Origin of the sequence: Streptomyces sp. MP131-18 (genome assembly GCF_001984575.1) — a bacterium.
Lineage (GTDB): Bacteria > Actinomycetota > Actinomycetes > Streptomycetales > Streptomycetaceae > Streptomyces > Streptomyces johnsoniae.
Map to the genome: position 1 here is coordinate 6,487,304 of NZ_LZNS01000001.1, position 44,071 is coordinate 6,531,374.

At 73.0% G+C, this 44,071-nt stretch carries 44 protein-coding genes; 25 read left to right on the top strand and 19 right to left on the bottom strand.

What is annotated here, in order from left to right; translation table 11 throughout:
* On the top strand, window positions 1-1,048 hold a 1,048-nt coding region (locus STBA_RS28925), incomplete at its 5' end, for a hypothetical protein (protein WP_216355985.1).
* Window positions 1,049-1,155: 107 nt separating this feature from the next.
* On the opposite strand, the gene STBA_RS28930 is transcribed toward STBA_RS28925, so the two are convergent.
* Genes STBA_RS28930 through STBA_RS28940 form a run of 3 tightly spaced genes read right to left on the bottom strand, consistent with a single transcriptional unit; the run spans window position 1,156 to window position 4,594 of the window.
* Complete coding sequence (locus STBA_RS28930; RefSeq protein ID WP_077062008.1) at window positions 1,156-1,899, bottom strand: succinate dehydrogenase/fumarate reductase iron-sulfur subunit; 744 nt, start codon at window positions 1,897-1,899, stop codon at window positions 1,156-1,158.
* A complete protein-coding gene (locus STBA_RS28935; protein ID WP_077062009.1) occupies window positions 1,896-3,854 on the bottom strand; it encodes a fumarate reductase/succinate dehydrogenase flavoprotein subunit in 1,959 nt (652 codons plus the stop codon). Before STBA_RS28935 ends, STBA_RS28930 begins: the two co-directional genes overlap by 4 nt.
* The gene (locus tag STBA_RS28940) at window positions 3,851-4,594 is read right to left on the bottom strand and encodes a succinate dehydrogenase cytochrome b subunit (RefSeq protein ID WP_077062010.1); all 744 of its coding nucleotides are present in this window, start codon (window positions 4,592-4,594) and stop codon (window positions 3,851-3,853) included. The genes STBA_RS28935 and STBA_RS28940 overlap by 4 nt, the downstream gene beginning before the upstream one ends.
* A 77-nt stretch (window positions 4,595-4,671) precedes the next feature.
* Here STBA_RS28940 and STBA_RS28945 point away from each other — a divergent pair, with 77 nt between their 5' ends.
* Window positions 4,672-5,547 carry a LysR substrate-binding domain-containing protein gene (locus STBA_RS28945; protein WP_077062011.1) on the top strand — a complete coding sequence of 292 codons (876 nt, stop codon included), beginning with the start codon at window positions 4,672-4,674 and terminating at the stop codon, window positions 5,545-5,547.
* A gap of 50 nt (window positions 5,548-5,597) precedes the next feature.
* Here the strand turns inward: STBA_RS28945 and STBA_RS28950 are convergent, their stop codons facing one another.
* Window positions 5,598-5,969 (bottom strand): DoxX family protein, encoded by a 372-nt coding sequence (locus STBA_RS28950; RefSeq protein WP_077062012.1) that lies wholly within the window; start codon window positions 5,967-5,969, stop codon window positions 5,598-5,600.
* Window positions 5,970-5,976: 7 nt separating this feature from the next.
* Window positions 5,977-6,438 (bottom strand): ester cyclase, encoded by a 462-nt coding sequence (locus STBA_RS28955; RefSeq protein WP_077062013.1) that lies wholly within the window; start codon window positions 6,436-6,438, stop codon window positions 5,977-5,979.
* A gap of 142 nt (window positions 6,439-6,580) precedes the next feature.
* On the opposite strand from STBA_RS28955, the gene sigJ reads away from it, so the two are divergent.
* Window positions 6,581-7,486, top strand: a complete 906-nt coding sequence (gene sigJ / locus STBA_RS28960) for an RNA polymerase sigma factor SigJ (protein WP_077062014.1) — start codon at window positions 6,581-6,583, stop codon at window positions 7,484-7,486.
* A gap of 114 nt (window positions 7,487-7,600) precedes the next feature.
* On the opposite strand, the gene STBA_RS28965 is transcribed toward sigJ, so the two are convergent.
* The 5 genes from STBA_RS28965 to STBA_RS28985 all read right to left on the bottom strand — a co-directional run bounded on the left by STBA_RS28965 (window position 7,601) and on the right by STBA_RS28985 (window position 13,283).
* Entirely contained in the window at window positions 7,601-8,215 is a 615-nt protein-coding gene (locus STBA_RS28965) for a hypothetical protein (RefSeq protein WP_077062015.1), read from the bottom strand.
* A gap of 4 nt (window positions 8,216-8,219) precedes the next feature.
* Entirely contained in the window at window positions 8,220-9,134 is a 915-nt protein-coding gene (locus STBA_RS28970) for a carbohydrate ABC transporter permease (RefSeq protein WP_077062016.1), read from the bottom strand.
* Entirely contained in the window at window positions 9,131-10,096 is a 966-nt protein-coding gene (locus tag STBA_RS28975; RefSeq protein ID WP_077062017.1) for a sugar ABC transporter permease, read from the bottom strand. Before STBA_RS28975 ends, STBA_RS28970 begins: the two co-directional genes overlap by 4 nt.
* A gap of 46 nt (window positions 10,097-10,142) precedes the next feature.
* Complete coding sequence (locus STBA_RS28980) at window positions 10,143-11,453, bottom strand: ABC transporter substrate-binding protein (RefSeq protein WP_077062018.1); 1,311 nt, start codon at window positions 11,451-11,453, stop codon at window positions 10,143-10,145.
* A 927-nt stretch (window positions 11,454-12,380) separates the two neighbouring features.
* On the bottom strand, window positions 12,381-13,283 hold the full coding sequence (locus STBA_RS28985) for a DUF3626 domain-containing protein (protein ID WP_077062019.1): 903 nt from the start codon (window positions 13,281-13,283) through the stop codon (window positions 12,381-12,383).
* A gap of 141 nt (window positions 13,284-13,424) precedes the next feature.
* Between STBA_RS28985 and STBA_RS28990 the strand changes: the two genes are divergently transcribed.
* Window positions 13,425-14,429, top strand: a complete 1,005-nt coding sequence (locus STBA_RS28990; RefSeq protein ID WP_077062020.1) for an NAD(P)/FAD-dependent oxidoreductase — start codon at window positions 13,425-13,427, stop codon at window positions 14,427-14,429.
* A gap of 5 nt (window positions 14,430-14,434) precedes the next feature.
* On the opposite strand, the gene STBA_RS28995 is transcribed toward STBA_RS28990, so the two are convergent.
* Window positions 14,435-15,007: a hypothetical protein gene (locus STBA_RS28995; RefSeq protein WP_077062021.1), complete on the bottom strand. Its 573-nt coding sequence runs from the start codon at window positions 15,005-15,007 to the stop codon at window positions 14,435-14,437.
* Window positions 15,008-15,202: 195 nt separating this feature from the next.
* Here STBA_RS28995 and STBA_RS29000 point away from each other — a divergent pair, with 195 nt between their 5' ends.
* Window positions 15,203-15,724, top strand: a complete 522-nt coding sequence (locus STBA_RS29000; protein WP_077062022.1) for a DUF4142 domain-containing protein — start codon at window positions 15,203-15,205, stop codon at window positions 15,722-15,724.
* Window positions 15,725-15,816: 92 nt separating this feature from the next.
* Window positions 15,817-16,377 (top strand): hemerythrin domain-containing protein, encoded by a 561-nt coding sequence (locus STBA_RS29005; RefSeq protein ID WP_077062023.1) that lies wholly within the window; start codon window positions 15,817-15,819, stop codon window positions 16,375-16,377.
* A gap of 83 nt (window positions 16,378-16,460) precedes the next feature.
* Here STBA_RS29005 and STBA_RS29010 read toward each other — a convergent pair whose 3' ends face one another.
* Together STBA_RS29010 and STBA_RS29015 are read right to left on the bottom strand one after the other, a co-directional pair.
* Window positions 16,461-16,961, bottom strand: coding sequence for an NUDIX domain-containing protein (locus STBA_RS29010; protein ID WP_077062024.1), 501 nt, complete (start codon window positions 16,959-16,961; stop codon window positions 16,461-16,463).
* 100 nt (window positions 16,962-17,061) lie between these two features.
* Entirely contained in the window at window positions 17,062-17,697 is a 636-nt protein-coding gene (locus STBA_RS29015) for a TIGR03085 family metal-binding protein (RefSeq protein WP_077062025.1), read from the bottom strand.
* Between the two features lie 70 nt (window positions 17,698-17,767).
* Here STBA_RS29015 and hisI point away from each other — a divergent pair, with 70 nt between their 5' ends.
* The 11 genes from hisI to STBA_RS29070 all read left to right on the top strand — a co-directional run bounded on the left by hisI (window position 17,768) and on the right by STBA_RS29070 (window position 26,866).
* A complete protein-coding gene (gene hisI / locus STBA_RS29020; protein WP_077062026.1) occupies window positions 17,768-18,130 on the top strand; it encodes a phosphoribosyl-AMP cyclohydrolase in 363 nt (120 codons plus the stop codon).
* 11 nt (window positions 18,131-18,141) lie between these two features.
* On the top strand, window positions 18,142-19,653 hold the full coding sequence (locus tag STBA_RS29025; protein WP_077062027.1) for an anthranilate synthase component I: 1,512 nt from the start codon (window positions 18,142-18,144) through the stop codon (window positions 19,651-19,653).
* Window positions 19,650-20,258, top strand: coding sequence for a TIGR02234 family membrane protein (locus STBA_RS29030; protein ID WP_077062028.1), 609 nt, complete (start codon window positions 19,650-19,652; stop codon window positions 20,256-20,258). The genes STBA_RS29025 and STBA_RS29030 overlap by 4 nt, the downstream gene beginning before the upstream one ends.
* A 108-nt stretch (window positions 20,259-20,366) precedes the next feature.
* Window positions 20,367-20,669, top strand: a complete 303-nt coding sequence (locus STBA_RS38445) for an HGxxPAAW family protein (protein WP_077062029.1) — start codon at window positions 20,367-20,369, stop codon at window positions 20,667-20,669.
* Window positions 20,670-20,757: 88 nt separating this feature from the next.
* Entirely contained in the window at window positions 20,758-21,171 is a 414-nt protein-coding gene (locus STBA_RS29040; protein ID WP_077062030.1) for a DUF2752 domain-containing protein, read from the top strand.
* Between the two features lie 94 nt (window positions 21,172-21,265).
* The gene (gene trpC, locus STBA_RS29045) at window positions 21,266-22,072 is read left to right on the top strand and encodes an indole-3-glycerol phosphate synthase TrpC (protein ID WP_077062031.1); all 807 of its coding nucleotides are present in this window, start codon (window positions 21,266-21,268) and stop codon (window positions 22,070-22,072) included.
* The gene (locus tag STBA_RS29050; RefSeq protein WP_077063680.1) at window positions 22,069-22,290 is read left to right on the top strand and encodes a hypothetical protein; all 222 of its coding nucleotides are present in this window, start codon (window positions 22,069-22,071) and stop codon (window positions 22,288-22,290) included. Before trpC ends, STBA_RS29050 begins: the two co-directional genes overlap by 4 nt.
* 138 nt (window positions 22,291-22,428) lie before the next feature.
* Window positions 22,429-23,670, top strand: a complete 1,242-nt coding sequence (trpB, locus tag STBA_RS29055; protein ID WP_077062032.1) for a tryptophan synthase subunit beta — start codon at window positions 22,429-22,431, stop codon at window positions 23,668-23,670.
* Complete coding sequence (gene trpA, locus STBA_RS29060; protein WP_077062033.1) at window positions 23,667-24,485, top strand: tryptophan synthase subunit alpha; 819 nt, start codon at window positions 23,667-23,669, stop codon at window positions 24,483-24,485. The genes trpB and trpA overlap by 4 nt, the downstream gene beginning before the upstream one ends.
* 76 nt (window positions 24,486-24,561) lie before the next feature.
* On the top strand, window positions 24,562-25,779 hold the full coding sequence (locus tag STBA_RS29065) for a DUF1266 domain-containing protein (protein ID WP_077062034.1): 1,218 nt from the start codon (window positions 24,562-24,564) through the stop codon (window positions 25,777-25,779).
* A 52-nt stretch (window positions 25,780-25,831) separates the two neighbouring features.
* On the top strand, window positions 25,832-26,866 hold the full coding sequence (locus tag STBA_RS29070) for an NAD-dependent epimerase/dehydratase family protein (protein WP_077062035.1): 1,035 nt from the start codon (window positions 25,832-25,834) through the stop codon (window positions 26,864-26,866).
* A 61-nt stretch (window positions 26,867-26,927) separates the two neighbouring features.
* Here the strand turns inward: STBA_RS29070 and STBA_RS29075 are convergent, their stop codons facing one another.
* Genes STBA_RS29075 through STBA_RS29085 form a run of 3 tightly spaced genes read right to left on the bottom strand, consistent with a single transcriptional unit; the run spans window position 26,928 to window position 29,738 of the window.
* Window positions 26,928-27,869, bottom strand: a complete 942-nt coding sequence (locus STBA_RS29075; RefSeq protein WP_079252222.1) for a PLP-dependent lyase/thiolase — start codon at window positions 27,867-27,869, stop codon at window positions 26,928-26,930.
* Between the two features lie 16 nt (window positions 27,870-27,885).
* A complete protein-coding gene (locus tag STBA_RS29080) occupies window positions 27,886-29,007 on the bottom strand; it encodes a HAMP domain-containing sensor histidine kinase (RefSeq protein WP_077063682.1) in 1,122 nt (373 codons plus the stop codon).
* 29 nt (window positions 29,008-29,036) lie between these two features.
* The gene (locus tag STBA_RS29085) at window positions 29,037-29,738 is read right to left on the bottom strand and encodes a response regulator transcription factor (protein WP_077062036.1); all 702 of its coding nucleotides are present in this window, start codon (window positions 29,736-29,738) and stop codon (window positions 29,037-29,039) included.
* Between the two features lie 125 nt (window positions 29,739-29,863).
* On the opposite strand from STBA_RS29085, the gene STBA_RS29090 reads away from it, so the two are divergent.
* Genes STBA_RS29090 through STBA_RS36845 form a run of 3 tightly spaced genes read left to right on the top strand, consistent with a single transcriptional unit; the run spans window position 29,864 to window position 31,811 of the window.
* Entirely contained in the window at window positions 29,864-30,529 is a 666-nt protein-coding gene (locus STBA_RS29090; protein WP_077062037.1) for a glycosyltransferase family 2 protein, read from the top strand.
* Window positions 30,526-31,185 carry a DUF2064 domain-containing protein gene (locus STBA_RS36840; protein ID WP_107485132.1) on the top strand — a complete coding sequence of 220 codons (660 nt, stop codon included), beginning with the start codon at window positions 30,526-30,528 and terminating at the stop codon, window positions 31,183-31,185. Before STBA_RS29090 ends, STBA_RS36840 begins: the two co-directional genes overlap by 4 nt.
* Window positions 31,182-31,811 carry a methyltransferase domain-containing protein gene (locus STBA_RS36845; RefSeq protein ID WP_253195078.1) on the top strand — a complete coding sequence of 210 codons (630 nt, stop codon included), beginning with the start codon at window positions 31,182-31,184 and terminating at the stop codon, window positions 31,809-31,811. The genes STBA_RS36840 and STBA_RS36845 overlap by 4 nt, the downstream gene beginning before the upstream one ends.
* Window positions 31,812-32,067: 256 nt before the next feature.
* Here STBA_RS36845 and STBA_RS29100 read toward each other — a convergent pair whose 3' ends face one another.
* Genes STBA_RS29100 through STBA_RS29110 form a run of 3 tightly spaced genes read right to left on the bottom strand, consistent with a single transcriptional unit; the run spans window position 32,068 to window position 34,930 of the window.
* Entirely contained in the window at window positions 32,068-32,484 is a 417-nt protein-coding gene (locus STBA_RS29100) for a hypothetical protein (protein WP_077062039.1), read from the bottom strand.
* Window positions 32,481-33,596 carry a molybdopterin-dependent oxidoreductase gene (locus STBA_RS29105; protein ID WP_077062040.1) on the bottom strand — a complete coding sequence of 372 codons (1,116 nt, stop codon included), beginning with the start codon at window positions 33,594-33,596 and terminating at the stop codon, window positions 32,481-32,483. Before STBA_RS29105 ends, STBA_RS29100 begins: the two co-directional genes overlap by 4 nt.
* A gap of 11 nt (window positions 33,597-33,607) precedes the next feature.
* On the bottom strand, window positions 33,608-34,930 hold the full coding sequence (locus tag STBA_RS29110; protein ID WP_366510907.1) for a hypothetical protein: 1,323 nt from the start codon (window positions 34,928-34,930) through the stop codon (window positions 33,608-33,610).
* Between the two features lie 118 nt (window positions 34,931-35,048).
* Between STBA_RS29110 and STBA_RS29115 the strand changes: the two genes are divergently transcribed.
* The 5 genes from STBA_RS29115 to STBA_RS29135 all read left to right on the top strand — a co-directional run bounded on the left by STBA_RS29115 (window position 35,049) and on the right by STBA_RS29135 (window position 44,042).
* Window positions 35,049-35,798: a thioredoxin domain-containing protein gene (locus STBA_RS29115; protein WP_077062042.1), complete on the top strand. Its 750-nt coding sequence runs from the start codon at window positions 35,049-35,051 to the stop codon at window positions 35,796-35,798.
* Window positions 35,799-35,870: 72 nt separating this feature from the next.
* Window positions 35,871-36,884, top strand: a complete 1,014-nt coding sequence (gene lgt, locus STBA_RS29120) for a prolipoprotein diacylglyceryl transferase (RefSeq protein WP_077062043.1) — start codon at window positions 35,871-35,873, stop codon at window positions 36,882-36,884.
* A 124-nt stretch (window positions 36,885-37,008) separates the two neighbouring features.
* Complete coding sequence (locus tag STBA_RS29125; protein ID WP_077062044.1) at window positions 37,009-37,710, top strand: VIT1/CCC1 transporter family protein; 702 nt, start codon at window positions 37,009-37,011, stop codon at window positions 37,708-37,710.
* A gap of 322 nt (window positions 37,711-38,032) precedes the next feature.
* Complete coding sequence (gene gltB, locus STBA_RS29130; RefSeq protein WP_077062045.1) at window positions 38,033-42,589, top strand: glutamate synthase large subunit; 4,557 nt, start codon at window positions 38,033-38,035, stop codon at window positions 42,587-42,589.
* Window positions 42,582-44,042, top strand: coding sequence for a glutamate synthase subunit beta (locus STBA_RS29135; RefSeq protein ID WP_077062046.1), 1,461 nt, complete (start codon window positions 42,582-42,584; stop codon window positions 44,040-44,042). Before gltB ends, STBA_RS29135 begins: the two co-directional genes overlap by 8 nt.
* Window positions 44,043-44,071: the final 29 nt, after the last annotated feature.

Here is a 44,071-nt window from a genome sequence, read left to right on the forward strand (position 1 = left end):
AGGAGCCATGAAGCTCCGCACCAAGGCGGCCGCCGTCTCGGCCGCCGCCGTCACCGTGCTCGGCACCGGTCTTGCCGTGACCCAGTCGGCGCCGGCCGCCGCCCACACCGTGCCGCCGTCCGTGCTCGCCGAGACGCCGACCGGGTTCGCGAGCATGTCCGCGCTCGGGCAGGACGGCACCACGGGCGGCGCCGGCGGGCCGCAGATCCCGGTCTCGGACGCGGCCTCGTTCATCGAGGCGATCGCGGCCGACGGGCCGCGGACCGTCGTCGTGGAGGGCATGATCACGCTGCCCGCCGGCATGTACGACGTCAGCTCCGACACCACGATCGTCGGCGTCGGCGCCGACTCCGGCATCAGCGGCGGCGGGCTGAACGTCGGCCTGCCGGTCGACGAGTCCGTGACCTCGCCGCCGCCGGACGCCGTGCACAACGTGATCATCCGCAACCTGAACTTCCGGGACGCGAGCGACGACTCGATCAACGTCCAGATGTTCTCGCACCACGTGTGGATCGACCACAACGATCTGGCCGAGGGCTATGACGGCCTCATCGACATCAAGCGCGGCTCCAGCTACATCACCGTCTCGTGGAACCACACGCACGACCACGCCAAGAACATGCTGCTCGGGCACGACGACGACAACGCGGCCCAGGACGTGGGCCACCTGAACGTCACGTACCACCACAACTGGTACGACCAGACCCCGCAGCGCAATCCCCGGGTGCGGTTCGGCAACCCGGTGCACGTCTTCAACAACTACTTCTTCGACAACAGCGACACCGGCCCGGCCTGCCAGGCCGACTCCGGCTGCTGGATCGAGAGCAACTTCTTCGAGGACGTCGAGGAGCCCATGACGACCGACTACTCGGGCCCCAGCGGCAACATCGTGGAGCGCAACAACCACTTCGAGGGGGAGACGGGCGAGCCCGTCGTCGGCGGCGAGGTCCGCGACCCCGGCGCGTTCTACTCCTACACGCCCGACCCGGCCGCGGACGTCAAGGCGCTGGTGACGGCGGGAGCGGGCACCGGCACCATCGGCCTGTGAGCCGTATGCCCGGCTGATCCGGGCAAGGAAAGGGGGCGGCCCTCCGGCGGGAGGGCCGCTCTCCCTTCCCGCCGCCGTATAAGAGGACCGCCCCCGGGCCGCCCGAGTCAGACGCCCTTGCGGAGGGCGCGCAGATACTCGCGGTTCATGGTGGTGATGGACGACATCGGGATGCCCTTGGGGCACACCGTGGTGCACATGCCGGTGTTGGTGCAGCCGCCGAAGCCCTCGTCGTCCATGGTGTCGACCATGTCGAGCACGCGGCTCTCGCGCTCGGGACCGCCCTGCGGGAGCGTGTTGAGGTGCACGACCTTGGCCGAGGTGAACAGCATGGCCGACCCGTTGGGGCAGGCGGCCACGCAGGCGCCGCAGCCGATGCACTCGGCGTGCTCGAACGCGGTGTCCGCCGCCGCTTTGGGCACCGGGGTGGCGTGCGCCTCGGGGGCGCTGCCGGTCGGGGCGGTGACGTAGCCGCCGGAGCCGATGATGCGGTCGAACGCCGAGCGGTCCACGACGAGGTCCTTGACCACGGGGAACGCGGCGGCCCGCCAGGGCTCGATGTCGATGACGTCGCCGTCCTCGAACTGCCGCATGTGCAGCTGGCAGGTCGTGGTGCGCTCGGGCCCGTGGGCGTTGCCGTTGATGACCATGCCGCAGGCGCCGCAGATGCCCTCGCGGCAGTCGTGGTCGAACGCGACGGGCTCCTCGCCGCGCAGGATCAGGTCCTCGTTCAGGGTGTCGAGCATTTCGAGGAACGACATGTCGGGGGAGACGTCGGTGACCTCGTAGGTGGTCATGGCGCCCTCGGTGTCGGGGCCCGTCTGCCGCCAGATGCGCAGGGTGAGGTTCACGCGTAGCTCCGCTGGGTGGGGTGGACGTCGTGGAAGACGAGGTGCTCCTTGTGCAGCACGGGCGCCGCGCCGCTGCCGGTGAACTCCCAGGCCGCGGCGTAGGTGTACTCCTCGTCGTGCCGCTCGGCCTCGCCGTCCGGGGTCTGGCTCTCCTCGCGGAAGTGGCCGCCGCAGGACTCGGCGCGGTGCAGCGCGTCCAGGCACATCAGCTCGGCCAGCTCCAGGTAGTCGGCGACGCGGTTGGCCTTCTCCAGCGACTGGTTCAGCTCGGTGCCGCTGCCGGGGACCTTGATCCGCCGCCAGAACTCCTCGCGCAGGGCGGGGAGGCGGTCCAGCGCCTTGCGCAGCCCGGAGTCGCTGCGGGACATGCCGCACTCGTCCCACAGCAGCTCGCCCAGCTCGCGGTGGAACGAGTCGGGCGTGCGGTCGCCGTTGTTGGACAGCAGCTGGTAGAGGCGGTCGGTCACGCCGAACACGGCCTCGGTGACCGCCGGGTGGTCGGCCGGCACCTCGTCGTGGGGGTGGCGGGCGAGGAAGTCGGCGAGGGTGGACGGGAGGATGAAGTACCCGTCGGCCAGGCCCTGCATCAGGGCGGAGGCGCCCAGCCGGTTCGCGCCGTGGTCGGAGAAGTTGGCCTCGCCGATCGCGAACAGGCCGGGAATCGTCGTCTGGAGGTCGTAGTCCACCCACAGGCCGCCCATCGTGTAGTGGATGGCCGGGTAGATGCGCATCGGCACCTGGTACGGGTCCTCGGCGGTGATGCGTTCGTACATCTCGAAGAGGTTGCCGTACTTGGCCTCCACCGCCGGGCGGCCCATGCGGGCGATCGCGTCGGCGAAGTCCAGGTAGACGCCCTGGCCGCCGGGGCCGACGCCGCGGCCCTCGTCGCAGACGGTCTTGGCGGCCCGGGAGGCGATGTCGCGCGGCACCAGATTGCCGAACGATGGGTAGGCCCGCTCCAGGTAGTAGTCCCGCTCGTCCTCGGGGATGTCGCCGGGCGCCCGGGTGTCGCCGCGCTCCTTGGGCACCCAGATGCGGCCGTCGTTGCGCAGCGATTCGCTCATCAGCGTCAGCTTGGACTGGTGGTCGCCCGAGCGCGGGATGCAGGTGGGGTGGATCTGGGTGAAGCACGGGTTGGCGAAGTACGCGCCGCGCCGGTGGGCGCGCCAGATGGCGGTGGCGTTGGAGTTCTTCGCGTTGGTGGAGAGGAAGAAGACGTTGCCGTAGCCGCCGGTGGCCAGCACGACCGCGTCGGCGAGGTGGGTGTCGACGCGGCCGGTGATCAGGTCTCGGGCGACGATGCCGCGGGCCCGGCCGTCGACGACGATCAGGTCCAGCATTTCGGTGCGTGGGTGCATCTCGACGTTGCCCGCGGCGATCTGCCGGGACAGCGCCTGGTAGGCGCCGAGCAGCAGCTGCTGCCCGGTCTGGCCGCGGGCGTAGAAGGTGCGGGAGACCTGGACGCCGCCGAACGAGCGGGTGTCGAGCAGGCCGCCGTACTCGCGGGCGAACGGAACGCCCTGGGCGACGCACTGGTCGATGATCTCCACGGACACCTCGGCGAGGCGGTGGACGTTGGACTCCCTGGCGCGGAAGTCGCCGCCCTTGACGGTGTCGTAGAAGAGGCGGCGCACCGAGTCGCCGTCGTTGCGGTAGTTCTTCGCGGCGTTGATGCCGCCCTGGGCGGCGATGGAGTGGGCGCGCCGCGGGGAGTCCTGGTAGCAGAACTGGACGACGCGGTAGCCCTGCTCCGCGAGCGTCGCGCCGGCCGCGCCGCCCGCGAGCCCGGTGCCGACGACGATGACGGTCTGCTTGCGGCGGTTCGCCGGGTTGACGAGCTTGGCCTCGAAGCGGCGCCGGTTCCAGCGCTCGGCGACGGGGCCGTCGGGGGCCTTGGTGTCGACGACGGGCTCGCCGGTGCGGTAGTCGAGGTAGCTGCCGTGGGGCGTGGTCATTCCACTACTCCCGTCATCACGCCGATGGGTACGGAGAGGAAGCCGATGGTCAGGATCAGGGCGAGGCCGTTGGCGGTGACCTTCAGCGCGCGGTCGCGGGTCGGGCTGCCGACGCCCAGGGTCTGCGCGGCGCCGTAGAAGCCGTGCCGGATGTGCAGGCCGACGGCGATCATCGCCACGAAGTAGATGACGTTGCCGTACCAGGTGTCGAACGTCGCCACGATGTTCTCGTACGGGCGGCCGTGCTCGCCGTTCGGGTTCACCGTGCCGGTGGTGAGGTCCAGGATGTGCCAGACGATGAACAGCGCGAGGATGATCCCGCCCCAGCGCATGGTGCGGGTGGCGTAGCTCGTGCGGCGGCGCTGGTGCACGTACTTCACGGGGCGCGCGGCGATGTCGAGGCGGCTCAGCTGGTAGGCGGCGACGCCGTGCGCGATCACGGCGGCGAGCAGCGCGACGCGCATGATCCACAGGAACCACTCGTGGTGCAGCACCGGCTCGCCGATGGTCCGCAGCCAGTGCGCGTAGCTGTTCATGTCGTCGGGGCCGAAGAAGACCTTCAGGTTCCCGACCATGTGCGCGATCAGGTAGAGCAGCATGACGGCACCGCTGACGGCCATGACCGTCTTCTTGCCGATCGTGGATCGCCAGAGCCGCCCGGCCGTGGACACGGGCCGGGTCGGGCGCTGCTTTTCGCGCTGTTGCTTGTCGCGCTGTTCCGGGCGCGTCGCCAGAGCCATGATCCGACCGTAGGTCGCGGCAGGGGAATCAGTCCAAGACATAGAACGGCTGATTCCGATAGCCGTAGGCTATCAACATGCAATTGCAGCAGCTCCGCTACTTCGCGGCCGTCGCCGAGACCCGGCATTTCACGCGCGCGGCCCGCCGCGAGCACGTCGCCCAGCCGTCGCTCTCGCAGCAGATCCGCGCCCTGGAACGGGAGCTGGGCGCCGAGCTGTTCCACCGGGCCCGCGGCCACATCTCGCTCACCGACGCCGGTGCCGCCCTGCTGCCCCTGGCCCGCCGCATCCTGGCCGACACCGACACCGCCCGCCGCGAGGTGCAGGAGGTCGCGCAGCTGCGGCGCGGCCGGGTCAGACTCGGCGCGACGCCGAGCCTGTGCGCCAGCCTGGTGCCCGGGGTGCTGCGGACGTTCCGCGACAGCTACCCGGGCGTCGAGCTGTTCGTCCACGAGGACGGCTCGCAGGACCTGGTGCGCATCCTCGCGGCCGGCGAGCTGGACCTGGCGCTGATCATCACGCCCCTGCCGGGGCAGGCCCCGGCGCTGGCCACCGAGGAGCTGCTGCGGGAGGAGCTGGTGGTGATCTCCTCGCCCATGCTGCCGCCGCCCGTGCCGGGGGACCGCATCGGCATCGAGGATCTGCGGGGCGAGCCGCTGGTGATGTTCCGGCACGGCTACGACCTGCGGGAGCTGACCCTCGCGGCCTGCCACGGCGCCGGCTTCGAGCCGACGTTCAGCGTCGAGGGCGGCGAGATGGACGCGGTGCTCGGCTTCGTCCGGGCGGGCCTCGGCCTCGCCGTCGTCCCGAGCATGGTCGCCGAACGGGCCGGCCTGCGCGCCACCCCGTTCGCCCCGCCCGGACTGCACCGCACGATCTCGGTCGCCCACCGCGGCGACGTCTCCCCGCCCCGGGCGGCGAGAGAATTGCAGCGCATCCTCATGGCGCATTGAGCCGCATCGAGCCGCATCGAGCCGCATTGCCCCGCCGCCGCGGGCCGCGGTCACCAGCCGTAGGGGCCGAACCGGCCCCACGCGACGAGCGCGGCGAGCGCGAACAGGACGGCGGTGACCACCACTCCGGACGGCTCTTCGCGGCGGATGTGCAGGGCCGCCGCGATGGCCATCACGGCCGCGAGCCCGGCACCGGCGAGCGGTGTCAGCACGGGCGCGATTCCGGTGGCGGCCGGCACGATCAGCCCGATCGCGCCGAGCAGCTCCACGGCACCGATGAACCGCACCGTCGCCGGGGAGACGTTCCGCATCCACGGATACTTGGCGGCCTGCTTCTCCTTCGGCTGGACGGCCTTGGCCAGGCCGGACATGGCGAACATGGCCGCCAGGACCGCCTGCACGATCCACAGGAAGACGTGCATATGTGCGTCACTCCCCACGTGATTCGGGTGAAAAGCCACCGGGGATCATGCCGAGCTGCCGCATCAGCGACAAAAGGTCGACGACTCCCCACGTCTCCGCTACGCGGCCGTCCGTGAAGCGGCCGATGAAAATCTCCTTGTAGGTGATGGAGATGCCGGTGGGCGGGATTCCCATGTACTCCCCTCGGTGGGTTCCTGTCACCGTGTTCCGGCAGACGACTTTGTCCCCCTCGGCGATCAGATCCTCGACCGCGATATGAAGGTCGGGAAAGGCTTGGTGGAGCGTGGTGAACACCTTTTTGATCGCCTGCGCCCCCGTCGCTTCGACCGGCAGCGGCATGTGGATCAGGGCGTCCGGCCGGAAGACCTCGTCGATCGTTCTCGACATCAGCTCCGTATCGCCGCCGCCGAAGGCTTCTTGCAGGCGGTTGAACGTCGCTTTGTTGCGGGACAGCTGGTCTGCTGACATGGCTTCTCCTCGGTCGGCGTGCTTTTTCCTGGTGGTCCGGGCTTCCGCAGCCTGTTGACGACGCAGCCCTCCGAGGTGTGACACGCACACCAGCCGGCCGGTGGACGTGTCACATCGGGAGCGGCTGTGTCGTCAACAGGGCATGGGAATCACAGAGTCGGACGCACGGGAGACCGAGGAGCGGCTGGCGCGCTCCTTCGAGGCCAACCGGCCGCGGCTGCTGCGCGTGGCCTACACGATGACGGGCTCGCTGGCCGAGGCCGAGGACTGCGTTCAGGAGGCGTGGCTGCGGCTGCGCGGGCTGCCCGATCCGGCGGTCGTCCGCGATCTCGCCGCCTGGCTGACGACCACCGTCAGCAGATTGGCGCTCGACGCCCTGAACAGCGCGCGTGCGCGCCGGGAGCAGTACGTCGGCACGTGGCTGCCCGAGCCGCTGGTCGAGGACCGCTCGCGCGACCCGGCCGACCGCGTCACGCTGGACGAGTCGGTGAGCATGGCGCTGCTCGTCGTCCTGGAGCGGCTTTCCCCCGCAGAACGCACCGCGTTCGTGCTGCACGACGTCTTCGGCGTTCCCTTCCGCGAGATCGCCGGGATCGTCGGCCGCTCACCGGCGGCCGTGCGCCAGCTCGCCTCGCGGGCGCGCCGGCAGGTCGAGGGCGGGCGCCCGCGGAGGCCGGTGACGGAAGCCCAACAGCGGGAGCTGATCGACGCGTTCCTGGCCGCTTGCCAGGGCGGCGACCTGCCGGGGCTCATCGCGCTGCTCGACCGCGACATCGTGCTGCGCGGCGACGGCGGCGGCAAGGTCGCCACGCTCCAGCACGCGGAACGCGGCGCGGCGCGGGTGGCCCCCATGATGATCGCCAGAGCCCGCGAGGGCGGCCCGCTGGACATCGTGCTCACCCAGGTCAACGGCGCTCCCGGGCTGGTGTTCCGGAGCAGCGATGGCGAGCTGTCGGTCATGGCGTTCACGGTGGACGCCGGGCTGATCACCGCGATCGACATCGTGCGCAACCCGGACAAACTCGCGAAAGTCCCGGACCTGGCCTGAGGGCTCGCCCACCGTCGCGCGGTGGTGCCGCCGTCTCCGTGCCCCGGAACCTACGCGGCACCTACCGCGGCACCTACGCGGCGCCCCCGGGAGGACCGGACAGGGCCCGGGCGCTCAGGCGCTCGGGCCGCCTGGCTCCGCGGTGCCGTACCCGGGCTCGGCGCGGGCCGCGGCGCGGTGCTCGACGGCGATCGCGGCCAGCGCCAGCAACCCGCCCGCCACGAGGTAGAGCGGCAGCAGCATCCATACGAACACCAGACACATCCCGCAGGCGAACGCCAGCAGCACCGAGCCGGCCACGTCCTCCCGCGCCCGCGCGACGGCCGCATGCACGGTCGGCGCCGCGGCGCGGCCCGGCCGCCAGGCCGCCGCGGCGCGCAGCAGCAGCGACCCCCAGGCCGCGAGCAGCAGCACGGTGACCGCGAGCATCCCGGCCGAGCCGGGGATCACGTCGGCCTGGGCGAGCGACAGGTTCCACAGCAGGAGCAGCAGCGCCGCCGTCCAGCCGAGCGCGGCCGGCCACAGGGTGCGGCAGGCCGCCGTGAAGTCCCGCAGCAGGTCGGCCACCCGGACGCTGTCGCCGGTGAGGTACCGGCGCAGATGGGCGGCGCCGGCCGCCAGCGCGGGCAGCGCGGTGACGACCGGCACGGTGAGCAGGGCCACGACCAGGCCGGTGATGACGACCTCGCCGAAGAGGGCGAAGCCCGTTTGCCACCGTTTGCCGTCCATGAGATCAGCCCTTCAGGCCCTGGGTCGCCACGCCCTCGACGATATAGCGCTGGAAGAGGATGAAGAAGATCAGCACCGGTGCGAGCGCCAGCACCGCGGCCGCCATCTGGCCGCCGTAGTCCGAGACGCTCGTCTGGTCCGTGTACTGCCGCAGCATCAAGGGCAGCGGGTACTTGTCCGGCGTCCGCAGGTAGATCAGCGGCGCGAGGAAGTCGTTCCAGCTCCAGATGAACGCGAAGATCGACGCCGTGGCCAGCACAGGACGCATCAGCGGCAGCATGATCGCGGTGAAGATCCGGAGGTGCCCGGCGCCGTCGATCCGCGCCGACTCGTCCAGCTCGCGGGGCAGGTTCCGCATGAACTGCACCATCAGGAAGACGAAGAACGCCTCCGCCGCGAGGAACTTGCCGATCAGCAGCGGCATGTAGGAATCTGTCCAGCCGATCTCGTTGAACATGATGAACTGCGGAATGATCACCACGTGGAACGGGAGCAGCAGGGTGCCGATCATCAGGGAGAAGAAGAGGTTCCGCCCCGGAAAATCGATCCGCGCGAACGCGTAGGCCGACACCGAACAGGACAGGCAGACGCCGACGGCCGAGCCGACCGCGAGAATCATGGAGTTGGTGAAGAACGTCCAGAATGAGACGCCACCGATTCCCTCGAACGCGGTCCTGAAGTTGTCCAGCGTCGTATTGTCCGGAATCAGGCCCGTCTGGCCGACGATTTCGTTCGTCGGCCGGAAGGACGACAGCAGCATCCACACGCCCGGGTAGAGCATGACCGCGGCGAGCGCGAGGATGCCGATGTGCAGCAGCAGCGTCTTGCCCGCGCGGCGCCGCTTGGCGCGGCGTCGCAGCTCGGCGCCCGGGTCGGCCGCCGGGGCGGCCTGGCCGTCGGTGAGGATGGTGGCGCTCATCGGCCCTCCCCGGAGTAGTGGACCCAGTAGCGCGAGGTCCTGAAGAAGATCAGCGTGATGATGCCGACCGCGATGACCAGCAGCCACGCCATCGCCGCGGCATAGCCGAGCTGACCGCCCTGGCCGAAGCCGCGTTGGTAGAGGTACAGCGTGTAGAACAACGTGGAGTTCGCCGGACCGCCGCGCCCGCCGGAAATGATGAACGCGGACGCGAAGACTTGGAAGGAGTTGATCGTTTCCAGTACCAGGTTGAAGAACAGCACCGGCGAGAGCATCGGCAGCGTGATCCGCGTGAACCGGCGCATCGGCCCGGCGCCGTCCACCTGCGCGGCCTCGTACAGCTCGTTCGGTATCTGCTTCAGACCGGCCAGGAAGATGACCATGGGTGCGCCGAACTGCCACACCGCCAGGAGGATCATCATCGGCATGGTCCGGCCCGGGTCGCCGACCCAGCCGCCGTTCCAGGTGCCGAAGTAGTCCCCGATGTCGTCGATGATGCCCTGGTCGTTGAACATCGCCTTCCACACGATGGCGATGGAGACGCTGGCGCCGATCAGTGACGGGGCGTAGAAAAGCGACCGGTAGGTGCCCTTGCCGCGCTTCCTGTTGTTCAGCAGCATCGCGACGCCGAGCGCGGCGGCCAGCTTGATCGGCGTTCCGACGATCGCGTACGTCAGCGTCACCTGGACCGAGTCCAGGAACCGCGGATCGTCGAAGAGGCGAGTGAAGTTCTCGGTGCCGATCCACTCACCGCCGCGGATGGGGTGGTAGTCGGTGAACGCCAGGTAGAGCGAGGCGATCATGGGCCCGGCCGTCAGGGCGATGAAGCCGAGCAACCACGGGGCGAGGAAGGCGTAACCGGCCCGGGTCTCGGCAGCCCGCCGCGACGGCCGCTTGTTCTGCGGCCGTCGCGCGGGCCCGCCGGCCCGAGTGGCCCGGGACGCCTCGTGCGTCACGGTCATGTGCTGGTTCCGTTCGGGGGAGTCGTCGTCACGGGGCGGGTGGCGTTCAGTAGGTCACCAGCAGGTTCGGCGCCTCGCCGAACCAGCGCTCGACGAACTCGTCCGTGTCGATCTGCCGGAAGCCGAACTCCTGCGCCAGCACCTCGACGTACTCCGTCTCCAGGGCGCCGAAGCCCTCCGGCTGGACCGGAACGGTGGCGGTCGCGTGCCCCTCGTCCCGCACCCGCTGCTCGTACTCCATGACCCGCGCGTCCAGGCTGCCCTCCTCGACGTTCAGCGCGTCCAGCCGGCCCTGGGAGGACGGCACACCCAGGTCGGTGCCGATGATCTCGCCGGCCTCGGGGGAGTTGATGAGGAAGTCGATCAGCTGCGCGGCCTCTTCGGGATGATCGGTGTTCGCACCCATGGAGAGCTGCATGGTCGGCTTGAAGAACATGTGCTTCTGGCCGTCCGCGCCCGAGGGCACCGGCATCAGCTGCATGTTCTCGGTGCCGAGGTCGGCGGAGTAGCCGTGCAGGAAGTTGTCCCAGTGGAATTCCACCGCGGCCTCACCGCTGGTGAACCCGCCCTTCGGCAGCAGCTGCTCGGTCCGCTCGGCGGGGAAGGTGAGGTCCTCGGGCTCGCGCAGCTCGTCCGTGCTGGAGATGAACGTGCGCATGTCCTCCTCGTCGAAGTTCATCTCGCCGTTCTCGGAGAACGGCTCGATGCCCTGCTGGACGAGGTGCTGCATGAAGAACCACCAGACCATCGTGTAGTCCGTGGCGCCGTACACCGGGGGGTCCATGTCCGCGCCGGCCGCGGTGACCTCGGCAAGGAAGTCGTGGTACTCGTCCCACGTGTAGTCCCAGTCCGGTATCTCGACACCGAGCTCGGCCAGCAGGTCCGGGTTGTAGAGCAGGGCGAGGGTGTTGGTGCCGGTGGGAATGGCCACCAGCTGCTCGTTCACCTCGCCGGAGGCGATCAGCTCCTCGTCGATCTGGGAGACGTCGAGCGCGCCGCCGTCCGTGAACTCGGACATGTCGTACAGCAGGCCGTTGTTCGCGTATTCGAGCAGGCGCGAGGCGTCCATCTGAATGACATCGGGCAGCTCGGCGGACGTGGCGTCCGTGCTGCGCTGCGTCCAGTAGTCCTGGAATTCGCCGAAGCTGGTCTGCACCTCGATATCCGGGTTTTCCTGCTCGAAAAGGTCGATGGCCGCCTCGTAGCGCTCGGATCGCTCGGCGCCGCCCCACCAGGTGAAGTTGAGCGTGACCTTTCCGTCATCGCCGCCGTCGCCATCGGAGCCGCATGCGGTGAGTGCCAGCGAACCAACGAGGGCCAGGGTCAGACCGCGCGTCGCGGTCTTTCTGATCGACATGTAGAGCCTCCCTGCTCTGCCATTGCGTAACAGCACTTCAGGAGCGGTGTCATAGCCTTTTCAGCCCCCTGCGGCACCCGAAGTGAATCGTTACAATACCGTCGGGGTCGGCGGGGGCAACCGGACAGCGGGTAACTTTTCGGAAACGTCGGCGAGGGCTTTTCCGCCCACTTCCGCGACGTCTGCGCACGGCCGGGCCGGCCGGTGTGCCCGTACGGCGTCACCGGCCGTTCGTCACCGGCCTGTTCCTCACCGCGTCACGCGGCGGGCCGCGGGCCGCGTCGGCTCCGCCCTTCCCTCCCGTCGGCGTGCCCGGCGGTCTGCCTGCTTCGCCCGCGACCGCAAGTCCCGGCGGCGGCGCGGGGTCTCGCGCGCCGGGCCGGTCCGCGGCCGTCCCGCCCGCCGGGACGGCCCGTTCGTCCTGGGCGTCCCGCGGCGAGGGCCGCGGCTCTGCGGCTCATCCGGTGCTCCTTTGTTTCCCGGACGAGGGGGTCCGTCTGAAGTACGTGCGTGAATCGATTCATTCGCATGGCGGACATGACTGCCATGCAGCCGCAGCAAGCGCTTTCGGCTGCACCGGAGTGTGGCAACGGACGATTGGTTAAGTCAAGACTTGTGCAACCCCGTGTGAACATGCATGCGGATGACCGGGCGCGCCTGCTCGACCGTCTCGGCCGTGCCGGATGCGTCCGTCGCGTGCCCGCCGCGTCCGACCGCCGCCGGGTCGTGGTCGAGCCCACCGTGGACGGGCGGTCGAAGGCCGGGGGAGTTCTGCACGGGCATGGGGGAGCGGACGATGGCCGTCCTCGTCGGATTCGGAACGCGAACTCGCGGTGGTCCTCCGCTTCGTGACCACCGGACGTGACGCCACCCGCGCCGAAGCGGAACGCCTGCGGGGCGGGGGAGTAGCGCCGCGGCGGGGCTCGTTCAGCCGGTGGGTGCCGTCCGGGGGCGTGGGGCGGGCCGGCCGTCCGCGGGGGGCGCGGTCGGCTCCGGGGGCGCGCCGAAGCGGGCCAGGTAGTGCCAGACCTTCTTCAGCGCCTGCGGGTCGTACCGGCCGGTCGCGGCGGCCTCGCCGATGGTGCGCGGGACGAGGAGCCCGTTCACGGCGATTTCCGCGCCCAGGTCCACGAACTCGGGCCCGCGGAAGTCCGGATGCCGCCGCAGCTCCGCCACCGTCAGCCGGTACCCGCCGTGCCACTCCACCGGGCAGGGCAGCAGCCGGGCCGCCGCCTCCACGGCCGTTCCGCGGTGGCACGGGTCGAGGACCAGCGCCTCCACGTCGCGGCCGAGCCGTACGCCGCCGTGAATCTGCGCCTCGATGTGGCCGTCCAGCACGTCGAAGCCGTCCGCGGCGGCCCGTTCGGCGAGCGCGAAGCGGGCGGCGACGCCGAACGCGGACGGGCCCGCCGAACTGTCCGGGTAGCAGAACGTCGCCCGCGGCAGTACCCCGGCCGTCAGCCGGAAGTGCGCCGAGCCGAACCGCGGTGCCGCGCCGACGCTCAGGCGCGCGACGTTCAGCCCGCCGTAGACGGGCCGTTCCCGTGCGGGGGCATGGTCGTAGGCGCCGCCGAAGATCCGGCTCTCCCAGTGCCAGCGGTCGCCCCCCGGGCGGGCGGTGAGCCCGCCGTTGCTCGTGCCGGTCACGAACTGCGACAGGTAGACGCCGTCCGCCGCGAGCCGTTCCAGGATGGCCCGGCCGCCCGAGAACCGGTCGGGATGAAAGTTCATCGTCACGCGCAGGCCGCAGCCGAGAGGCCCGCCCGCCGACCGGGCAGCGACGTCGCGCAGCGCCCTGTCCTGCGCCGAACCGGGGATGAAGCCGCTCATCCGGGCAGTGTGCCCGAGCGTCCGAGGACGGCGCACGCCCTTTGCGCGCCACCGCCCCGTGTGGAGGTTGCCGGAGTGGCAACGTGTGTTGCTCTCCGGGGAGCCGTCCCGCAGCATCGGCAGGGAACGGAGGTATCACTCATGTCCGAAGCAACCCCGCGGGAATTCCCGGCATCCAAGCGTTACGACGTCGTGGTCATCGGCGGTGGCGCCGCCGGGTTGAGCGGTGCGCTCGCCCTCGCCCGCGCCCGGCGTTCCGTGCTCGTCGTCGATGCGGGGCGCCCCCGCAACGCCCCGGCCGACGGCGTCCACACCTACCTGGGCCGGGAAGGGACCCCGCCCGCCCAGCTGCTCGCCCGCGGCCGCGCCGAGGTGACCGGTTACGGGGGTGAGATCGTCGCCGGCACCGTCACCGGGGCCGAGCGCCTGCCCGGCGGGGACTTCCGCGTCGTGCTCGGCGGCGGCGCGCACGTCGCGGCGTCCCGGCTGCTGGTGACCACCGGCCTGCGCGACGAACTGCCCGAGGTGCTTGGCGTGGCGGAACGGTGGGGCCGGGAAGTGCTGCACTGCCCCTACTGCCACGGCTGGGAGGTGCGCGACGCGGCGATCGGCGTGCTGGCCACCGGGCCCGCCGCCGTGCACCAGGCCCTGCTGTGGCGGCAGTGGAGCCCGCACATCACGCTGTTCCTGCACACCGCGCCCGAGCCGGGCGAGGCCGGGCGCGAACAGCTCGCGGCGCGCGGCATCTCCGTCGTCGAGGGGCCGGTGGCGCGCCTGGACATCACACGGGACCGGCTCACCGGCGTCGTGCCGGCCGCCGGGCCCACCGTCCCGTGCGACGCCCTGGCGGTCGCCCCCCGCTTCACCGCCCGCGCCGACCTCCTCGCCCCGCTCGGCCTGCGCGCCACGGACGTGGAACGGGACGGGCACGTGATCGGCAGCCACGTCGCCGCCGACCCCATGGGCGCCACGGAGGTGCCCGGCGTGTGGGTCGCGGGCAACGTGGCGAACGTGACCCAGCAGGTCATCGGCGCCGCCGACGCCGGCGTGCGCGCCGGCGCGGCCATCAACGCCGACCTGATCGACGAGGAGACCCGGCGGGCCGTCGCCGCGCACCGCGCGGGCGGCGGCGCCCGCGCCGCCTGAGGGCCCTACGCGCTGCCGACCGCGTCCGGGTCCTGGCCGGCGCCCGGTGCGGCGCCGGAGGCCGCACCGCCGCCGGGGGCCAGCCGGGAGAGCAACTGCGCGCGGTGCAGCTCGGCGACCGGCGCGGTCAGATCGGGATGCCGCAGGAGCGCCGCGGCCCGCCGGTCACGTTCCGCGGGGTCGGTCAGCCGCCGGAACTCGACCGCGGACGAGCTGGCGTGCGCGCCGCGGGCCACCGTCGCAACGGCCCGTTCCGCCAGGGCGGCCGAGGTCAGCAGGCACGCGGCCCAGCTCGCGACCGCCTCGTCCACCCAGGTGCGCCAGGCGAAATCCGCGCCGTCGAGCAGCACGGTGTCCGCCCCGACCACCCAGTCGAGGTGCGCCGAGCCGCCGGGGCCCGCGAGCGCGACCAGCGCGGCGTCCAGCTCCGTCGGATACCGGAGCCAGGCGGCCACGGTGACGGCCTGCCGCGCCTGCACCTCCGCCAGGACCTCGGCCAGCGGCCCGTCCGCGGCCGGGTAGGCGCGCAGCAGCCACTGGGTGGTGGCCGCGATCACGGGTGAGAGATCGGCGCACACGGACGACTTCCTCCCGATCCGGCGTGCGTAGGGCGTACGGGTGACAAACGCCAGCCAGGGTAGTCGCTCGGCCGCGCGCCACTCTCACCCGAATGGCCGCGGGCCATGTGCGCCGCCCGGGGCGGCGGCGGACAGTGGCGACTGAGGCGCGCGGGCGCCCCGGGGCCTCGCCCCGTTCACTCAAGTGGAGTTGCCATGCGAGCAGTCCGAACAGCAGCGATCACCCTGGCCGCCCTGTGCCTGGCCGGTTCCCCCGCGGGCCTCGCCCACGCGCAGGACAACGTCTCCGCCGAGGACGAGACGTTCGTCACAAGCGCACACCAGTCCAATCTGGCGGAGATCGCCGCGGGTCAGGACGCGGGTGAGAACGCGACCACCCAGTGCGTCAAGAACGTCGGCGCCGCCCTGGTGCGCGACCACACGCGTCTGGACGAGGCGCTCACCGAGCTGGCCGACCAGTTCGGCATACCGCTGCCCGACGCCCCCACCGAGGAGCAGCAGCGGCAGCTCGCCGAGGTCCGGGCCGAGGCGGGCACACCGGCGTACGACGAGAAGTGGCTCCTCACCCAGGCCGCCGCCCACGAGGCGACGCTGGCCCTCATCGACCGCGAGCTGGACGCCGGCACGAACGCGGACGTCAAGGCAGCCGCCGAGGCGGCCCGTCCGGTCGTGGAAATGCACCTGGAGATGGTGCGCGACGGCGTCTGCCACGACTGAAGCCCGATGTTTTCCGCGCGCCCCCGCCGGATACCCGGGCGCGCGACGCGTCGCGCACACGCGCCCTCACGCACGTCGAAGGAGACAGCACCATGGGACACGGCGGAGACATCATCAGGGAACTGACCACGGACCACGGGGAGGTGGAGGACGTCTTCCGGGAGATCGAGGCGCTTCCGCCGGGGCACGAGGCGCGCAAGGAACTGGCGGACCGGGCCACGATCGAGCTGGTGCGGCACTCCGTCGCGGAGGAGGCGTACCTCTACCCGGCCGTGCGGGAGCACGTGCCGGACGGGGGCCGCATCGCGGACAAGGAGATCGACGACCACGCCACCGCCGAGGAGATCATGAAGGCCCTGGAGGGCCACGGCGCCTCGGAGCCGGAGTTCGACCGGCTGATCGGCCGGCTGATGCTGGAGATCCGCGAACATATCCGCGACGAGGAGGAGAACCTCTTCCCCATGCTGCGGCAGGCATGCTCGCAGGACCAGCTCGAGGAGCTGGGCGACAAGGCCCGCCGCGCCAAGTCCATGGCGCCCACCCGGCCGCACCCCTCGGCCCCCGACCGGCCGCCGTTCAACAAGCTGCTTGCGCCCGGTGCCGGGCTCGTGGACCGGGCGCGCGACGCGCTGAGCGGCCGCGGCAAGGACTGAAACCAGGGTCCGCCCCGCCCCGCGCGCTCCTCCCGTGCCTCCCCGCGCCGGGAGCGCACGGGGCGGGGGCCCACGCCCCCGGCTCAGCCGGGGGCGAGACCGAGCGCCCGCGCCGCCACGTCGTACACCAACTGGTCGGCGGGCAGCCGGTTCTCCTTCAGCCGCTCCAGGTCGGCCGGGCCGAACCAGCCGTAGCGCGGATGTTTGGCCCACTCCAGCGCGGGCGCGTCCAGATCGCCCGCCACGTCCACGACGTAGTCCGCCTCGTGCCGCACGCCAAGGCCGTCGTCGCCCTCCCAGGTCAGCACGCCGAGGAACCTGCGGACGCGCCGCACCCGCCAGCCGGTCTCCTCCGTCACCTCGCGCACCAGCGTGTCCAGCAGCGACTCACCCGGCTCGACGTGCCCGCCGACGAGGTCCCACGTGCTGGGGAACAGCCGCCTCGCCGCGGACCGGAACTGCGCGAACACCTCGCCGCGCCCGTTCAGGATCACCGCGCCCACGACCCACGACTGCCCAGGGCCCACAACGGGGAACGTGACGCCCTCGTCGACGACGATCCCCTCCGCGCGCCCGGCGCTCACGCCGCACACTCCCGCCGGCTCACCCGGACGGGTGGGCAACTCCCGTGCGCTCCGGGCCCGTACCCGCGTGACCTCCAGTTCGAGCGCGGCATCGCGCGGCTCAGCCGAAGCCAAGCTTCGCCTGCCGTACCTTGGCGACCGCCTCCGGCTCGCCCTCCACCTCGACCCGCGCCGCCTCCTGGCGCCCCGACGCGAACAGCAGCAGCTCGCCCGGCTCCCCGGTGACCGTCACCACCGGCGCGCCCTTGTGGGCCACCACCGTCTGCCCGTTGGGCCGGCGCAGCACGAGACCGGCCGGGCTGCGGCGGCCCATGATCCGGCCCGCCGTCTCCAGACGCTTCCACAGCGCCTCCGCGAACACCCCGTCCAGCGGGCGCGGCGTCCACTCGGGCTGCGCGCGCCTGATGTCCTCGGCGTGGACGTAGAACTCCACCGTGTTCGCCGCCTCGTCGATCTGTTTCAGGGAGAACGGCGAGACCCGCGGCGGTCCTGTCCTGATCAGCTGGATCAGCTCGTCGTACGGCCGGGCCGCGAACTCGTTCCGCACGCGCTCGGACCGGGCCGCCAGGGGCTTGATGAGGATGCCCCCCGCCGCGTCCGCGCGGCGCTCGCGCACCACCAGGTGCGCGGCCAGGTCACGGGCCGTCCACCCCTCGCACAGGGTGGGAGCCTCGGGGCCCGCGGACTCCAACAGATCCGCGAGCAGCAGACGTTCACGCTTGGCATGGGTTGACATGCATCCACCCTAATCGCCCGCCTTCCGCAGCGGGCCACGCTCACCGCGTGCGGCGCGGCAGAATGGAGCCATGTCCCGCATCCCGCCGTCCCTCGACCCGGCCATCGCCGACCGCCTCAAGCGCACCGCCGACGGCCTGGTCGCCGCCATCGCCCAGCAGTACGACACCGGGGAGGTGCTGATGCTCGGCTGGATGGACGACGAGGCGCTGCGCCGGACGCTGACCACCGGCCGCTGCACCTACTGGAGCCGCAGCCGCCGCGAGTACTGGGTCAAGGGCGACACCTCGGGGCATGTCCAGCACGTGAAGGCCGTCTCCCTCGACTGCGACGGCGACACCGTTCTCGTCCAGGTCGACCAGGTCGGTGGCGCTTGTCATACCGGTGACCGCACCTGCTTCGACGCCGGCCGGCTCCCCCTGATGGAGCAGTAGGCTCAGCGGCCATGACGACGCCAGACCTCGACCGTTTCCGGGCACTCGCCAAGGAGCGCCGCGTCATTCCGGTCACCCGTCGCCTCCTCGCCGACGGCGACACCCCGATCGCGCTCTACCGCAAGCTGGCCGCCGAGCGCCCCGGCACCTTCCTGCTGGAATCCGCGGAGAACGGGCGCACCTGGTCCCGTTACTCCTTCATCGGCGTCTCCAGCATGGCCACCCTGACCGTGCGCGAGGGGCGGACACACTGGCTGGGCACGCCGCCGGTGTCCGTGCCCGTGGACGGCGATCCGCTGGAGGTCCTGCGCGAGACCATCGAGGTCCTGCACACCCCGCACGACCCGCAGCTGCCGCCGTTCACCGGCGGCATGGTCGGCTACCTCGGCTACGACGTCGTCCGCCGCCTCGAATCGGTCGGCGACAGCGCCCGCGACGACCTGCGGCTGCCCGAGCTGACCATGCTCCTCACCTCCGACCTGGCCGTCGTCGACCACCGCGACGGCACGGTGCTGCTGATCGCCAACGCCATAAACCACAACGATCTGGAGACGGGGGCCGACGAGGCGTACGCCGACGCCGTGCGCCGCCTCGACCGGATGACCGCGCGCCTGGCCGACCCCGCGCCCTCGGCCGCCGTCGCGCTGCCCGCCTCCGAGCTGCCGCCGCACACCGTCCCCTGGGGCGGTCCCGACTACCAGCGGGCCGTGGAGACCGTGAAGGAGTACATCCGCGCGGGCGACGCGTTCCAGGTCGTGCCCTCGCAGCGCTTCGAGACGCCCTGCCCCGCGAGCGCCCTCGACGTCTACCGGGTGCTGCGGACCACCAACCCGAGCCCGTACATGTACCTGTTCAGGTTCGAGGGCGAGGACGGGCCGTTCGACGTGGTCGGCTCCAGCCCCGAGGCGCTGGTGAAGGTCGAGGACGGCCGGGCCATGCTGCACCCCATCGCCGGCACCAGGCCGCGCGGCACCACCCCGCGGCAGGACGCGACCCTCGGCGAGGAGCTGCTGGCCGACCCCAAGGAGCGCGCCGAGCACCTGATGCTCGTCGACCTCGGCCGCAACGACCTGGGCCGGGTCTGCGCCCCCGGCTCCGTCGAGGTCGTCGACTTCATGTCGGTGGAGCGCTACAGCCACGTCATGCACATCGTGTCCACCGTCACCGGCCGCCTCGCCGAAGGGCGTACCGCGTTCGACGCGCTGACCGCCTGCTTCCCCGCCGGAACGCTGTCCGGGGCGCCCAAGCCACGCGCGCTCCAGATCATCGAGGAGATCGAGCCCACCCGGCGCGGCATCTACGGCGGCTGCGTCGGCTACCTCGACTTCGCGGGGAACGCCGACACCGCCATCGCCATCCGCACCGCCCTGCTGCGTGACGGCACCGCCTACGTCCAGGCAGGTGCGGGTGTCGTCGCCGACTCCGACCCCGTCGCCGAGGACACCGAGTGCGGAAACAAGGCGGCGGCCGTTCTCAGGGCGGTCGCCACCGCGGGGAAGCTGCACGGTAGCGTGGAAGAGTGAAGCGTGACCCCGCCGCCGGCAGCAGCACCAGCGCGACGCGCCGTTCGCTCGGCGCCGCGCTGCTCAGCGGCGCGGCCGGGGCCGCCATCGTCCTCGTCTCCGCCGGGCAGACCTGGGGCGAGGCCGAGGCCGCCGTGGCGGGCGCCGAGCTGCCCGTGACCGCGAGCGGCAGCGACGTGTCGGGACTGCCGAGCGCCCTGGCGCTGGTCGGACTCGCCGCGCTGGTCGCGGTGTTCGCGGTCCGCCGCACCGGCCGCGTCGTCGTCGCCTCCCTGCTCGCCCTCAGCGGTGCGGGCGCCATCGGCGCCGCCCTGATCGGCGCGAGCGACACCGCGGCCCTGGAGGACCGCGCGGCCGAGACGATGGGCCTGGCCGAGGCCGCCGTCACCGGTGTCGGCCACACCGGGTGGCCGTGGTTCTCCGCGTTCGGCGGGCTGCTGCTGCTGTGCGCGGGGCTGCTGGCCCTCAGCTACGGCCGGCAGTGGCCCGCGATGTCCGGCAGGTACGAGCGGGCCGCCCGCCGCGCCCCGCGGCGCGAGGAGAGCGGCTCCGACCGGCCCGAGGACATATGGCGCGCCCTCGACCGCGGCGAGGACCCGACGTAGGTCCGGCCTGGCCGGGCCCGTTCGCCGGGTTGTCCGAGCCGCCTGCCACAATGGCAGGCGGGCGCACCGAGGGAACGCACCCACGATCCTGACCACGAGGAGCAGCACATGGCGGGCCGCCACTATCACCACGGAAACAGCCCTGCGGCCTGGACGGCCGTCCTCATCATCTTCGTCGGCTTCTCCATCGGCAGCGCCTACACGGTGATGGCCGAGCCGCTCGGCGTGCTCGCCGGCGCCGTCGTCGTCGCGCTCGGCGGCGTCGTCGGTCTGGTGATGCGCGCGATGGGCCTCGGCCAGGCCCCGGCACCGGCCAGGCCGACCACCACCGCAGCCGGCAGCGGTGCGGCCGCGGCGACCGTGCCCGCCCCGGCCACCGGGGAGCAGGAGCAGGCCGCCGTCAGCAGCTGACGGCCGGACCCCGGCTGCGGCCGGGCGCGCGGCGCGCCGCGCGCCCGGCCGTTTTGCGCCGGCGCGGGCGCGCCCCGATGCTGGTCGCGTGCCCATCCGCCTCCGCCCGCCGGCCGCGGCCGGCGCGCCCCTGGCCGTCCTCGCGGCGGCCGCCGCCGCGTTCTGCTACGTGGCCCTCGTCGACCCTAATCAGCCGGGCCATTACCCGGCCTGCCCCGTGCTGTCCCTCACCGGCCTGCACTGTCCCGGCTGCGGCGGGCTGCGCAGCGCGCACGCCCTTGCGCACGGCGACCCGGTTGCCGCGCTCAAGGCCAACGCCCTGGCGGTGGCGGGCTGCGCCGTCGCCGCCGTGGTCCTCTTCGTCCGGTTGGCCGGGGCGCTGCGCGGAAGCGCAGGATCCCGGTGGGTCCCCCGGGCGGCGCACGGCCTGGCGCTGGGCGCTGCTGTCTTCGTGTTCACGCTCCTGCGGAATCTGCCCGTGGGCGCCACCCTGGTGCCCTGACGTGTCCTGAGCAAGGCGTCACAGGCGGATGCGAACCCTCCGCCTGCCGCCCGATACCATCGAAGTGTTTGACCGACAGGAAGGGGCCAGTCGCGTGAGTGTGCTCGACGAGATCATCGACGGAGTCCGCGCCGACCTGGCCGAGCGGCAGGCACGCGTCAGCCTCGACGACCTGAAGGCCGCCGCGGCCAGGGCCCCGCAGGCCAAGGACGGGGTGGCCGCCCTCAAGGGCGACAGCGTCACGGTGATCTGCGAGGTCAAGAGGTCGAGCCCCTCCAAGGGGGCGCTGGCCGCCATTGCCGACCCGGCCGGTCTTGCCGCCGACTACGAGGCGGGCGGCGCCGCGGCGATTTCCGTGCTGACCGAGCGGCGCCGCTTCGGCGGCTCGCTGGAGGACCTGGCCGCCGTCCGGGCCCGGGTCGACGTTCCCGTGCTGCGCAAGGACTTCGTCGTCACCGCCTACCAGTTGTGGGAGGCGCGGGCGCACGGCGCCGACCTGGTGCTGCTGATCGTGGCGGCCCTGGAGCAGGAGGCCCTGGTGTCGCTGGTGGAGCGGGCCGAGTCCATCGGGCTCACCCCGCTCGTCGAGGCGCACGACGAGGAGGAGGCCGAGCGGGCGCTCGACGCGGGGGCGAAGATCATCGGGATCAATGCGCGGGATCTGAAGACCCTGGAGGTCGACCGGTCCACCTTCGCGCGCGTCGCACCCGAGGTCCCCGACCACATCGTCAAGGTCGCCGAGTCCGGCGTGCGCGGCCCGCACGATCTGATCGCCTACGCCAACGACGGCGCCGACGCCGTGCTGGTGGGCGAGTCCCTGGTGACCGGCGGCGATCCGCGGTCCGCCGTGGCCGACCTGGTCGCCGCGGGCGCCCACCCCGCGCTGCGGCAGGGGCGCTGACGCCGGTGCCCGCTCCGCTCACCGCCGACCGCGACCCGGCCCGCGGCACCCGCCCCCGCGGGTGCCGGGCCCCGGCGCGGCGCGTGCTGGGGCGGCGGGTCCGCTATCACATCGGCTGCGAGCCCGGCCAGATCAACGGCCGCCGATGGCATGAGGCCGCCGGGGGCACCGCCCGGCCCTGCCCGGTCACCGTCGCCGCGCCGCGGCGCGCCGCCTGACGCGCGGCCCGCGGCTCCCGCGGCCGGCCGCCGGGCGGAGGACCGCAGGCGGTCCGGCGTGCCGCCGGGACAGCCCCGTTCGTCCGCATTCATCCGCGTCGTCGCATTCGTGCCACTCTGCCAGGAGGCTCCGTCCGCATGCCTGTTGAACACTTCTTTCCCGACCCCGAGGGCCGGGTTCCCGGCCCCGGGGGCTACTTCGGCGACTACGGTGGGACCTTCATCCCCGAGGCCCTGCGGGCCGCGGTGGAAGAGGTCGCCGCCGAGTACGAGAAGGCGAAGGACGATCCCGCATTCGCCGCCGAGCTGGACGAGCTGCTCGTCCACTACACCGGCCGGCCGAGCCCGCTGACCGAGGTGCCGCGGTTCGCCGCCAGGGCCGGCGGCGCCCGCGTCTTCCTCAAGCGCGAGGACCTCAACCACACCGGCTCCCACAAGATCAACAATGTGCTGGGGCAGGCACTCCTCACCCGCCGCATGGGCAAGACCCGCGTCATCGCCGAGACCGGCGCGGGCCAGCACGGCGTGGCCACCGCCACCGCCTGCGCCCTGTTCGGCCTGGACTGCACCATCTACATGGGCGAGATCGACACCGAGCGCCAGGCGCTGAACGTGGCGCGCATGCGGATGCTCGGCGCCGAGGTCGTGCCCGTCTCCTCCGGCAGCCGCACCCTGAAGGACGCCATCAACGAGGCGTTCCGCGACTGGGTCGCCAACGTCGGGCACACCCACTACCTCTTCGGGACCGTCGCGGGCCCCCACCCGTTCCCCACCCTGGTCCGCGACTTCCACCGCGTCATCGGCGTCGAGGCGCGGCGCCAGATCCAGGAGCGCGCCGGGCGGCTGCCCGACGCGGTCGTCGCCTGTGTCGGCGGCGGCTCCAACGCCATCGGCCTCTTCCACGCCTTCATCCCCGACGCCGACGTCCGGCTGGTGGGCTGCGAGGCGGCGGGCCACGGCGTCGAGTCCGGCGAGCACGCCGCGACCCTCACGGCGGGCGAGCCCGGCATCCTGCACGGCTCCAGGTCCTACGTGCTCCAGGACGAGGAGGGCCAGATCACCGAGCCCTACTCGATCTCCGCGGGCCTGGACTACCCGGGCATCGGCCCCGAGCACGCCTACCTGAAGGACGCGGGCCGCGGCGAGTACCGGCCGGTCACGGACGAGCAGGCGATGCAGGCGCTGCGGCTGCTGTCCCGCGCGGAGGGGATCATCCCGGCCATCGAAAGCGCCCATGCGCTGGCCGGTGCCCTCGACCTCGGCCGCGAGCTGGGCGAGGACGGGCTGATCCTGGTCAACCTCTCGGGCCGCGGCGACAAGGACATGGACACCGCCGCCCGGTACTTCGGGCTCTACGACGGCGAGGGGGACGCGAAGTGAGCGGCAAGGCACAGGCGCTGAGCGAGGCGCTCGCCGCCACCCGGCGCGAGGGGCGCGCCGCCCTCATCGGCTACTACCCGGCCGGGTTCCCCGCGCTGGAGAGCGGCATCCGGGCGGTGACCGCCATGGTGGAGGGCGGCTGCGACATCGTCGAGATCGGCCTGCCGCACAGCGACCCGGTCCTGGACGGCCCGGTGATCCAGACCGCGGACGACATCGCGCTGCGCGGCGGTATCCGCATCGCCGGCGTGCTGCGCACGGTCCGGGAGGTGCACGCGGCGACCGGCGTTCCCGTGCTGTGCATGACCTACTGGAATCCGGTGGACCGCTACGGTCCCGAGCGGTTCGCCGCCGAGCTGGCCGAGGCGGGCGGTGCCGGCTGCATCCTGCCGGACCTGCCGCTCGAGGAGTCCGAGCCGTGGCGCAAGGCGGCCGAACGGCACGGTCTCGCGACTGTCTTCGTGGTGGCGCCCAGCAGCAGGGACGCGCGCATCGCGGGGATCACGGACGTGGGCAGCGGCTTCGTGTACGCGGCGTCGCTGATGGGCGTGACCGGGACGAGGGAGTCCGTCAGCCGTGACGCGGCCGATCTGGTGCGCCGCATCCGGGCCACGACCGAGCTGCCGGTGTGCGTCGGCCTCGGGGTGTCGAACGCGGTGCAGGCTTCGGAGGTCGCCGCGTTCGCCGACGGCGTGATCGTCGGCTCGGCGTTCGTGCGGCGGGTCCTGGACCACGCCGACGACGAGGGCGCGGCCCTGCGGGAGCTGCGTTCCCTGGCCCAGGACCTGGTTCAGGGCGTCCGCTGCCGGACCTGACCGGCGCGTTACCGGCGCGTTTCCGGCCCCCGGCCCGTGTGCCGGCCGGGGGCCGTTCCCCGATACAGTCGAGCGCATGGGGAATCAGGGGGAGGCGGACCACGCGCCGTGGGAGCCGCCGACGGTGGTCGAACATCAGCTGTACCAGGCGGGGCTCGGGGGAGACTGGCCGGCGTTCTTCGACGTGCTGGCCGGCACGGACCTGTACTTTCCCATGTCGCGCGAGCTGATGGACGCGGTGCCCGGCACCATCCCGTTCCGGCCGTTCCGGGACCCGAAGTTCGACGGGCTCGCCCTGGCCGTCTTCACCCGCGGGCTGCTCACGCCGCCGTCCGGGGACCAGGTCTTCGAGCGCAGCGACCTGGCGTCCCTCGCCAAGGTGTGGCCCAAGACGGTCCGCTGGCTGGCGGTCAACCCGGGCACGCCCGCCGAGGCGTTCCTCCCCGCGGACCCCAAGCGGTGGAAGAAGCACGGCAAGCACTCGGTGCCCGAGCACCGGCTGAAGACGCTGTGGACCGGCCACCGGCACGGCTCGCTCGCGCACGGCATGGCCTGCGGCGCGATGCTGATGGTCAACAACGGCGCCATCTGGAATCACCTCGGCTGGCAGTGGGGCGGCTACACCGAGGAGAAGGAGCTGCTGAAGCGCTGGTGGGGCGTGACCGGGCGGGCGGGGTGGCTGGAGATCGTCGAGCAGCTGCTGCGCGGCGATGTCGTCTCCCCGGCCTGGGAGTTCGCGCTGCGTGTCCGCCAGGCGCTGGTGCAGGAGTACGGCGTGCCGCCCGACGCGGTGCGGTGGCGGGAGACGGCGGAACGCGTGCTGGTGTCCAGGACCGCGGAGGTCGTGGACCAGACCGGCAAGCCGCCGGAGTTCGACCTCGACGCGGACATCGCCCTGGTGCAGGACCTCATCGGCCGCATCCTGCGCTACGAGGCGCGGTTCCGCGCCGACGGGCTGCTGCACGGCGACATGTGCGTGCGTTCGGTGCTCGCCTGGGACTTCGGCCGGGCCTCCTGTATGGCGCGCTGGGGCCTGGGGGCGCGCTACGCCGAGCGGCAGGAGAGCGAACGGGCGCTGCTGCGGGCGGGAGAGGCCAGCCGGCAGGTGTACCGCTCGTGGGCCGAGTTCGCCATCGGCTTCGTGCTGGGCCGCTGCCTGCACTTCGACAGCGAGGAGTTCGGCGACTGGTACACGGACATGGTGGCCGTGCACCAGATCCTGAGCACCGATCCGGAGAGCCCGTGGCTCAGCGTGCCGTGGGAGCAGTCGCCCGCGGATCTTACGGAACGCTGACGCCGGGCCACGCCTGCTCCCCCGGCGCCGCCCGCGTGGCTAGCGTGCTGGCATGCGCGTACTGGTCACCGGAGGAGCCGGCTTCATCGGCTCGCACATCGTTGCGGAACTGCTGGCGGCGGGACACGAGGCAGCGGTCCTCGACATCCGGCCGCCCGGGGCCGCCGTTCCCTGGGAGCAGGCCGACATCCGCGACGCGCAGGCCGTGGCCCGCGCCCTGGCCGGGGCGGACGCGGTGTGCCACCAGGCGGCGATGGTGGGGCTCGGGAAGGGCTTCGCGGACGCGACGGACTACGTCGGGGTCAACGACCTGGGCACGGCGGTCCTGCTGTCGGCGATGGCGGCGGCCGGGGTGCGGGACCTGCTGCTGGCCGGCTCGATGGTCGTGTACGGCGAGGGCCGCTACGACTGCCCGCGCCACGGCCGGGTCCGCCCCGGGCCGCGCACGCCGGAACAGCTCGACGCGGGCCGCTTCGAGCCGCCGTGCCCGCGGTGCGGCGAACCGCTCGTGCCCGGGCGGGTGGCGGAGGACGCGCCGCCCGACCCGCGGAACGTGTACGCCACCACGAAGCTGACGCAGGAACATCTGGCCGCCGCCTGGGCCCGCTCGACCGGCGGTCGGGCGATCGCGCTCCGCTACCACAACGTGTACGGCGACGGCATGCCGCGCGACACCCCGTACGCCGGGGTGGCCGCTCTCTTCAGGTCCGCGCTCGCGGCGGGCCGGCCGCCGCGGGTCTTCGAGGACGGCGGGCAGCTGCGGGACTTCGTCCACGTCGAGGACGTCGCGGCGGCAAACGTGACGGCGCTGGCCGCGCTGCCCGCGGGCCCGCCCGGGACACTCCGCGCGTTCAACACCGGCAGCGGCGAGCCGCACACCGTCGGCGAGATGGCACGGGCGCTCGCCGCGGCGCACGGCGGCCCCGAGCCGGTCGTCACCGGCGAGTACCGGCTGGGGGACGTGCGGCACGTCGTGGCGGACTCGTCGCGGCTGCGCGCTGAGCTCGGCTGGCGCCCGCGGGTCGGTTTCGAGGCGGGCATGGCCCGGTTCGCGAACGCCCCGCTGGGCGGCGTGCCGGCGCGCTGAGGCCGGGGCGAGGGGACCGGGGCGCGGGGACCGGGGCGCGGGGACCGGGGCGCCCGCGCGCTCAGGGCGGGTCGCCGTGCAGGGTGCGCAGCAGGACGTCGCCCGAGGCGTTGGCGCCGGTGAGGACGAGCGCGGTCACGCCGTCACCGGCCAGGTCGGGCCGCTGGATCACGGCCGCCGCGGCGGCGGCGCCCGACGGCTCCGTCAGCACGCCGCGGTTGTTCCACAGCAGTTTCGCCGCGTCGAGCAGCTGGTCCTCCTCCACGAGCACGAACTCGTCCACGACCTGACGCAAACGCGCGACCGCGTCCGGCTCAGGCACCCGCACGCCGAGGCCGGGGGCGGCGGTGTGGAACGGCGGCCCGGGCTCGGCCACGCCTGTGCACCAGGCGTCGTGCGTGGCCCTGGAGGCGGTCGAGCCGACCCCGACCAGCCGGGTGCCGGGGCTGACGGCGCGCAGCCAGGTGCCGACGCCGCAGGCCAGCGAGCCGTTGCCGACCGGCACCACCACGGTGTGCAGAGCGCGGCCGTGCCGGCGGGCGAGTTCGACGGCGATGGTCGCCGCGCCCTCGGCGAGCGCGGGCTCCGGTCCTGCCCCGACCAGCCGCCAGCCGTGCTCCGCCGCCAGCGCGGCCGCCCGCGCCGCGGCCTCGTCGGCATCGCCGTCCACCGGCGTCAGCCGCGCGCCCAGCTCGCCGAGGCGGCGCAGCTCGGCCGGGTTGGCGGTGCGCGCGGCCAGGACGTGCAGCTCGAGGCCGTGGCGGCGCGCGCCGTGGGCCAGGCCCTGGCCGAGGTTGCCCGCGGAGGCGCAGACCAGGGTTTCGGCGGCGCCGCAGCGCGCGGCCAGCCAGTCGCCGCCGCGGCCCTTGAAGGAGCGGACCGGGTTCAGGGTCTCCAGTTTCAACGTCAGCCCGGGCCACAGCTCGATCTCCGGGGTGTCGAGGAACGCCGGATCGATCACCCGGGCGGCTTGTTCGATGGCGTCGAGCGAGACGTTCAGCACCCGGGCACCCTACGGGCTACCCGCCCGTTCGCTCCCCCGCCGGCAGGATCACCTCGAAGCGGCAGCCGCCCGGTACGTTGCGCACGCGGGTGCTGCCCGCGTGGGCCTCGACGATGCCGCGCACGATCGCCAGGCCGAGCCCGGCGCCCGCGGGCGGGGTGCGGGCGTCGGTGCCGCGCCAGCCGGTGTCGAACACGCGGGGCAGGTCCTCCGTGGGGATGCCGCCGCAGCCGTCGGTGACCGAGAGCACCACCGAGTCAGCGTGGCGGGCGGCGGACACGGCCACCGTGCCGTCCGCCGGAGTGTGCCGGATCGCGTTGACCAGCAGGTTGGCCAGCACGCGGCTCATCTCCTTGCCGTCCACCTCCACCGGCAGCGGCGCCACGCCGTCGTTCGCGAGCAGTACGCCGCGTTCGCCGGCCAGCGGGTCGGCGCCGGCGATGGCGTCGCTGACCAGGTCGTACACGGATATCCGGGTCGGGGTCAGGGCCAGCGAACCGGCCTGGATACGGGAGAGTTCGAAGAGGTCGCCGACCATCGAGCCGAGCCGTTCCACCTCGCCGCGGATCTGCCGGTGGTAGCGGGCGGGGTCCTCGGCGATGCCGTCCTCCAGGGCCTCGGCCATCGCCCGCAGCCCGGCGAGCGGGGAGCGCAGGTCGTGGGAGATCCAGGCGACCAGCTCGCGGCGGGAGGTCTCCAGGGCCCGTTCGCGCTCCCGCGACGCCGCGAGGCGCGCGTCCGCCTCGGCCAGCCGGTGGGCGAGCGAGGCCAGTTCCGCGGGCATCGGCCCGGCGGGCGGCGCGAACGCCCCGCCCTCCCCGAGGGCGTGCGCGGAACGTTCGAGCGCCCGGTGCGCGCCGATCACCCAGCGGCCGAGCAGCAGCGCGGTGGCGGTCGCGGCCAGGGCGCCGGTCAGGCCGACGGTGACGACGACGGCCAGGTCGTGCGCGGACAGGAACATCGCCCACGCCACCGACAGCGTCCCGGCCAGCAGCGCGCCGACCGTCACGCCGATCAGCACCGCGAGCGACACCGCCACGGAACGGCGCCTGACCGCCGCAAGCACCAGCGCGCCCGCCACCCCGGCGGCGGCCGCACCGGCCGCCGCGTACAGCGCGATCAGCGGCAGATCGCGCAGCAGTTGAGCCATTCCCATGCCGGTCGCCCTCAACCGCCGTCGAACCGGTAGCCGACGCCCCAGACCGTGGTGATCAGCCGGGGCTGCGCCGGGTCGTTCTCCACCTTGTGCCGCAGCCGCCGCACGTGCACGGTGACGGTTGACAGGTCCCCGAAGTCCCAGCCCCACACCGTCGCCATCAGCTCCTCGCGGCTGAACGCCCGCCCGGGGTGGCGCAGGAAGTGCGCCAGCAGGTCGAACTCGCGCAGCGTCAGCCGCAGCGGGCCCCGCGCGTCCTGCGCGGTGCGCGCCGCCGGGTCGAGCACGACGCCCCCGCCGCGCAACAGTGCGCCCCCGCCGGGCGCCGGGCCCCCGGCGGCCCGGCGCAGCACGGACGAGACGCGCAGCACCAGTTCACGGGGGCTGAACGGCTTGGTCACGTAGTCGTCCGCGCCGACCTCGAGTCCGAGGATGCGGTCCTCCTCGTCGCCGCGCGCGGTCAGCATCACCACCGGCACCGGGCCGGCCTCGCGCAGTCGCGCGCAGACCGCCAGCCCGTCGAGGCCGGGCAGCATCAGGTCGAGGACGACGAGGTCGGGCGGGTGCGCGGCGGCCCGCGCCAGGGCGTCGCGGCCGTCCGCGGCGCGGTCGACGGTGAAGCCGGCCCGGTCCAGGTAGCCGGCCACGACCTCGGTGACGGTCGGGTCGTCGTCGACGACCAGGACATGGTGCTGCGGGCGCGGCTGTTGCATGCCCCCGAGTCTCACACCGGCGCGCGGCCATCGGCCGGGCGCCGTCGGCGGAAACGGAGCGACGTCAGGGTTTCGTAAGGAGCAGTGCCCTGATATGTACCAGTTGTCTCCGTAGGGTAAGGAGCGTGACCACCTCTCCACCGACGCGGGGCGATCTGGTGCTGCCCTGCCTGAACGAAGCCGAAGCACTGCCCTGGGTACTGGGCCGGGTCCCCGACGGCTGGCGGGCCGTCGTCGTGGACAACGGATCGACCGACGGCTCCGCCGACCTGGCCGGACGGCTCGGCGCACGGGTCGTCCACGAACCGCGCCGCGGCTTCGGCGCCGCCTGCCACGCCGGGCTCCTCGCCGCCACCGGCGACCTGGTCGCGTTCTGCGACTGCGACGCCTCCCTCGATCCGGCCGAACTGCCGCGCGTCGCGGCGCCCGTCGTTGCCGGGACGGCCGACCTGGTGCTGGCCCGCCGGCGCCCCACCGCGCGCGGCGCCTGGCCGCTCCACGCCAGGGCGGGCAACCGCGCCCTGTCCCGCATGGTGCGCACCCGCACCGGCGTTCGGCTGCGCGACCTCGGCCCGATGCGCGTCGCGCGCCGCACCGGCCTCCTCGGTCTTGACCTCACCGACCGGCGCAGCGGATACCCCTTGCAGATGGTCGTCCTGGCCGCCGAGGCGGGCTGGCACATCGAGGAGACGGACGTCGCCTACCGGCCGCGCACCGGCCGTTCGAAAGTGACCGGCACCTGGCGCGGCACCTGGCAGGCCGTCACCGACATGCGGGCGGTGCTGAAATGACCGCGCGCCCGCCGGAAGGGCCCACGACCCTCGTCGTCATCGCCAAGGAGCCGGTACCCGGCCGCGTCAAGACGCGCCTCACCCCGCCCTGCACCCCAGCCCAGGCCGCCCGGCTCGCCGAGGCCGCGCTCGCCGACACCCTGCGCACCCTGCTGCGTGTGCCCGCCAGGCGCCGGCTGCTGGTCCTGGCCGGGCGCACCGGCCGCTGGCTGCCGCCCGGCTTCGACGTCGTCCCGCAGTGCGACGGGGGCCTCGACGAACGCATCGCCGCCGCGTTCGCGCACTGTGCGGGCCCCACGCTGCTCGTCGGCATGGACACCCCCCAGCTCACCCCCGCGCTGCTGGGCCCCGCCACCGCGCCGCCCGGCGGCTGGCCGCGGCGCCGCGCCTGGTTCGGGCCCGCGGCGGACGGCGGGTTCTGGGCGCTGGGCATGGCGGAGCCGCGCCCGGCGCTCGTGCGCGGCGTGCCCATGTCCACGCCGCTGACCGGCCGCGCCCAGCACCGGCGGCTGACCGAGGCGGGCCTCGACGTGCAAGAACTGCCCGTCCTGCGCGACGTGGACAGCGCCGCGGACGCGGAACGGGTCGCCCACGAGGCGCCCGGCGGCCGGTTCGCCGCCGCGTGGCACGCCCTCGGCACCGGCGTCGCCTCGTGACCTGGACCGGTGACGCCTACGCCTGGGCCCTGCGCACCGGCCGCGGCCCGCTGTTCCTGCGCCGCGCCGACGGACGCCGCCTCCGTCTCGACGTCGAACGCTGGTGCGCAGGCCCCGACGCGGCCGACCGCACCGTCCTGCGCCGCTGCACCGGCAGCGTCCTGGACATCGGCTGCGGGCCCGGCCGCATGGTCACCGCACTGGCCCGCGCCGCGCGCCCCGCGCTCGGCATCGACACCTCGCCCGCGGCCGTCGCCCGCACCCGCAGCGGCGGCGGAACGGCCCTGCTGCGCTCGGTGTTCCAGGACATCCCGGCCGAGGGCCGGTGGGGGAGCGTCCTGCTGATGGACGGCAACATAGGGATCGGCGGCGACCCGGCCGCGCTCCTGCACCGCATCCGCCGCCTGACCGCCCCCGGCGGGCTGCTGCTCGCCGAGACCGCGCCCGGAGACGTCGACGAACGCTTCGAGGTGCGCCTCGACAACGGCAACGGCCCCCTCGGGCCCGCGTTCCCCTGGGCCCGCATCGGCCCCCCGGCCCTGTGCGCCGACGCGGAGTCCGCCGGCTGGACGCCGGTGGTCCGCTGGACACTCCACGGCCGGACGTTCGTGGCCCTCCGCCGCTGAGCGCCGAGCGCTTCCCGCGCGGGGTTTGCCGGGCGGGGCCGGGCGGTGCCGCGCATGGTGCTTCCCACCGAGTCGGTCGCGCATTCGGGCGGCACGCCCGGCGATGGCTCGCGGCAGACAGCGACGGGGCGGCGCCCCGAGCAACCGGATCACAGCGCACGGGACGGCAGGAGCCCCGGCCGGGGACCGTGCCGCCGGATGTTCGGTGGCGGCGCCCCCGAACACCCGCGGTGCGTGAGCCCCGTATGCGGGACGGTCAGGCGCCGGGGCTTCCCGGTCCCGGGCGGCGGGCGCGGCGCCAGGCCGCCGCCGCGGCCGTTGCCAGGGCCGTCGCCGCGAGCAGCAGTACCAGATTGCGGCCGTAGTCCAGCGGCAGCGCCGTCGCGTTGCGCGGCTCGCCCGGCCGCAGCAGCGGCGGGAGCGCGACCAGGGTCAGGCAGCCCGCAACGATCAGCCCGCCGCGCACCGCGCGGCGGGCGGGCAGCCGGCGCACCACGAGGCCCGCGGCCAGGACCAGCGGCGCGAGCGCCAGGTCGTGCAGCACCACCGCGCCGGCCAGCCACACCGCGACCTGCCGCGGCGCGTCCGCGGGGCTGCCCGTGATCAGCAACCGCACCCCGGCCGCGAGCAGCAGCAGCCCGGCCGCCCCGAGGACCAGGCGCGCCGCCCTCACCGCAGCACCTCGATGAGCCGCACCCATTTGGTCTGCCACACCCCCGGCCGGTTCGGCGCGATGATCCGCGCCGGGAAGCCGTGGTCGGGCGACAGCACCTCCCCGTTCAGCCGCAGCGCGAGCAGCGTGAGCGGATCGCGCGCGTAGTGCGGCCCCATCTCCATCACGCGGTACCCGCCTCTCTTCTGCAACGACACCACCCGCACGAACGCGTCCTCGGGCGCCCCCGCCCGGTCCAGCAGGTCCGCCAGCCGCACCCCTTCCCACCACGCCGACGCGCTCCAGCCCTCCACACAGGCGATCGGCAGCCGCGCCCGGTGCCGTGGCAGCGCGCGCAGCTCGGCGAGCGACAGGTGGAACGGGCGCGGCCCGGTGACCTGGAGCCGCCACGCCGCACCGCTGACGTGCGCCACTCCGGCCTCGGCGGCCGTGCGGTTCACCGGCAGGCCCTGCGCCGTCCCGTCCGGGCGGCGCGGCGCCAGCAGGGTCGTGGCACGCAGCGGCGTCAGCGACTGCCCCGCCGTCACCAGCGTCACCGCGCCCACCGCCGCGCCCACCCCGAGCAGCAGCGACCGCCGTTCGCCCGCGTCGGGGTCCGTGCCCGGCGCGGGCCGCCGCCAGTGGGCGGCGATCTGCGGCGCCTTCACCGCCACGTGCAGCAGCAGGGCCCCGCACAGCACCCAGGCCAGCGCCCAGTGCACGCGCTTGAAGCCGAACGGCCACGGGTACCACTGCGCGATGTTGGCCAGCCCCAGGGCGACTTCGAGCAGCGCGGCGGCCACCAGCACCGCGATCGACGCGCGCTCCAGCGCGTGCCGGACCGACCGCACCGGCGGGCGGACGTACAGCCGCGGGTACACCGTCCACAGCTTGGCCAGGAGCAGCGGCACCAGCGCGATCCCGGTGGCCACGTGCAGGCCCTGCGTGACGCGGTAGCCCCACACGGGCCTGGCCGGCAGGTGCGGCGCGAGCCAGCCGGGCGGGGTCTGGAGGCCGTGGCTGATCAGGCCGGTCAGGAAGCACACCAGCACACCGGCACCCAGCCACCGGCCGACGGCCGTGGCCGTGCGGGCGTCGTGCAGCCGGCCACGGAACGGTATGAAGGTCCGCACGCGTACTCACCTCACCAGCGGGTCATCCACAGATGGTTGACGGTCAGGGCCACCAGGGCCTGTGCGGCCAGCCACCAGCGCGCGTGCCGTTCGGGCAGCAGCGCCGCGGCGGGCAGCAGCCAGACGGCGAACGGCAGCCAGATCCGTTCGGTCTCCGCCTTGCTCATGCCGGACACGTCGGCCAGCAGCATCGCCGCCAGGGCCGCCCCCACCAGCACCACAAGCGCCCGCCGGGGCCCGGACGTCCGCCAGGGCCGTTCCCCTGCCCGGCGCAGGCCGGCGGCGGTGGCGAGGCCGACGGACGCCACCTGGACCGCCAGGTTCGCCCAGATGAAGTAGCCGTAGGGCCGGTGCCCGCCCGAGCCCGCGTAGTAGCGGTCCACGAGGATGTCGTAGCCGTCGTACCACCAGAACCCGGCCGCGGTGAATCCCACCACCCACGGCACGATCCCCAGCAGCAGCCACGGCAGCGGGCGCCACGACCGCGCGAGCAGCAGGACCGCGACGGCCACCACGCCCATCAGCACCAGGCCGTAGGACAGGTAGAGCAGCAGCCCGGACAGCACCCCGGCGCCGAGCGCCGCCGCCCACGGGGCCCGCACCGCTCGGGTCGCGGCGAGTGCGAGCAGCGCCAGCGCCCAGGCCGCGACGGCCGTGAACCAGCCGTCCGCGGAGACCCCGAGCCACACCGCGGCCGGGGCGAGCACCAGGAACGGCGCGGCCCGCCGGGCCGTCTCCTCGTCCGCGAGCGTGCGCACGGCGATCAGCACGGCGGCGGCGGCGCTGGCCGCGGCCGTGATGCAGAACGCCGCGGCCCAGGCCCCGCCGCCCAGGCCCACCCGGTCGAGCAGCACGAACGTCAGCGTGGCGGCCGGCGGGTGTCCGGCGACGTGCGCGGGCCAGTTGTCCTGCGACTCCAGCGGAATGTGGTCGGTGAACGTGCGCAGGAAGTGCCCGATGCCGTCGATGTCGTCCAGCGCCGTCAGGTACTCGTGCCCGTAGGCCAGCCTGCGTGCTACGCCCCGCCGCCAGCCGTCGATCAGCGCGAGCGACCACACCCAGGCCATCGACGCGCCCCAGGCCGCGAGCGGCAGCCACCGCCAGGGCAGCCGCCGGGCGACGTGCGGCCCGTACAGGAGCACCAGGCCCGCGACGATGAGGGCCGCGGGCGTGCCGGGACCCACGTGCGGCTCCCAGCGGGCGAACATCGGCGGCCATTTCAGCGTCAGCACGTCGTCGTCGTTGATGGCGGCCCCGACGACGGCCGCCGTCGCGAAGAGCAGTACGGCCAGGGCCGCGGCGAGCAGGTCGAGCGCGGTCTTGCGAGCGATCACCCGCCTCACGCTAGGCGCGCCGGGACCGCAAACGGCTCGTCTGCGGGCGGATGTCACCGCTTCGTCAGATCCGCGCGCGGGGCGTGTCCTGTCCTGGCCGGGTTCGTTGGCTCAGGACGTGAGCGAACGGAATCGTGAGGGGAAGCGCAGCGCCCGCGAACGGCTGCGCGAGGAGCGGGAACGGGAGAAGGCGGCCGAGCGCAGGAAGCGGACGGTCAAGGTCGGCGGGATCGCCGTCGTCGTCCTCGCCATTGCCGCGGGGATCGGCGTCATCGCCGCGAACGGCGGTGGCGAGGGCGACGACGTTCCGGGCACCGAGCCCGTCACCGTGGGCCGGTCCTCGGCCCCGGCCACCCTCGCCGTGTACGAGGACTTCCGCTGCCCGGCCTGCGGCCAGTTCGAGAACGGGTTCCGGGACACCATCCGGGACCTGACGGAGGAGGGGAAGCTCCAGGTCGACTACCACCTCGTCACCATCATCGACGGGAACATGGGGGGCAACGGCTCCAAGTTCGCCGCGAACGCCGCGCTGTGCGCCCGGGACGAGGGCAAGTTCTCCGAGTACCACGACGTGCTGTTCGAGAACCAGCCGGCCGAGCGCGACGACACGTTCGGCGACAAGGCACGCCTGATCGGCCTCGCCGAGGACGTCGAGGGGCTCGACACCGAGTCGTTCCGCTCCTGCGTCCAGGACGGCACGCACGACGAGTGGGTCAGCAGCTCCAACGCCGGGTTCCTCGACGCGGACTTCAACGCCACGCCGACCGTGCTGCTCGACGGTGAGAACATCTACGGCGACTCGGAGGACCCGCTGACCCCCGAGCGGCTGCGGGAGAGAGTGGAGGAGGCCGCCGGATCGGGCAACTGACGCCTGACACGGCGGCCGACGCGCCCGGCGGATTCCGTCCCGCGGGGCGGGCAGGGTAGCGTCTGGACCACCATGGAGATCCTTGCCTCTATCCCCAGCCCCAGCGAGAGCGAGATCCACCTCGGACCGCTGCCGCTCCGCGGGTACGCGCTATGCATCATCATCGGTGTCTTCCTCGCCATCTGGCTCGGCGGTCGCCGCTGGGTCCAGCGCGGCGGCAATCCGGGAACGGTCGCCGACATCGCCGTGTGGGCCGTGCCGTTCGGTCTGGTGGGCGCGCGGATTTACCACGTCGTGACCGACTACCAGCTCTACTTCGACGAGGGCCGCGACTGGGTCGACGCGTTCAAGATCTGGGACGGCGGCATCGGCATCTGGGGTGCCATCGCCGGCGGTGCGCTGGGCGCGTGGATCGCCTGCCGGCGGCGGGGCATCGCGCTGCCGCCGATGGCGGACGCGATCGCCCCCGGCATCGCCTTCGCGCAGGCGATCGGGCGCTGGGGCAACTGGTTCAACCAGGAGCTGTACGGCAAGGCCACGGACGTGCCGTGGGCCGTGGAGATCGACAACGGTCTGGACAGCGGCACGTTCCACCCCACCTTCCTGTACGAGTCGCTGTGGTGCCTGGGCGTCGGCGTTCTGGTGATCTGGGCGGACCGCCGGTTCCGGCTGGGGCACGGCCGGGCGTTCGCGCTCTACGTGGCCGCGTACACGGCCGGCCGTTTCTGGATCGAGTACCTGCGGATCGACGAGGCGAACGAGTTCCTCGGGCTGCGGCTGAACAACTGGACCTCCATCGTGGTCTTCCTCGCCGCCGTCGCCTACCTGGTGCTGTCCGCCCGGCGCAGCCCGGGCCGCGAGGAGCGGGTCGAGCCGGACGGCGCGGCAGGACCGGACGGCGCCGACGGTGCGGCGGCCGGCGCCGAGGAGCCGCAGGCGGACGCGGAGAACGAGGCGGACGAGAAGAAGGACGCGGACGAGAAGAAGGACGCGGACGAGAAGAAGGACGCGGACGCGGAGAAGCGCGCGGAGCAGAAGGACGCGGGAGCCGGCGCGGACGAGGCCGCGTCCGCCAAGCGGCCCTGACCGGGACGTCCCTCTCGCACGGCCCGGCTCCGCCGGGCCGCGCCGCATGCCGGGGCCCGGCCGGGGAATGCGTCGGCCGCCGGGTGCGTTGCACGCAATCGTGAGGAGTCGGGAGGCACCGGACATGGCGGGAGCGGAGGCGCACCACAGCCACCGCGATGTGAACGGCGGCTGGCTGCGGCCGGCCGTCTTCGGCGCCATGGACGGGCTCGTCTCCAACCTGGGGCTGATCAGCGGCGTCGCCGGCAGCTCCGCCTCCTCCCAGGCCATCGCCGTGGCGGGCACGGCCGGCCTGGCGGCCGGCGCGTTCTCCATGGCGGCGGGGGAGTACACCTCGGTGGCGTCCCAGCGCGAGCTGGTCCTGGCCGAGATCGACGTGGAACGCCGGGAGCTGAGCCGGCACCCGGACGACGAGCTGGCCGAGCTGGCCGACGTCTACGTGCGGCGCGGGGTGGAGCCGGGCCTCGCCCGGGAGGTCGCCCGGCAGCTGTCGGCCGACCCGGAGCAGGCGCTGGAGATCCACACGCGCGAGGAGCTGGGCGTCGCGCCGGGTGACCTGCCGTCGCCGACCGTGGCGGCGGTTTCCTCGTTCGGCTCCTTCGCCGCGGGGGCGGTGCTGCCCCTGCTGCCCTACCTGATGGGGGCCACGGCGCTGTGGCCCGCGGTGCTGCTGGCGCTGCTCGGCCTCTTCCTGTGCGGCGCGGCCGTCGCCCGGGTGACGGCCAGGCCGTGGTGGTTCAGCGGGCTGCGGCAGCTCGGGCTCGGCGCCGCGGCGGCGGGCCTGACCTACGCGCTGGGCTCCCTGCTGGGCACATCGCTGGGCTGATCCATACGAACGACAATTGACCACGCTATGTCGCATGTGCGTGCTTCAGGGTGAGGTTTGTTTCCTGGTGGTTTCAGTTCCTTGACGGCGGGCATGTGGTTCTCGGCCCGCGGGCACAGGCGCCCGCGCAGGCTTGCATGTGAGGCGGACATATTCCGCCATCTCCGGTACGGCCTCGCGCGGCGAAGTCCGCATCGTGGACAGTGGTATCCGCTTCCCGGGATTCGGGTCATCGTGTAATCTGCACGAAAATTTAACGTACGCCAGGGCCAGCGTCGTCCCTCGGAACAAGTCACACACCAAGACGACGACGGGAGAGCCGATGCGTTCTGCGTCCCACCCGGTCAAGCAGGGGATGTACGACCCGCGCAACGAGCACGATGCGTGCGGTGTCGGCTTCGTCGCCACGCTCACCGGCGAAGCCAGCCACGAGCTGGTCGACCAGGCGCTCACCGTGCTGCGCAATCTTGAGCACCGCGGGGCCACCGGCTCGGACCCCGATACCGGCGACGGTGCCGGCATCCTCCTCCAGATCCCGGACGCGTTCCTCCGGGACAGCGTTCCCTTCGTGCTGCCGCCCGCCGGTTCCTACGCCGTCGGCCTGGCCTTCCTGCCCACCGGCCCGGAAGCGGCTGCCGCTGCCATGGGCCGGGTCGCCGCGATCGCCGGCGAGGAGGGACTGGCCGTGCTCGGCTGGCGCGAGGTGCCCGTCGCGCCCGAGCTGCTCGGCACCGCGGCCCGCGACACGATGCCCGCGTTCCGGCAGTTGTTCGTCGCCGACGCCGCGGGCGAGAAGAGCGGCCTGGCCCTCGACCGCGCCGTCTTCGTGCTGCGCAAGCGCGCCGAGCGCGAGGCCGGGATCTACTTCCCTTCGCTGTCCGCGCGCACCCTGGTGTACAAGGGCATGCTCACCACGGGGCAGCTGGAGCCGTTCTTCCCCGACCTGTCCGACCGTCGTCTCACCAGCGCCATCGCCCTGGTGCACTCGCGGTTCTCCACCAACACCTTCCCGAGCTGGCCGCTGGCGCACCCCTACCGCTTCGTCGCCCACAACGGTGAGATCAACACCGTCCAGGGCAACCGCAACTGGATGCGGGCCCGCGAGTCGCAGCTCGCCGGTGACGTCTTCGGGCCGCCGGAGAAGCTGGCGCGGCTCTTCCCGATCTGCACCCCGGAGGCGTCCGACTCGGCCACCTTCGACGAGGTGCTCGAACTGCTGCACCTCGGCGGCCGGTCGCTGCCGCACGCCGTGCTGATGATGGTCCCCGAGGCGTGGGAGAACCACGGCTCCATGGACCAGGCCCGCCGCGCGTTCTACCAGTACCACTCCACGGTCATGGAGCCCTGGGACGGCCCTGCCTGCGTCACCTTCACCGACGGCACGCAGGTCGGCGCGGTCCTCGACCGCAACGGACTGCGGCCGGGCCGCTACTGGGTCACCGACGACGGGCTCGTCGTGCTGTCCTCCGAGGTCGGCGTCCTGGACATCGACCCGGCCCGCGTCGTCCGCAAGGGCCGGCTCCAGCCCGGCCGGATGTTCCTCGTCGACACCGCCGAGCACCGCATCATCGAGGACGACGAGATCAAGGCGGCCCTGGCCGCCGAGCAGCCCTACGCCGAATGGCTGGAAGCCGGGCTCATCGAGCTGGCCGACCTGCCCGAGCGCGAGCACATCGTCCACACCCACGCCTCGGTCACCCGCCGCCAGCAGACGTTCGGCTACACCGAGGAGGAGCTGCGGGTCCTGCTCACGCCGATGGCCCAGAGCGGTGCCGAGCCGATCGGCTCCATGGGCACCGACACGCCCATCGCCGCCCTCTCGGACCGGCCGCGGCTGATCTTCGACTACTTCACCCAGCTGTTCGCGCAGGTCACCAACCCGCCGCTGGACGCCATCCGCGAGGAGCTCGTCACCTCCCTGCTGTCGTCCCTCGGCCCGCAGGGCAACCTGCTGGAGCCGAACGCGGCCTCCTGTCGCAGCGTGACGCTGCCCTTCCCGGTGATCGACAACGACGAGCTGGCCAAGCTCATCCACATCAACGCCGACGGCAATCTGCCGGGCTTCGGCGCCGTCACCCTTTCCGGCCTGTACCGGGTCTCGGGCGGCGGGGCGGCCCTGGCCGACCGGATCGCCGAGATCTGCGCCGAGGCCGACGCGGCCATCGCGGACGGCGCCCGCCTCATCGTGCTCTCCGACCGGCACTCGGACGCCGAGCACGCCCCGATCCCGTCGCTGCTGCTCACCTCCGCCGTGCACCACCACCTCATCCGCACCAAGCAGCGCACCCAGGTGGGTCTGCTGGTGGAGGCCGGGGACGTGCGCGAGGTGCACCACGTCGCGCTGCTCATCGGCTACGGCGCCGCCGCGGTCAACCCCTACCTGGCCATGGAGTCGGTGGAGGACCTGGTCGCCCGCGGCACCTACCTGCCCGGAATGGCGGCCGACGAGGCCATCCGCAACCTCATCAAGGCACTCGGCAAGGGCGTACTGAAGGTGATGTCCAAAATGGGCATCTCCACCGTCGCCTCCTACCGCGGCGCGCAGGTCTTCGAGGCCGTCGGCCTGGACGAGTCGTTCGTCGACACCTACTTCCACGGCACCACCACCAAGATCGGCGGCGCCGGCATCGACGTGGTGGCCCGCGAGGTCGCGGCGCGGCACGCCAAGGCGTACCCGGCCTCCGGCGTGGCGCCCGCCCACCGGAACCTGGAGATCGGCGGCGAGTACCAGTGGCGCCGCGAGGGCGAGCCGCACCTGTTCGACCCGGAGACGGTCTTCCGCCTCCAGCACTCGACCCGCGAGCGTCGCTACGACGTCTTCCGGCAGTACACCGGCCGGGTGAACGAGCAGTCCGAGCGGCTGATGACGCTCCGCGGACTGTTCCGGCTGAAGCCGGGCGAGCGCCCGGCCGTGCCGCTGGAGGAGGTCGAGCCGGTCAGCGAGATCGTCAAGAGGTTCTCCACCGGCGCGATGAGCTACGGCTCCATCTCCCGCGAGGCGCACGAGACGCTGGCCATCGCGATGAACCGGCTGGGTGCCAAGTCCAATACCGGCGAGGGCGGCGAGGACTCCGACCGGCTGGTCGACCCCGAGCGGCGCAGCGCCATCAAGCAGGTCGCCTCCGGCCGCTTCGGCGTGACCAGCGAGTACCTGGTCAACGCCGACGACATCCAGATCAAGATGGCGCAGGGCGCGAAGCCGGGCGAGGGCGGCCAGCTGCCGGGCCACAAGGTGTACCCGTGGGTGGCCAGGACACGGCACTCCACGCCGGGCGTCGGCCTGATCTCCCCGCCCCCGCACCACGACATCTACTCGATCGAGGACCTGGCGCAGCTCATCCACGACCTGAAGAACGCCAACCCCGCGGCCCGCATCCACGTGAAGCTGGTCTCCGAGGTCGGCGTGGGCACCGTTGCGGCCGGCGTCTCCAAGGCGCACGCCGACGTGGTGCTGATCTCCGGGCACGACGGCGGCACCGGCGCCTCCCCGCTCACCTCCCTGAAGCACGCGGGCGGCCCCTGGGAGCTGGGCCTGGCCGAGACTCAGCAGACACTGCTGCTCAACGGGCTGCGCGACCGGATCGTCGTCCAGACCGACGGTCAGCTGAAGACGGGCCGCGACGTGCTGATCGCGGCGCTGCTCGGCGCCGAGGAGTTCGGCTTCGCGACCGCACCGCTGGTCGTTTCGGGCTGCGTCCTGATGCGGGTGTGCCACCTGGACACCTGCCCGGTCGGCATCGCCACGCAGAACCCGGTGCTGCGGCAGCGGTTCACCGGCAAGCCGGAGTTCGTGGTCAACTTCTTCGAGTTCATCGCGGAAGAGGTCCGCGAGCTGCTGGCCGAGCTGGGCTTCCGCACCCTGGACGAGGCCGTCGGCCACGCCGAGCTGCTCGACGTCTCGCGCGCCGTCGACCACTGGAAGGCGCAGGGCCTGGACCTGGCGCCGCTGCTGCACGTGCCGCAGCTGTCCGAAGGCGCGGCCAGGCACCGCACCACCGAGCAGGACCACGGCCTGGCCAAGGCGCTGGACAACGACCTGATCCGGCTGGCCGCCGACGCCCTGTCGGCGGACACCCCAGAAGACGCCCAGCCGGTCCGCGCGCAGGTCGCCATCCGCAACATCAACCGCACCGTCGGCACGATGCTCGGGCACGAGGTGACCAAGCGGTTCGGCGGCGCCGGGCTGCCCGAGGACACCATCGACATCACCTTCACCGGCTCGGCCGGCCAGTCGTTCGGAGCGTTCGTGCCGCGCGGCGTCACGCTGCGCCTGGAGGGCGACGCCAACGACTACGTCGGCAAGGGCCTGTCCGGCGGCCGGCTGATCGTCCGCCCGGACCGGGGGGCCGACCACCTGCCGGAGTTCTCCACCATCGCGGGCAACACCATCGCCTACGGCGCCACCGGTGGCGACATCTTCCTGCGCGGCCGGGTAGGTGAACGTTTCTGCGTGCGCAACTCCGGTGCCACCGTCGTGGCCGAGGGCGTCGGCGACCACGGCTGCGAGTACATGACGGGCGGCCGGGCCGTGGTGCTCGGCGCGACCGGGCGGAACTTCGCGGCCGGCATGTCCGGCGGCGTCGCCTACGTCGTCGACCTCGATCCGGCCCACGTCAACCCCGGCTTCGTCGCCGTGGAGGAGCTGACGGACGCCGACCGCCAGTGGCTGCACGACGTGGTGCGGCGGCACGCCGAGGAGACCGGCTCCACGGTGGCGGACCGCCTGCTGAAGGACTGGGACGCGAGCCTGACCCGGTTCAGCAAGATCATGCCCACTACCTACAAGGCCGTGCTCGCCGCCAAGGACGCCGCCGAGCGGGCCGGACTCAGCGAGTCCGAGACCCACGAGAAGATGATGGAGGCGGCGACCCATGGCTGATCCGAAGGGATTCCTTTCCACCGAGCGCGAGGTCGCCCAGGCCCGCCCCGTCGACTCCCGGGTCAAGGACTGGAACGAGGTGTACGTTCCCGGCTCGCTGCTGCCGATCATCAGCAAGCAGGCCGGGCGCTGCATGGACTGCGGCGTGCCGTTCTGCCACAGCGGCTGTCCGCTGGGCAACCTGATCCCCGAGTGGAACGACTACGCCTACCGCGAGGACTGGGCGGCGGCCAGCGAGCGGCTGCACGCCACGAACAACTTCCCCGAGTTCACCGGGCGGCTGTGCCCGGCGCCGTGCGAGTCGGCGTGCGTGCTCGGCATCAACAGGCCCGCGGTGACCATCAAGAACGTCGAGGTCACCATCATCGACAAGGCGTGGGAGGCCGGCACCGTCACCCCGCAGCCGCCGGAGCGTCTTTCCGGGAAGACCGTCGCCGTCATCGGCTCAGGTCCTGCCGGGCTCGCCGCCGCGCAGCAGCTGACGCGGGCCGGGCACACCGTCGCCGTGTTCGAACGGGCCGACCGGATCGGCGGGCTGCTGCGCTACGGCATCCCCGAGTTCAAGATGGAGAAGCGGCACCTGAACCGCCGCGTCGAGCAGATGCGCGCGGAGGGCACCAAGTTCCGCACCGAGGTCGAGATCGGCCGCGACATCGACGCCGCGGCGCTCCGCAAGCGCTACGACGCGGTCGTCATCGCCGCCGGTGCCACCACCGCGCGCGACCTGCCCGTGCCGGGGCGCGAACTGAACGGCGTGCACCAGGCCATGGAGTACCTGCCGCTGGCCAACAAGGTGCAGGAGGGCGACCTCACCGCCGCCCCGATCTCCGCCGCGGGCAAGCACGTCGTCGTCATCGGCGGCGGCGACACCGGCGCCGACTGCGTCGGCACGGCCCACCGGCAGGGCGCGGCCTCGGTCACGCAGCTGGAGATCATGCCCAGGCCGGGCGAGGAGCGGCCCGCGCACCAGCCGTGGCCGACGTTCCCCATGACATACAAGGTCACCTCGGCGCACGAGGAGGGCGGCGAGCGGGTCTACTCCGTCTCCACCACCCACTTCGAGGGCGACGAGGACGGCAACGTCGCGTGGCTGCACCTGATCGAGGTCGAGTTCGTCGACGGGAAGCTGACGCCGAAGCCGGGCACCGAGAAGCGGATTCCGGCGCAGCTGGTGACCCTCGCCATGGGCTTCACCGGTACCGACCAGGAGAACGGCCTGGTGCGGCAGTTCGGCCTCGACCTGGACGCGCGCGGCAACATCGCCCGCGACGCCGAGTACGCGACCAACGCGCCCGGCGTGTTCGTCGCGGGCGACGCGGGCCGGGGGCAGTCGCTCATCGTGTGGGCCATCGCCGAGGGCCGCGCCGCCGCCCGCGGCGTCGACCGTTACCTCACCGGCGAGTCCACGCTGCCCTACCCGATCCGCCCGACCGACCGCTCCCTGGCGGTCTGACCCCGGCGACCACCCCAGACGTTCCGCAC

Coding starts and splice junctions, on each gene's coding strand:
- STBA_RS28975 (WP_077062017.1), bottom strand. CDS start 10,096: ATGACCGTGACGCACGAGGCGTCCCGGGCCACTCGGGCCGGCGGGCCC.
- hisI (WP_077062026.1), top strand. CDS start 17,768: ATGTCCCGCATCCCGCCGTCCCTCGACCCGGCCATCGCCGACCGCCTC.
- STBA_RS29135 (WP_077062046.1), top strand. CDS start 42,582: ATGGCTGATCCGAAGGGATTCCTTTCCACCGAGCGCGAGGTCGCCCAG.
- STBA_RS28935 (WP_077062009.1), bottom strand. CDS start 3,854: ATGACCACGCCCCACGGCAGCTACCTCGACTACCGCACCGGCGAGCCC.
- gltB (WP_077062045.1), top strand. CDS start 38,033: ATGCGTTCTGCGTCCCACCCGGTCAAGCAGGGGATGTACGACCCGCGC.
- STBA_RS29070 (WP_077062035.1), top strand. CDS start 25,832: ATGCGCGTACTGGTCACCGGAGGAGCCGGCTTCATCGGCTCGCACATC.
- STBA_RS38445 (WP_077062029.1), top strand. CDS start 20,367: ATGGCGGGCCGCCACTATCACCACGGAAACAGCCCTGCGGCCTGGACG.
- STBA_RS28965 (WP_077062015.1), bottom strand. CDS start 8,215: ATGGACGGCAAACGGTGGCAAACGGGCTTCGCCCTCTTCGGCGAGGTC.
- STBA_RS28985 (WP_077062019.1), bottom strand. CDS start 13,283: ATGAGCGGCTTCATCCCCGGTTCGGCGCAGGACAGGGCGCTGCGCGAC.
- STBA_RS28970 (WP_077062016.1), bottom strand. CDS start 9,134: ATGAGCGCCACCATCCTCACCGACGGCCAGGCCGCCCCGGCGGCCGAC.
- STBA_RS36840 (WP_107485132.1), top strand. CDS start 30,526: ATGACCGCGCGCCCGCCGGAAGGGCCCACGACCCTCGTCGTCATCGCC.
- STBA_RS29000 (WP_077062022.1), top strand. CDS start 15,203: ATGCGAGCAGTCCGAACAGCAGCGATCACCCTGGCCGCCCTGTGCCTG.
- STBA_RS28990 (WP_077062020.1), top strand. CDS start 13,425: ATGTCCGAAGCAACCCCGCGGGAATTCCCGGCATCCAAGCGTTACGAC.
- trpB (WP_077062032.1), top strand. CDS start 22,429: ATGCCTGTTGAACACTTCTTTCCCGACCCCGAGGGCCGGGTTCCCGGC.
- STBA_RS29005 (WP_077062023.1), top strand. CDS start 15,817: ATGGGACACGGCGGAGACATCATCAGGGAACTGACCACGGACCACGGG.
- STBA_RS29065 (WP_077062034.1), top strand. CDS start 24,562: ATGGGGAATCAGGGGGAGGCGGACCACGCGCCGTGGGAGCCGCCGACG.
- STBA_RS28980 (WP_077062018.1), bottom strand. CDS start 11,453: ATGTCGATCAGAAAGACCGCGACGCGCGGTCTGACCCTGGCCCTCGTT.
- STBA_RS28940 (WP_077062010.1), bottom strand. CDS start 4,594: ATGGCTCTGGCGACGCGCCCGGAACAGCGCGACAAGCAACAGCGCGAA.
- STBA_RS29085 (WP_077062036.1), bottom strand. CDS start 29,738: ATGCAACAGCCGCGCCCGCAGCACCATGTCCTGGTCGTCGACGACGAC.
- STBA_RS28950 (WP_077062012.1), bottom strand. CDS start 5,969: ATGCACGTCTTCCTGTGGATCGTGCAGGCGGTCCTGGCGGCCATGTTC.
- STBA_RS28945 (WP_077062011.1), top strand. CDS start 4,672: ATGCAATTGCAGCAGCTCCGCTACTTCGCGGCCGTCGCCGAGACCCGG.
- STBA_RS29015 (WP_077062025.1), bottom strand. CDS start 17,697: ATGTCAACCCATGCCAAGCGTGAACGTCTGCTGCTCGCGGATCTGTTG.
- STBA_RS29125 (WP_077062044.1), top strand. CDS start 37,009: ATGGCGGGAGCGGAGGCGCACCACAGCCACCGCGATGTGAACGGCGGC.
- STBA_RS28955 (WP_077062013.1), bottom strand. CDS start 6,438: ATGTCAGCAGACCAGCTGTCCCGCAACAAAGCGACGTTCAACCGCCTG.
- lgt (WP_077062043.1), top strand. CDS start 35,871: ATGGAGATCCTTGCCTCTATCCCCAGCCCCAGCGAGAGCGAGATCCAC.
- STBA_RS29025 (WP_077062027.1), top strand. CDS start 18,142: ATGACGACGCCAGACCTCGACCGTTTCCGGGCACTCGCCAAGGAGCGC.
- sigJ (WP_077062014.1), top strand. CDS start 6,581: ATGGGAATCACAGAGTCGGACGCACGGGAGACCGAGGAGCGGCTGGCG.